The organism is Xanthobacter sp. DMC12 (assembly GCF_056314105.1).
Map to the genome: position 1 here is coordinate 1527962 of NZ_JBQUYZ010000001.1, position 57671 is coordinate 1585632.

Sequence of the window (57671 nt, forward strand, 5' to 3'; positions counted from 1 at the left end):
CCACGTCCACGCCAACGGCGAGGATGTGGTCGCCGGACGAGACGATCACCCCGTCCACCGGCGAAACGTCCGCATAGTCGCGGCCGACGGCGAGGATGATGTGGTCGTCCCCCGCCGGGATGGCGTTGGTGGGGTCGAGCCCGATCCAGCCGAAGGCCGGGCCGCACCACACCTCCGCCCAGGCATGGGTGGCGTCCGCCCCCTCCAGCCGCGGCTGGCCCTCGGGCGGGATGGTGCGCAGATAGCCGGAGACGTAGCGCGCCGGCAGGCCGAGGCCGCGCAGGCCGGCGATCATCACCTGCGCGAAGTCCTGGCACACGCCCGCTTTCGCCGTGAACGCCTCGCGGGGCGAGGTGGTGACGATGGTGGCGCCCGGCTCATACGTGAATTCGTCATGCACCCGGTGCATTAGCTCTAACGCCGCCTCCAGCACGGGGCGGTCGCCGCGGAAGCTGGTCGCCGTCCAGTCGGTGATCTCGGCATCGATGGGCACCGCCCGGCTCGGGAACAGGCCATGCACGGCCGCGTCCGGCCCGAGGTCCGCCTCCTCCAGCGCGGCGGCGCGCACCTCGTCCACCAGCGGGGTCATCGCCGGGTCCGGCAGGGGCGTGGCGCTCACGTCCACCCGGCTGCGGGTGGTGATGGCGAGATGCCCGTGGGGCTGGTCGATGGTGAGCCAGGTCAGCCCGTTGCCGAAGAAATCCGTGCCCTGCTCCAGTTCCGCCGGCTCGGGGTCCACATCGAGGATGTGGGCAATGACGTGCTGGTGGCCGAAGCGATCCACCGGCGTCATGCGCAGCACCTGGCGCACCACGCGCACCGGCACCTGGTAGCTGTAGGTGGTGGTCTGGCGAATATCGTAGAGCATTTGACGTTGCTTTCGCTCAGGCGCCGCGCGGGCTGTACTCGTTGCTTTCGCTCTACATGCCGAAGGTCAGTGTCATCTCCGGGGAATGTCCCTGCAGGAAATAGTGCGACGACACCTCGTCGGAGAGCTGCATCAGCATCTTCTCCATGGCGTCGAACCATTGCGGCTCGAAGCTCTCCGCCGTGCTGGCGGCAAGCTCGGCCTGCATGCGGGCGACGATGCGCTCCCACAGCGGCGGCGGCGCATCCTGGTCGCGGCCCGGCAGCACCTTGAGGTGGCTCGCCATGCGATGCACCTGGAAGGCCACCGAGCGCGGATTGTCCGGATCGAGCAGCACGAGATCGAGCACCGGCCCGCGCGCTTCCATCATCACGTAGCGCGTGCGGTAGGTGATGAGGCTGTCCGCCACCTGCAGCAACGCATCGAGCGAGCCCTGCGGCGCGCCCAGCTCGCCGAAGGTGCGGGCGAAGCGCAGTGTGCCGATGGCGCGCTCCGTGCGCCGGCCGATCTCCAGGAAGCGCCAGCCGGTGAGCCGGTTCATGTTCTCCGAGGCGAGGCCCGAAAAGGCGGCGATGATGCGCAGCGCCGCGTCCGCCCGTTCTGCCGCGTCGGCCTCGGACGGGGCGGTGGGCACCGGCTGGGACACGCAGGTTTCAAGGTCCACCAGCGCGCGCCACGCATCGGGCGAGAAGCGGTCGCGGATCACGGAGGCGGCTGCGCGCGCCGCCTGCACCAGTTGCGGCAGGGCGCCGGGCAGGTCGCGCCGGGTGAGCACGGCCACCGCATAGCGGGCCGGCGTTGCCCGGGCGAGGTCGCGCGGCATGGCACCCCAGGCCCCGAGCAGGCCGAGCAGGCGCGACACCAGCGGGCTGGTGCCGGTGTCGCCGCTCTCGGCAAGGCGGCCGACCAGCACGCGGGAAAGGCGCAGCGTCGCCTCCGCCCGCTCCACATAGCGGCCGAGCCAGAACAGATTGTCGGCGGCGCGGCTCGGCAGGGTGCCGGAGGAGCGGCGGACCTTCACATTGTCCGGGCTCGGTAGCAGCGTGGTATCGGCCACCTCGCCGTCGGCCAGCACCCAGACATCCGCCGAGCGGTCGCCCTTCTGCATGGAGACGGCGCGGGCATCGGCGGCGGACGAGATGCGGCAGAAGCCGCCCGGCATCACCGACCAGCCCTTTTCCGTCGCGGTGAGGAACACCCGCAGCATGAACGGGCGGGGCGTGAGCTTTTCCCCGGTCCACACCGGGGTGGTGGAGAGGCGGGCGATGTCCTGGCCCACCACGTCCGCCCCGCGCCGGGCGAGCAGAGTGGACAGACGGCGCCGGTCGGCCTGGGTGAGGTCCGCCCCGAGCACCGAGCCGCCGTCCGGCAGGCCCGGAAGCACCCGGCCGAAGGCGGAGGAGATGACGAGTTCGTCCAGATGCTCCATCACCTGCGCCCGCTCGGCCGGCTGTCCGCACCACCAGGTGGCGACGTGCGGCAGGCTGAGCGGCCGCCCGGTGAGGCGGGTGGCGATGCGCGGCAGGAAGGCGAGCAGCGCCGGCGCCTCGATGATGCCGGTGCCCAGCGCATTGGCCAGCGCCACGCCGCCCATGCGCACCGACTGGACGAGGCCCGGCACGCCGAGGCGTGAGCCGGCATTCAATTCCAGCGGGTCGGCGAAATCGGAATCGAGGCGGCGCAGCAGCACGTCGATGCGCCTCAGGCCGGCGACGGTCCGCACATGCAGGGTATCGCCCCGCACGGTCAGGTCCTCGCCCTCCACCAGCAGGAAGCCGAGATAGCGGGCGAGCAGCGCGTGCTCGAAATAGGTCTCGTTGAGCGGGCCGGGGGTGAGCAGGCCGATGCGGCCTTCTCCCGTCCGGTCGAGCTTCATCAGCGAGGTGCGCAGGGCCTGGAAGAAGCCGGCGACCCGCTTCATGTTCAGGTTGCGCGAGACGTCCGGCAGGGCGCGCGTCGAGGCGAGCCGGTTCTCCAGCGCATAGCCGGCGCCGGAGGGGGCCTGGGTGCGGTCGGCGAGCACCCACCAGCGCCCGTCCGGGCCGCGGCCCACGTCGGCGGCGTAGACGCGCAGGAAGCGCCCGCCCTCGGGCCGCACGCCCACCAGCGGCCGCAGGAATTCCGGGCTGCCGGCCACCGCCGCCGCCGGCAGATCGCCGTCGGACACAAGATGGCCGTCGCCATAGAGATCCTGAAGCACCGCTTCCAGCAGCTCGGCGCGCTCGATGAGGCCCTGCGAGAGGGCTTCCCAATCCGAATTGCCGATGATGAGCGGCATGTGGCTGAGCGACCACGGCCGCTCGCCTCCGCCGGCATCGTCATAGACGCGGTAGAAGACGCCGCTGTCCCTGAGGTAGCGGTCGGCCGCCGAGAAGCGGCGGCGCAACTCCTCGGAGCCGAGTTCCGCGAGGGCGGCGAGGAAGGGCTGCCAGTGGCGGCGCGGCTGGCCGTCGGCATCCATCATCTCGTCGCGGGTGGCCGGCAGGGTGCGGTAGCCGCCGATCAGGCTTTCCGCCGCGGCCCGCTCGAATGCCTCGCTCCGCTGCTCCGCCCCCGACACGATCACCCCTTCCACGGGCACCCCTGCCCGCGCGTCAACATCCTGTGCCCGGTGGGACCGGGTTCTCCATTATGCCCGCGACAGCGCCAGATGCACCCCTCTTCGGAGCGCTTCCAGGCTGCACCCGCCGCAGACCAGGCCCGCGGCAGGCGGATCGGGCGCGGCCCGGCGACCTCAGGCGCGGGCAGGGCGCCGCAGGTCGAGGGTGGTCGGGAACTCGTCCGGCGCGGTCTCCAGCACCACGTCGAGGGTGCCGGGGGTGTGGCCGAAGGTCTGGAAGCGGGCGAGGCGCCGCGCCTCCGCCTCGTAGGAATTCACCGGGAAGGTATCGTAGTTCCGTCCGCCCGGATGGGAGACGTAATAGATGCACCCGCCCCGGGAGCGCTCGCTCCACGTGTCCACGAGGTCGAAGGTGAGCGGCGTGTGCACCGGGATGGTCGGGTGCAGGCCCGACCAGGGTTGCCACGCCTTGTAGCGCACGCCGGCCACGTAGGTGCCATTGCGGCCGGTGGGTGCCAGCGGCACCTTGCGGCCGTTGCAGGTGAGGATGTGGCGCGAGGGGTTGAAGCCCTCCACCTTCACCTGCAGGCGCTCCACCGAGGAGTCCACATAGCGGGCGGTGCCGCCCACCACGCCTTCCTCGCCGAGCACATGCCAGCATTCCAGCGCCTGCCGCACCTCGATGTCCACGCCCGCCTGCTGCACCTTGCCGAAGGCGGGGAAGCGGAACTCGAACTGGGCGCGGAACCACTCGGGATCGATCTGGTAGCCGGCGTCCGAGAGGTCTTCCACCACGTCGAGGAAGTCCTGCCAGACATAATGCGGCAGCATGAAGCGATCGTTGAGAATGGTGCCCCAGCGGGTGCAATGACCGTGCACCGGCTTGTTCCACAGCCGCGCGATGAGCGCCCGCAGCATGAGCTGCTGGGCAAGGCTCATGCGCCAGTCCGGCGGCATCTCGAAGCAGCGGAACTCCACGAGGCCCAGCCGGCCGGTGGGGCCGTCCGGCGAATAGAGCTTGTCGATGGAGATTTCGGTGCGGTGGGTGTTGCCGGTGACGTCCACCAGGAGGTTGCGCAGCAGGCGGTCTACCAGCCAGGGGGCCGGCGGCTCGCCCTTGCCGGGCAGCGGGAACTTGGAGAAAGCGATCTCCAGCTCATAGAGGCTGTCGTGCCGCGCCTCGTCCACCCGCGGATGCTGGGAGGTCGGGCCGATGAACAGGCCGGAGAAGAAATAGGACATGCAGGGATGCCGCTGCCAGTAGAGCAGCAGGCTCTTGAGCAGGTCCGGCCGCCGCAGGAACGGGCTGTCGGCGGGGGTAGCGCCGCCCACCACCACGTGGTTGCCGCCGCCGGTGCCGGTGTGGCGCCCGTCCACCATGAACTTCTCGGTGCCGAGGCGGGCGAGGCGCGCCTCCTCATAGAGGATGCGGGTGATCTCCACGCAGCCGGCCCAGGTGTCGGAAGGATGGACGTTCACCTCCAGCACGCCCGGATCGGGCGCGATGCGGATGAGGTTGAGGCGGTAGTCGAACGGCGGCGGATAGCCCTCCATGTGGATGGGCGTGTTCAGCTCGATCGCCACCTGCTCGAGGGCGGCGATGAGGTCGAGATAATCCTCAAGGATTTCCACCGGCGGCAGGAACACGCACAGGCGGCCGTTGCGCGGCTCGACACAGAGCGCGGTGCGGGTGTCAGCGGTGAAGATCTGGGTGTCGTATTTGGCGAGATATTCGCGCGCCAGCTCCTGCGCCCGCTCGCCGACGCCGTAGGCCTCGGTGCGCGGAGCGATGGAGTGGCGCGGCATGCCGCCCGGGCCGCCGGGCGTGCCGGCGTCATGGCCATCGGTGCCCGCACCGGCCCCGCCCTGCCCTGCTGCGTAGCGGGCGGCGAAATCGGCGGCGTCCGGCAGCGGGTCGCGCGGCTCGAAGGGGTCGGCCTCGACGATGTAGGGATAGCGCGTGGGCGCCAGATACTGCAGCGATTCCAGCGGCAGACGATAGCCCATGGGGCTCTCGCCGGGGATCAGGAACAGGAACTGGCGGCGGAAGGTCCATTCCTCCGAGCGCCACGCCGGGCCGTTGGGCGTCCACACCCGGCGCAGCGGCAGCACGGAGCCGGTGGCGGTGCCGAGGCCCTGGTTGAAGGTACGGGCCAGCATGCGCCGCTGCACTTCGTCCGCCATGCGCGGATCGCCGGGGGCGATGTTCTCGGGAAGGTTCTGCTCCTTCCACATGTAGTAGATGTTGTCCTCGAACGCCTGCTGGACGAACTGGCTGCCCACGGCCAGCTTCTCGGCGACCGCCTTGCAGAAGCGCTCGGCATCGGCCGGCGTGACGCCGTAATTCACCTTCTCGTCGGCGATCAGGTCCTCGCGCTGCCAGATGGGCTGGCCGTCCTTGCGCCAGAACAGGTCGAAGGACCAGCGCGGCAGCGTCTCGCCCGGATACCACTTGCCCTGGCCGTAATGCAGCACGCCCTCGGTCTCGAAGCGGCGGCGCAGGCGGCGGATGAGGTCGTCGGCGCGCTCGCGCTTGTGCGGGCCGAGCGCTTCGGTGTTCCACTCGGGCGACTGGTAGTCGTCGATGGAGACGAAGGTGGGTTCGCCGCCCATGGTCAGGCGGACATCGCCCGCCTTGAGGTCCTCGTCCACCTTGTGGCCGAGCTGGTCGAGGGCGGCCCAGGTCTCGTCGGAGAAAGGCAGCGTGACGCGCGGCGCCTCGGCGACGCGGACCACCTGCATGTCGAAGCCGAACTCGACCTCGGCCTTCTCGTTCACATAGCCGGTGATGGGGGCGGCGGAGCTGTAGTGCGGGGTGGCCGCCAGCGGGATATGGCCTTCGCCGCACAGGAGGCCCGAGGTCGGATCGAGGCCGATCCAGCCGGCGCCGGGCACGAACACCTCGCACCAGGCGTGCAGGTCGGTGAAGTCCACATCCGTGCCCGAGGGGCCGTCGAGGGCCGCGACGTCAGGCTTGAGCTGGATCAGGTAGCCGGAGACGAAGCGGGCGGCGAGGCCGAGGTGGCGCAGGATCTGCACCAGCAGCCAGCCGGTGTCGCGGCAGGAGCCGAGCTTGCGGGTCAGCGTCTCGTCGGGCGTCTGCACGCCCGGCTCCATGCGGATCACGTAGCCGACTTCGCTCTGCAGGCGCTGGTTGAGGTGGACCAGGAAGTCGACGATGCGGGTCTTCTCGCGCGGCACGGAGGCGAGATACTCGGCGAACAGCGCGCCCTCATCCTCCAGCTCAAGGTACGGCGCCAGCTCCGCCTTCAGCGCGGGCGCGTATTCGAAGGGGAAGTTCTCGGCATATTCCTCGACGAAGAAGTCGAAGGGATTGATGACGTCGAGCTTGGCGAGGAGGTCCACCTCGACCTTGAACTCCGACACCCGCTCGGGAAACACGATGCGGGCCAGCCAGTTGCCGAACGGATCCTGCTGCCAGTTGATGAAGTGGTCGGCCGGCGAGATCTTCAGCGAATAGGCCGGGATGTCGGTGCGGCTGTGCGGCGCCGGCCGCAGCCGGATGACCTGCGGCCCCATGGAGACCGGGTGGTCGTAGGTGTAGCTCGTGACGTGATGCAGGCTCGCAAGGATCGACATTTAGGGCACCAGGTCCTGCGGGCGACAGCCCAGGGATAGGGTCAGCGGTGGGATCGGCCCCATGGCCGAGAACGGATCGCGCGTCCCGCCAAGGTTAGACAAGCCCGAGTGGAGGCGGAAGCGCGACTTTGCGGCGGCAACCGCCCCGATCGGGAGCAGTTGCCGCAAGATAAGGCAAAGCCGGCGCGCCCGGATCAGGCAGATGCGGGCGCCGGGGGCACACCCGCGTCGGGCGCGGGAGGCGGAGCGGGCGGCGCATTTCCAGCGCCATGGCCGGTGCTGGACTTCTTCTTGCCCTTGCGGCCTTCCTCGAAGCGCTGGAGCACCGTGTAGAAGGACGGCACGAACAGCACGGCGAGGCAGGTGGAGGCGAGCATGCCCGACACCACCGCGATGCCGATGGACTTGCGCGAGTTGGCGCCAGCGCCGGTAGCGAACACCAGCGGCAGCACGCCGAGGATGAAGGCGAAGGAGGTCATGAGGATAGGGCGGAACCGGAGGCGCGAGGCCTCCACCGCGGCATCCATGATCTCCATGCCCTCGGCCCGTTTCTCGCGGGCGTACTCGACGATGAGGATCGCGTTCTTGGAGGCGAGCGCGATCAGCAGCACGAGGCCGATCTGGGTGTAGAGGTTGTTGGCCACCCCCAGGCCCAGCAGCGCGCTGACGGTGCCCAGCAGCGCCAGCGGCACCGCGAGGATCACCGACATGGGCTGGATCCAGCTCTCATACTGGCCGGCCAGCACGAAGTAGACCAGCAGGATGGCGAGCCCGAACACGTAGTAGATCTGATTGCCGACCGCCTTCTCCTGATAGGACATGGCGGTCCACTCGAAGCCCGTGCCCGGAGGCAGGGTCGAGGCGGCGATCTGCTCCATCAGCGACAGCGCCTGCCCGGACGAGAAGCCCGCAGCGTTGGTGCCGACGATGGTGGCGGAGGGATAGAGATTGTAGAGCGAGATCAGCGGCGGACCCAGGGTGGTCTTGACGTCCACCACCGTTCCGAGCGGGATCATCGCGTTCTGGGTGGGCGAGCGCACCTTCAGCTGCATCAGGTCCGCCGGGGTCACGCGGAAACCCGCGTCAGCCTGGATGTAGACCTGGAAGACGTTGCCGAACTTGTTGATCTGGTTGACGTAGGTGGAGCCCAGATAGGACGAGATGGTGCTGAACACCTGGCCCACCGTGATGCCCAGCGTCTCCGCCTTGATCCGGTTCACGTCCACCTGGATCTGCGGCGCGCCCGCGCGGAATGAGGAGGACACGTGGGAGAGGGCCGACTGCGCCCGCGCCTTGTCCACCATGGACGAGGTGATCTGCTCCAGCAGCTGGTAGTCGAAATTGCCGCTGCGGATCTGCGGCTGCATGGTGAAGCCGGCGGCGTTGCCGATGCCCTGGATGGCCGGCGGCACGAGGATCGCCACCTCTGCCTCCTCGAGGCCGGCAACCGCCTTGTTCAGATTCTCGTACATCGAGAGCAGGTCCTGCCCCTTGGTGGCGTAGCGCACGTCCCAGGGGGTCAGGGTGATGTAGGTGACGCCGGCATTGGCGAGGGTGGACGAGTTGTCGAGCACCGAGATGCCGGAGATCGCCAGCACGGTCTGCACGCCCGGCACCTTGCGGATGCGCTCGGAGACATCCGCCATCACCTTCTTGGTGCGGTTGAGGTTCGAGGCGTCCGGCAACTGGACGTGGGCGAGGAAGTAGCCCTGGTCCTCGATGGGCAGGAAGGAGGTCGGGATACGGGTGAGGCCGTAGCCGGCGACGCTCATGAGCGCGATGGCGATGAGCACCATCAGCTTGGAGTGATGCACCATGCGGCTGATGAGGCCGGCATACCAGTGCTCCGCCTTGCCATAGATGGCATTGAAGCCGCGATAGATGAAGTTGCGCTTCTCCGGCGGCACCGGCTGGCGCAGCCAGAGGGCGCACTGGGTGGGCTTCAGGGTCGCCGCGTTGATGGCCGAGATGAAGGCCGTCGCCGCGATGACAAGCGCGAACTGCTTGAACATCTGTCCCGACAGGCCGGGAATGAACGAGGCCGGCAGGAACACGGACATCAGCACCAGGGTGATGCCCACCACTGGCCCGAACAGTTCGTCCATGGCCTTCTCGGCCGCGGGCTGTCCCGCCATGCCTTCCTCGATGTGCCGCGCCACGCCTTCCACGATGACGATGGCGTCGTCCACCACGATGCCGATGGCGAGGATGATGGCGAACAGGGTCGAGAGGTTGATGGTAAAGCCCATGGCGTCCATGGCGGCGAAGGCGCCGATGATGGTCACGGGCACGGTGGTCGCGGGCACCAGCGTGGCACGCCAGTCCTGCAGGAACAGCAGGATGACGATAAGGACGAGGATCGCCGCCTCGAACAGGGTCTTCCACACCTCGTCGATGGAGGCGGTCACGAACAGGGTCGTGTCGAAGGGGATCATGTAGTCGAGCCCCTCGGGGAAGCTCTTCTTCAGATCCTCCATCTTCGCGGCGACACGCTTGGCCACATCGAGCGCGTTGGCGGCGGGAAGCTGGAAGATGCCGATGCCGGCTGCAGGCTTGTTGTCCTGCATGAAGTCCTTGGAATAGCTCTGCGCCCCAAGCTCCACACGGCCGATGTCGCGGATGCGCACGATCCGGCCACCGTCGGAATTGTCCACCTTGACGATGATGTTCTCGTAGTCCTTCACGTCGTCGAGGCGGCCGGCGACGTTGACGGTGTACTGGAACGCCGCGTTGGACGGGGCCGGCGGAATGCCGAGCTGGCCCGGCGTGACGAGCTGGCTCTGCTTCTGGATGGCGTTGGAGACGTCGGTCGGGGTCAGGCCAAAGGCCTGCATGCGGTCCGGGTCCATCCACACGCGCATGGCGTAGGTGCCGGCGCCGAAGACAGCGACGTTGGCGACACCTTCCACACGCTCCAGTTCGTTCTGGACGTTGATGATGGCGTAGTTGTTCAGGAACAGTCCGTCATAGCGCCCGTCCGGCGAGACGAGGGTCACGAACTCGAGGATCGAGGTGCCCTTCTGCAGGATGGTCACGCCCTGCGCCTGCACCGCCGTGGGCAGCGAGGCGAGGGCGATGTTGACGCGGTTCTGCACCAGCACCTGCGCCATGTTCGGATCGGTGCCGATGGCGAAGGACACGACCAGCGTGTAGGTGCCGTCCGAGGCCGACCACGACTGCATGTAGATCATGCCCTCGACGCCGTTCACCTGCTGCTCGATGGGCAGGGCGACGGTGTCGATGAGCGTCTTGGCGGACGCGCCGGGATAGGAGGTGGAGACCGACACCGTGGGCGGCACGATGTTCGGATACTGCGACACGGGCAGGCGGATCAGCGAAACGAGGCCGATCAGCACGAAGACCATGGCGAGGACGTTCGAGAGGACCGGCCGCTCGATGAAAAAGCGCGAAATCATGGGCGCTGCCTCATGTTCGAGGGCGGGTCAGTTCTTCGGCGTCGCAGGGGTCGCACCCGGCGTCGCCGGAGCATTGGGGGTCGGCGGCACCGAGGGGATGGCGCGGGCCGGAGCGTCGGCGGGCGCCACTCCGGCGGGCTTCGGCAGAGGCTTGGTGCCATCGTCCACCGGCGGGGCGATGGCGACGATCTTGCCCACCTCCACGTCGATCTTGGAGCCGGGCACCGCGCGCTGCATGCCGTTGATGATGACGCGGTCCGTGGCCTTCAGACCGCTAAGCACCGCGCGCAGGCCGTCTGCCTGGAGCTGGCCGAGGGTGATCTGCGTCTGGGCGACGACATTGTCGGAGCCGACGGTGAGCACATAGGGACCAAGCTGGTTGTAGCTGATTGACGAATCCGGAACGAGGATGGTCGCCGCCGCCTGGCCGAGCGGCACGCGCACGCGGGCGAACAGGCCGGGCAGCAGCACGAAGTCGTCGTTCTGGAAGATGCCGCGGACGGTGAGCGTGCCGAGGTTGGGGTCCACCTGCGGCGCGATGTAGTCGATGCGGCCGGCATGGGGGTAGCCGGTCTCGGTCTGGAGACCGATCTCGATCGGGATGTCCGGCAGGTCGCGGGTGAGGCTGGTGAGGGAGCGGCCCTGCTTGGCCAGCTGCTCCTTGATTCGCAGCACTTCCTGCTCGCTCAGCGTGAACCACACCCAGATGGGGTTGAGCTGGACGATGCTGGCGAGCTTGGTGGGGCCGCTGTAGCCGACGAGGGCGCCCACGTCCTGGAGATGGGCCGTCACCGCGCCGTCGAAGGGGGCGTTGACCTGGGTATAGCCGAGGTTGATCTGGGCGAGCTGCAGGGAGGCCTGGGCATTGGCCACCTGGGCGACGGCGGAATCGCGCTTGGCGCGGGCCTGGTCGAGGGCGGCCTGCGAGGCAAAGTCCTGCTTGGCCAGCTGGTTCTGGCGGTTGAACTCGGCCTCGGCCTGCACCTGCGACGCCTGGTTGGCCGCGAGCGTCGCCTTCGCCTGGTCGACCTGGGCGATGTAGGTGTCCTGCTCGATCACGAACAGGGTGGTGCCTTTCTTGGCAAAGGCACCGTCCTTGTAATTGATGTTGGTGAGGAAGCCCTGCACGCGGGCGTTCAGGTCCACCGAATTGATGGCGGCGGTGTTGCCGGTTAGTTCGAGGAAGCGCGTCACCGGCTGTTCCAGCACGGTCGCGACCGTCACCTTGGGCGGCGGCGGGGGTACGTAGGTGTTCTTCTCCTCGCATGCGGAGAGAAGGAAGGCAGCTCCGAGGGCAACGCTCGCGCAGCCCAGCCGACCCGACACCCTGATACCCCCCACCATACCACTACCCCCAATATGCAGTCGCGGCGGATACTAAGCATCGGGCAACGGATGTGTCCATGAAAGGAATTGCCCGGACGCGCCGCGATGGTCGATTGCCGCGGCACCTATGCACCGCGGCAACGCTTCGTCATAGCGCCGGCCCCGAGGGCTCCGCGGCACCCGCCTCGCATTGACATTGCCCCGACCCGTTCATAAGTGTCCGCATGGTGTGCTGCCCGCGGAAGCGGGGCGGTTGCGGCTGCGCGTTCGTTCGCTGCGCCCGCCTGTCCCGCCTTCGGACTTGCTGATGCCCCATTGCGGGTGTCCAACGGCGCGCATCGTTGCCCGGAGGTCCGGCGGTCCGTCTCCGCCCTCCTTCAGACCTGACGGAACGGAATAGAGAAACCCATGTTTGGTGGACTTGCCCGCAAGCTCTTCGGCTCCGCGAACGATCGCCGGGTGAAGGGCTATCGTCCCCGCGTCCAGGCCATCAATGCGCTGGAGAAGGAGCTGGAAGCCCTCTCCGACGACCAGCTGCGGGCCCGCACGGAAGATTTCCGCCGCCAGCTTGCCGAGGGCAAGACCACCCTCGACGATCTCCTGGTGCCCGCCTTCGCCACCGTGCGCGAGGGCGCCAAGCGTGCGCTCGGCATGCGCCACTTCGATGTGCAGCTCATCGGCGGCATGGTGCTGCACGAAAGCTCCATCGCCGAGATGAAGACCGGCGAAGGCAAGACGCTGGTCGCCACCCTCCCCGTCTACCTGAACGCGCTGGCCGGCAAGGGCGTGCATGTGGTGACGGTGAATGACTACCTCGCCAAGCGCGACGCCGAGTGGATGGGCAAGCTCTACCGCTTCCTCGGCCTGTCCACGGGCATCATCGTGCACGGCCTTGACGACGACGAGCGCCGCGCCGCCTACGCCAGCGACGTCACCTACGCCACCAACAACGAGCTGGGCTTCGACTACCTGCGCGACAACATGAAGTACGAGCGCGCCCACATGGTGCAGCGCCCCCACTTCTACGCCATCGTCGACGAGGTGGACTCCATCCTCATCGACGAGGCGCGCACGCCGCTCATCATCTCCGGCCCGCTCGACGACCGCTCGGACTTCTACAACACCATCGACCAGTACATCCCCCGCCTCTCCAAGGAGGATTACGAGGTGGATGAGAAGCAGCGCTCCGTCTCCATGACGGAAGCGGGCATGGAGAAGATGGAGCAGATGCTCACCGAGGCCGGACTGCTGAAGTCCGAGAGCCTCTACGACATCGAGAACGTCTCGGTGGTGCACCACGTGAACCAAGCGCTGCGCGCGCACTCCCTGTTCCAGCGGGACAAGGACTACATCGTGCGCAACGACGAGGTCGTCATCATCGACGAGTTCACCGGCCGCATGATGCCGGGTCGGCGCTATTCGGAAGGCCTGCACCAGGCGCTGGAGGCCAAGGAGCGCGTCCAGGTCCAGCCGGAGAACCAGACGCTCGCCTCCATCACCTTCCAGAACTATTTCCGCCTCTACGAGAAGCTGGCCGGCATGACCGGCACCGCGGCCACCGAGGCGGCCGAGTTCCAGGACATCTACAAGCTCGAAGTGGTGGAAGTGCCCACCAACGTCCCCGTTTCGCGCATCGATGACGATGACGAGGTGTACCGTTCGGCCGGCGAGAAGTACGCCGCCATCATCGAGCTCATCAAGGAGTGCAGCGCCCGGGGCCAGCCGGTCCTCGTGGGCACCACCTCCATCGAGAAGTCGGAGCTTCTGGCCGAGCTGCTGAAGCAGGCCAGCTTCCACCAGATCGACTTCTCCGATCCGGCCGCCTTCGCCCATGACCGCTCGGGCAAGGCCTTCGCGGTGCTGAACGCGCGCTACCACGAGCAGGAGGCCTACATCGTCTCCCAGGCCGGCGTGCCGGGGGCGATCACCATCGCCACCAACATGGCCGGCCGCGGCACCGACATCAAGCTGGGCGGCGCCGCCGACATGCGCATCGCGGCCGAGCTGAAGGACCTCCCCGAGGGCGAGGAGCGCACTGCCGCCGAGGCGCGCATCCGCGCCGAGGTGGAGGAGCTGAAGCAGAAGGCGCTCGACGCCGGCGGCCTCTTCGTGCTCGGCACCGAGCGCCACGAGAGCCGGCGCATCGACAACCAGCTGCGTGGCCGCTCCGGCCGCCAGGGCGACCCCGGCCACTCCAAGTTCTTCCTGTCGCTGGACGACGACCTGATGCGCATCTTCGGGTCCGACCGGCTCGACGGCATGCTGCAGCGCCTCGGCCTGAAGGAAGGCGAGGCCATCATCCATCCCTGGATCAACAAGGCCCTGGAGAAGGCGCAGCAGAAGGTCGAGGCGCGCAACTACGACATGCGCAAGAACGTCCTCAAGTATGACGACGTTCTGAACGACCAGCGCAAGGTGGTATTCGAGCAGCGCCTCGAGCTGATGAACGACGACGACGTGGCCGAGACCGTGGAGGACATGCGCCACGCCCTCATCACCGAGACCGTCGCCAAGTTCATTCCCGAGAACGCCTATCCCGAGCAGTGGGACGTGGACGGCCTCGACACCGCCATCAAGGAAGTGCTCGGCATCGAGCTGCCGGTGAAGGACTGGGCCAAGGAAGAGGGCATCGCCGGCCCCGAGGTCACCGAGCGCATCATCCGCCGCGCTGACGAGTGGATGGCCGCCAAGACCGCCCAGTATGGGCCGGACATCATGCGCTATGTGGAGAAGTCCATCCTTCTCCAGACGCTGGACCACCTCTGGCGCGAGCATATCGCCATGCTCGACCACCTGCGCCAGGTGGTGGGCCTGCGCGGCTATGCCCAGCGCGATCCGCTGAACGAGTACAAGTCCGAGGCGTTCAACCTCTTCTCCGCGCTGCTGAACCGCCTGCGCGAGATCGTCACCGCGCAGCTGATGCGGGTGGAGATCGTCGCCCAGCCGCCCATGGAGGAAGAGCTGCCTCCCATGGAGGCGCACCACGCCGACCCCTTCACCGGCGAGGACGAGATGGCGAGCATCGGTGCCGCGCTCGGCTCCCGTCCGGAGCCGCTGCTCTCGGGCGACGTCGCGGTGATGGAGCGCAACCCGAACGACCCCTCCACCTGGGGCAAGGTGGGCCGCAACGAGGCCTGCCCCTGCGGCTCCGGCAAGAAGTACAAGCACTGCCACGGCCGCTTCGCCTGAGGCGGTGATCCCTCGGCGCGGTCCCTCGCGCCGGGCCTTCTGGCGCCGGGCCTGCCCGCGCCGGGCCTGCCCGCGCCGGGCGTTGGGGCTTCGGGCTCAGCCCCGCCGGTGGCCGATGGCCCGGTCGATGCCCACGAAGATGAGCGCGGTGGCGAAGAACACCACCGCCAGCACCACGGCATTCTGCGCCATCTTCTCCACCCCGAGCTTGGCCGGGTCGAGGAACCAGTACGCATACCAGCCGTCCGCCTCGCCCCGCGCCACCGCGTAGACGAGATAGGCGAGTGGCGGCGCCATGGCCCAGAGCGTGTCGGCGAGCCGCAGCCGCCCGTGCGGCCCCGCCAGCCAGACGATCAGGAACAGCACCGGCACGGCCTGATGCAGCAGGCGGTCGGCGACGAGCTGCGCGCCTTGCGGATTCCACACGTGGCGCAGCAGCAGGGCATAGATGATGCCCACCAGCACGATGGAGACGACCGTCGTCAGCCGCGCCCGCGCCCCGGTGAGGGCATGCAGGCCGCCGAGCGCGATCTCTGTGGCGACGATGGCGACGCCGAGATTGGTGAGCACCGTGAAGAAGCCGAGGAAGCGCCACAGTGCCGGGCCGAATCCCTGGCCGATGGCCGCCATCTTCTGGACCACGATGACCAGCTGGAGGATCAGCGCAGCCCAGCCGACGACGGCCGTGAGGGCGGCCATCCGCCGACACCAGACATCATGCCCCATGGTCCGCCCTCCCCCGCCGCACCCGCCAGGCGGCGGAAAAGCGTAGGCTGAACCATCGACCGTCGGCAAGGCACACGCCAGTCGCGCGCGCGATGGCGAGCCGCAGCGTGGGTGGAAGCTCGACTACCGGGGATAGGAGCTGGAGGCGACCGCCGTGGGCTGCGGTGCCGAGGCTGCAGCGGATGCCGCCGCCAGCGAGCCCGTGGTGGCCGGGGCGCCGTCGCTCTGGTCAGCGCGCAGCAGCGCGTCGGCCTGGAGCTTGGCCGGCGTCTCCTTCGGCGGATTCACATAGTCCGGAAGGCGGCCGGGCGCCGGGGTGTAGGACATCTGCCCGGTCTCGCGCTCCTTGAGCTTGGCAAGGAACACGGGGTGCATGCCGCCGTCGCTGCCGGTCTTCACCGGAGCCACGGGCGCGGTGGTGGAGAGCGCCGCCACTTGGGCATCGTCGGACCGCTGCTTGGCGGCCACCGCCGAGGCGATCTGCTCCGGCACCTGATAGGGCGGGCAGGCCTGGCTGGCCTCGAAGGCGCGGCCCGGGGCGGGCGTGGCGTCGAACACATAGGTGCGGTTGCAGACCGAGACCTTCGGCTCCTGCTTCGTCACCTCGAAATGGTCGGAGCCCTGCTTGAGGTTCCGCCAGAACGCCATGTTGGGATTGTTGCGGTAGCGGGCGAGGTTCTTCGCCGTCATCCGGAAGGGATAGGCCTGCACCTGGAAGGCGCGCTGGCCGCCGGCGAAGCTCTCGCGGGCCAGGGAGAAGATCTCGGAAATCTGGTCGTCGGTCATGGCGTAGCAGCCCGAGGACGAGCAGTCGCCATGCACCATCAGGAAGTCGCCGGTGCGCCCGTAGGCCTTGTCATAGGCGTTGGGGAAGCCGAGGTTGAACGCCAGATAATAGCTGGAGTTCGGATTCATCTGGCCGGGGGTGATGGTGTAGAAGCCCTCCGGCGCCTGCCGGTCGCCCGTGCCCACCTTCGGGCCGAGTTCACCCGACCAGCGGCAGATGGGATAGGTCTTGAGCAGCGCATAGCTGCCCTCGGACGTGACCTTCCAGACCTCCAGCTCGGATTCCTGCTTGTAGATGCGCACCAGGATGGGGGTGGAGGGCGCCATGTCCTTCTTGGCCAGCAGCGACACCATTTCCGGCGACAGCGGCTTGTTCGCCTTGCGCGCGACCTCGGAATCGGTGGCGTTGCAGCCCGCGAGGGCGAGCGCCGCGCAGGCGGCGAGACCCGCCATCCGCAGGCGCGAGGAGAGGGTCGTCATCGGACGGCTCTTGGACAAGCGGCTCAACGCGAAACTCCCGGATCCGGACCGGCCATGAGGCCGAAAAGGCTAACCGGTCCCCCTTGATGCGACGTTATCAGCGTCGCTCCGGCCCGATGGAGAAAATAAGGCAAATGCGGCCAAGATGGGGAAACTCCGGCCCGCTTCCCCCATGCCGCAGCGCCATGGTTAAGGATTTCTTACCGCTGTGGCCGCCAGGCCGCGCCCGTCAGAGGGTACGGCCGATGGCGAGGAACTTGTCGCGCCGCGCCTTGCGGACCTGCGCGCCGTCGAGCCCCGCCAACGAGGACAGCGCATCAGCGATGGCGTCGCCCGCCGCGGCGATGGCCGCGTCCGCGTCGCGATGGGCGCCGCCGGCCGGCTCTTTCACGATGCCGTCGATGACGCCGAAGCGCAGCAGGTCCTGCGCGGTGATCTTCATGTTGGTGGCCGCGTCCTGCGCCTTGGCGGTATCACGCCAGAGGATGGAGGCCGCGCCTTCCGGCGAGATCACGCTGTAGATGGCGTGCTCCATCATCAGCACCTTGTTGGCGGTAGCGATGGCGATGGCACCACCCGAACCGCCCTCACCGATGATGAGCGCGACGTTGGGCGCGGAAAGCGCGAGGCAGGCGTCGGTGGACCGGGCGATGGCCTCCGCCTGCCCGCGCTCCTCCGCGCCGATGCCGGGATAGGCGCCGGCGGTGTCCACCAGCGAGATCATGGGCACGCCGAAGCGGTCGGCCAGTTCCATGATGCGCGCGGCCTTGCGGTAGCCCTCGGGGCGGGCCATGCCGAAATTGTGCCGGATGCGGGTTTCGGTGCTGGAGCCCTTCTCGTGGCCCAGCACGCACACCGCCTCGCCGCGGAAGCGGGCGAAGCCGCCGATGATGGCCTCGTCCTCGCCGAACTTGCGGTCGCCGGCGAGCGGCGTGAAGTCCTCGAACAGGCCGCGGGCGAAGTCGGCGAAATGCGGCCGCTGCGGATGGCGGGCCACCAGCGTCTTCTGCCAGGGGGTGAGATTCGCATAGAGCGCGACCAAAGCGTCGCGCGCCTTGCCCTCCAGCTTCAGCACCTCGTCGGTGATAGCTACGCCGTCGCCGGAAGAGGAGAGCGCGCGCAGCTCTTCCACCTTGGCCTCGAGTTCGGCAACCGGCTTCTCGAAGTCCAGATAGCTGCGCATGAGGGTCCGTGGGGTTGGAGGAGGTCAGCGCCCCCAAAAGCGGCGGGAAGCTGCCTTTGCCGCGCGGGCAAGTCAAGGCGGCACGTCAAAGTCGGCCGCGCGGACAAACGAAAGCTCCGTCGCGGCGCGGCCCGGCCGTGGGGCAAGGCGACGCTGCAACGGAACACTGCGGGGAGCGTTGTCTCCAAATCATGGTCACATCATGGAGGTTGCCGTGAAACCCGACGAAGCGATGCTGAAGAAGGGGAAAGAGGGCCAGCCGGCGACCGACGCCGCCGAAAAGCGCCAAGTCGACGCGCAGCGCCAGAAACCGGCGGCCGGCCCGCACGCGAAGCCGCAGCTGACCGATCCGGAGAAGACGCCGGGGGCCGGCGCCCTGCCCGATCCCGACAAACCCCAGGACCCCGACGCGACCGGCTGACGCAGCCGGCGGGGGCCGGGGGGAGCCGGGTGGCCTTGTTCCCGGACCACAGGTGGCGCTATTGCTGGCACGCCACTTCCCGGGGACCCTTCCGACGATGCGCGCGCTGCTCGACGTTATCCTTGTCGTTCTCCAGCTCTATGTCTGGATCCTCATTGCCGCGGCCGTGCTGTCCTGGCTCGTCGCATTCAACGTGGTCAATCCGTACAACTCGTTCGTGCGCAGCGTGGGCGAGTTCCTGTTCAAGGTGACGGAACCGCTGCTGGCCCCCATCCGCAACGTGCTGCCCAATCTCGGCGGCCTCGATCTGTCGCCGATGGTCCTGATCCTGCTTATCTTCTTCCTGCAGCAGGTCATCGCCTACTACATCTATCCCTACGTGTTCTGAGCCGGCCGCCGTGTCGTCCGCCGCGCCGTCTGCCACCTCGTTCGTGCGCATCCTGCCGGACGGCGTGGAGGTGACGGTGCGGGCGACGCCACGCGGCGGGCGCGATGCCGTGGATGGCGTCGCCGCCCTCTCGGACGGCCGGGAGGTGCTGAAGGTGCGGGTGCGGGTGGCACCGGAGGATGGCGCCGCCACCGCCGCCGTCGCCAAGGTGGTGGCCGGCGCAGCCGGTGTCGCCGCCTCGCAGGTGCGGCTCGCCTCGGGCGCCACGGCGCGGGTCAAGACCTTCCGCATTACGGGCGACGGCCCCGCCCTCGCCGCGAACCTCGCCGCCGCCGCGGGGAAATGAGCCTCAGGCAGGCTTCACGAAATCCGCGCGCATGGGCGTGAACACGTCCACCAGCACGCCGGGCTCGATGCAGACCGCGCCATGGTGGGTGCCCGAGGGCACATAGAAGCTGTCGCCCGCCTTCAGGCGCTCGGTGCGCCCGCCGATGGTCAGCTCGAACACGCCGCTCTCCACGCTGGTGATCTGCACGTGGGGATGGCTGTGCGGCACGCCCATGGGCCCCGGCGCGCGGGCGATGACGCGGACCAGCATGATCTCGTCGTTGAAGGTGAGGATCTGCCGGCTCACCACCTCGTCCACCACCTCCACCGGCGTGGTGTCGGCGAAGGCGAAGACACTGCCCTTCTCGCTCATGCTCTCTCCCATCCTGCCGGCCAGTCTCCCCGACCAGCCCGCATGTATCAGCGCGCCAGCCAGCCGCCGTCCACCGGCAGCACGACGCCATGCACATAATCCGCCGCGCGCGACGCCAGGAACACCGCCGCGCCGCCGATGTCGGACGGGTCCCCCCAGCGACCGGCGGGGATGCGGCCGAGGATGGCGGCGTTGCGGTCCGCATCCGCGCGCAGGGCCTCGGTGTTGTTGGTGACGAAATAGCCCGGGGCGATGGCATTCACGTTGATGCCCTTGGCCGCCCACTCGCAGGCGAGCAATCGCGTGAGACCGGCAAGCCCGCTCTTGCTCGCGGTGTAGGACGGGATGCGGATGCCGCCCTGGAAGGAGAGCAGGGAGGCGATGTTGACGACCTTGCCCCCCTTGCCGTCCGCCAGCATCCGCCGGGCGACGGCCTGTGTGAGGAAGAAGGTGGACTTGAGGTTCACGTCCATCACCTCGTCCCAGTCCTTTTCCGAGAAGTCGATGGCGTCGGCGCGGCGGATGATGCCGGCATTGTTCACGAGGATGTCGACGCGCCCGCCGATCTCCGCCTCGGCAACGATGCGGTCGATGGGCTTGAGCGTGCCGAGGTCGGCGCGCACGGGTGTGAAGCTGCCGCCCGCGGCGGCCACCAGAGCGGCGGTCTCGTCCATGGCCGAGCGGCCGACGCCCACGACGCCCGCTCCGGCGGCGGCGAGCGCCACCGCGATGGCCTGGCCGAGCCCAGTGTTGGCGCCGGTGACGATGGCCCTGCGGCCAGACAGATCGAACGGGTTCAAGGGATCTCGGCTCACTTCAGCTGGTCCATGGCCACCATGTCCATGTCCGTATAGTCGATATTGTCGCCGCCCATGCCCCAGATGAAGGTGTAGGCGCGCGTGCCGCAGCCGGAATGGATGGACCAGGGCGGCGAGATCACCGCCTGCCCGTCGGCCACCACGATGTGCCGCGTCTGGTCGGGCTGGCCCATGAGATGGATGACGCGGGCGTCGGCCATGAGGTCGAAATAGAGATAGACCTCCGAGCGCCGGTCGTGGACGTGGCAGGGCATGGTGTTCCAGACATTGCCCTCGTCGAGCTGGGTCATGCCCATGACCAGCTGGCAGGAGGTCACCACATCAGGGTGGATCATCTGGTAGATGGTGCGGCGGTTGGCCGTGGCCACCTCGCCGAGCAGCATCTTCTTGGCTTCCGCGATGCGCACCACCTTGGTCTCATACCGCGCATGGGCAGGGGTGGAGAGGAGATAGAAGCGGGCCGGCGCATCGGGGCTGTCGGAGGTGAACAGCACTTCCTTCGTGCCCATGGGCACATAGATCGCATCCCGATGCCCGAGCGCATGGGGAACGCCATCGACGCGCACCTTGCCGGCACCGCCGATGTTGAAGACGCCCAGCTCCCGCCGGTCGAGGAAGTTCGGCGAGCCGATGGTCGCCTTGTCGCTCTCCAGCGCCAGCGGCACCGTGACCGGCATGGCGCCGCCGATGACGAAGCGCTCGACATGGCTGTAGGTGAGCAACACAAGGCCGGGCTCGAACAGGCGATCCACCAGATAGTTGCGCCTCAGCGCCTCGGTGTCGAAGCCGCGGGTGGCGTCCTGGTGATGCACATGGCGCACGTCGATCATCATGGGGGCAGACTTTCGGGGCAGTACGGGGACTAACGGAACAGGGCCGGCAGCCAGAGCGACACGGCCGGCACGTAGGTGACGATCATCAGCACCGCGATGGAGGCGCCGAAGAAGGGCCAGATGGTCTTCATCGCCTCGCCGATGGAGATCTTGCCCACCGCGCAGCCCACGAACAGCACCGAGCCCACGGGCGGCGTGTTCAGCCCGATGCCGGCGTTGAGGATCAGGATCACCCCGAAATGCACGGGATCGATGCCGAAGGCCTTCACCAGCGGCAGGAAGATCGGCGTGCAGATGATGATCATCGGCGCCATGTCCATGAAGGTGCCGAGGATGAGCAGGATGATGTTGATGAGCAGAAGGATGACATAGGGGTTGGACGAGACCGCCTGCATCATCTCGATGGTGGCCTTCGGCACCTGCAGGAAGGCCATGAGCCAGCCGAAGGACGCCGCCGTGCCGATGACGAGCAGCACCATGGCCGTGGTTCGCACCGCGCCGAGCGTCGCCTCGACGAAGTCCGCCCAGTGCATCTCGCGGTAGACGAGGGTGGTCACCAGCAGTGCATAGATGACGGCGATGCAGGAGCTTTCGGTGGCGGTGAAGATGCCCGAGCGCACGCCACCGAAGATGATGCCGATGAGCATGATGCCGGGGATGGCCGCCACCACCGAGCGCAGCACCGCATACCAGCCCGGAAAGGTGCCGGCCGGATAGCCGCGATTGCGCGCCACCACATAGGCCGTAATCATCAGCGCCGCGGCGAGCAGGATGCCCGGCATGATGCCCGCAGTGAACAGGTCGGCGATGGAGATGGTGCCGCCCGCCGACAGGGAATAGATGATCATGTTGTGGGACGGCGGGATCATCAGCGCGATGATGGCCGAATTCACCGTCACGTTGACCGCATAGTCCTTGGCATAGCCGTGGCGCGCCATCTGCGGGATCATGATGCCGCCGATGGCCGAGGCATCCGCCACCGCCGAGCCGGAGATGCCGCCGAACAGGGTGGAGGCCACCACGTTCACCTGGCCGAGCCCGCCGCGCAGATGCCCCACGAGGCTCGCCGCCATGCCGATGAGCCGGTCGGCGATGCCGCCGCGCATCATCAGGTCACCGGCGAAGATGAAGAAGGGGATCGCCAGCATGGAGAAGGCGTTCATGCCCGAATTCAGCTGCTGGAACACCACCACCGGCGGCAGGTCGAGATAAAGCACGGTCGCGAGCGAGGCGAGACCGAGGCAGAAGGCCACCGGCGTGCCGATGACGAGGAGCAGCGCGAAGACGCCGAAGAGGATGGTGATGGCCATGGGTCTTTTCCGGCGTCATTCCACGGTGTGGACATGGGCGAGCGGCACTTCCGGCACCCGTCCCTCGGTGAGGTCGGTGAGCAGCCGCTCGAACGAGAACAGGCAGATGAGCGCGCCGCCGCCCACCAGCGGCAGGTAGTCGACGCCCTGGGGCAGGTCCACGCCCGCCATCTTGGCGCTCCAGGTGCCCATGGCGAGGTCCCAGCCGTACCAGCCCATGGCCGCGCCGAAGCCCATGACGAGGATGTGGGTGGTGATCTCCATGGCCCGCCGCACCGGCGGCGTGGCGAAGTGGAGGCCGATCTCGAAGCCGAGATGCATGTTCTCGCGCACGCCCACCGCGGCGCCGAGCAGGATGAACCAGCTCATCAGGAGCAGGGAGAGCGGCTCGGTCCAGCTCGGCGAGGCGTTCAGCACATAGCGGCCGATCACCTGCCAGAACACCGCCGCCGTCATGGCGACGAGCCCGGCGCCGGAGATCCACAGCGCGACCGCGGACAGCAGGCGGACCACCCGCCTCAAGGCGATGAGCGGCACCGGCCTTTCGGCCTCGGCGCCCCTGCCGGAACGTTCGCTGGACTTGATGGTCATGCCGCTGCGCCTCCCCGGACAATGACCGGGCCGCGCGGGCCCGGCCGGTGCCGCGCCTTCAGTTCACCGCCCGGATGCGGGCGACGAGGTCCTTCATCTTGTCGGTGGTGACGAACTTGTCGTAGACCGGCTTCATCGCATCGATGAAGGGCTTCTTGTCCACCTCGTTGATGATGGCGCCGCCCTTGACCACGTGATCCTTGGCCTCGATGTCGCGCTTGGCCCAGAGCTCTCGCATCTTCTTGGTCGCCTCAAGCCCGGCTTCCTTGAACATCTTCTGGTCATCGGGGCTCAGCTTGTCGAAGGCGCGCTTCGACATCACGAACACCTCCGGCGCCAGCGAATGCTCGGTAAGCGAATAATATTTCGCCACCTCGTAATGCTTCACGGAATCATAGGAGGGATAATTGTTCTCGGCGCCGTCCACGAGGCCGGTCTGCAGGCCGGAGTAAAGCTCGCCGAAGGGCATGGGCGTCGCGTTGGCGCCTAGCGCGTTGATCATCGCGATGAACAGGTCCGACTGCTGCACGCGGATCTTCATGCCCTTCATGTCGTCGAGCGTCTTGATGGGCTTCTTGGAATTGTACATGGAGCGGGCGCCCGAATCGAAGAAGCCCAGCACCACGAGGCCGTGCGGCTCGAAGGCCTTGGCGATCTCCGCGCCGATGGGGCCGTCCACCACCTTGTACATGTGCTCGGTGGAGCGGAACAGGAACGGCATGCCGAGCACCGCCGTCTCCGGGATCAGATTGTTGAACGGCGCGGTGTTGACGCGATTGAGATCGATGACGCCGAAGCGCGTCTGCTCGATGGTGTCCTTCTCGCCGCCGAGCTGGCCGGAGGAGAAGACCTGCACCTTGTACTTGCCGTTCGACTTCTTCTCGATGATCTCGCCGAAATACTTCACGGATTCGACGGTGGGATAGCCATCCGGATGGATGTCGGCGGAGCGCAGCGTGGTCTGCGCCATCGCCGGGAGCGCAAGGCCCGGCAGCGCCAGGCTCGAGAGCGCGAAAGCTACGGCGCGGGCGGTCAGTCGGCGTCGGGTCAGCATGGGCGTTCTCCCTGAGTGTCTGACGGATTTTTCCGTTTATTGCGGCCTTTCCGGCCGTTCACTTCCAATGGGCGCGGCGGCCTACATCACCGCGCCGATCTGCCAGGGCACGAACTCGGCATCGCCGTAGCCCAGCTCCTCGGACTTGGTGTGGGCGCCGGAGGCAACCGCCAGCACGGTGTCGAAGATCTCGCGGCCCTTTTCTTCCAGCGACACGCCGTCGAGCACATCGCCGCAATTGATGTCCATGTCTTCTTCCATCCGGCGATAGATATCGGAATTGGTTGCGAGCTTGATGGAGGGGGTGGGCTTGGCGCCGAAGGCGGAGCCGCGGCCGGTGGTGAAGCAGATCACGTTCGCCCCGCCTGCCACCTGGCCGGTGGCGGCCACCGGATCGTAGCCGGGGGTATCCATGAAGACGAAGCCGGCATCCGTCACCGGCTCGGCATATTCATAGACTGCGCGCAGCGTGGAGGAGCCGCCCTTGGCGGCGGCACCGAGGGACTTTTCCAGAATGGTGGTGAGCCCGCCGGCCTTGTTGCCGGGCGAGGGATTGTTGTTCATCTCCCCCGCGTTGCGGGCCGTGTAGTCTTCCCACCACTTGATGCGGGCGACCAGCTTTTCCCCGACCTCGCGGGTCGCGGCGCGGCGGGTGAGCAGGTGCTCGGCACCATAGATTTCCGGCGTTTCGGAGAGAATGGACGTGCCGCCCTGCGCCACCAGCAGGTCGGAGGCGACCCCCAGCGCGGGATTGGCGGTGAGGGCCGAATAGCCGTCCGAACCGCCGCATTGAAGCGCCAGCACGATCTCGGATGCCGGCCGCGCCTCCCGCCGCGCGGAGGCGGCGCGGGGCGCCATCTCCTTCAGCGTGCCGAGGATATGCTCCACCGTGCGACGCGTACCGCCCTCGTCCTGGATGGTGAGGGTGCGGAAGCCGTCCGCCTCCTCCACCCCGTATTCCTGTTTGAAGCGGGCGATCTGGAACATCTCGCAGCCGAGCCCCACCATCACCACGGCGGCGAAGTTGGGATGGGTGGCGTAGCCCCACAGGGTGCGCGAGAGCACGTCGTAGCCCTCGCCCTTGGAGGCCATGCCGCAACCGGTGCCATGGATGATGGGCACGATGCCGTCGATATCAGGAAAGTCGGCGAGGATGCCGGAACGCTCGGCCGCCTGCGCCGCGAACCGCGCCACCGAGGCCGAGCAGTTCACGCTGGTGAGGATGCCGAGATAATTGCGCGTGCCGGTGCGTCCGTTGGAGCGGCGAAAGCCCATGAAGTGCGCGCGCTCGGCCTCCGGCAGCAGCGCATCGTCCCGGGCGTCGGCCGCAAAGGCGTAGTCGCGGGCGAAATCGTGCAGCACCACATTGTGGGTGTGGATGTGGGCGCCCGGGGCGATGTCTTCGCTGGCAAAGCCGATGATCTGGCCGAACTTCACCACCGGCGCGCCGGCTGGAATGGGCTCGATGGCCACCTTGTGGCCGCGCGGGATCCGCTGGGTGGCGACGACGCCCGCGACCGAGCCGCCGGGCGCGACCTCGTCCAGCGCCACCGCCAGATTGTCCTTCGCAGAAAGCCGAAGGGTGCGCGGCGCGATGCCCGCCTCCATCCCCATGAGCACGTCTCCCCGACCCTTGTCCCCGGCCCCGTCGAGCCTGCGCCTTCGTTGACGCCCTTGATATGCTAATATATTAGTACGGCAGATGCCGCAAGAGCAGGCCAGGAGCGGGCAGAGTACCGGGGGAGGCAGAAACGGTGGTGGCGACGGGGGCGGATCTCAGGCGCAGGCCGGCGCTTCGCAGCGAAAATGTCCGCGCGGTGCCGGCGTCGTCGCGCATCCACGCCGCCCTGCGCGACGACATCGTGGCCATGACCCTTCCGCCCGGCGCGCCGCTGCAGGAAAAGCAGATCGCCCTCGCCTATGGGGTCAGCCGCACGCCGGTGCGCGAGGCCATCCTGAAGCTGGCGGACGAGCGGCTGGTGGACATCTTCCCCCAGTACGGCACCTTCGTCTCGCGCATCTCGGTGCCCGAGGTGCGCGACGCCATGATCATCCGCAACGCGCTGGAGCGCACGAGCGTGCGGGAGGCCGCGGCCCATGTGGCGACGCTGCCGGAGAAGGCCCGCCGGGTGGTGATGGCGCCGCTCCTCGCCACCCTGCGCCAGCAGCGCGCCGCCCACCGCGCCGGGGCGCTGGCGGAGTTCCATGCCGCCGACGAGGCCTTCCACCAGATCATCGCGGAGCTCGCCGGCCACCCCAACATCTGGCGGGTCATAAGGCAGGAGAAGGCGCACGTGGACCGCTGCCGCCTCCTCACTTTGCCCTCCCCCCAGCGGCGCGCCAGCGTCATCGCCGAGCACCAGAGCGTGGCCGACGCCATCGGCGCGGGCGATGCGGATGGCGCGGAAAAGGCCATGGCCGCCCATCTCGGCCGGGTCATCCCCAGCGTCGAGGATCTGGGCGCCGCCCATCCCGATTATTTCGAGGCGGAAGGCGCGCCCGCCGATGCCGTGAACGCGAGGTGAGTCCCGTGTCCAGCCTCCTCCATCCCGACCGCCTGCTCCCCGCAGACCCGTCCGTGCGCGCGGTGGCGCGCCGGCTCTATGCGGAGGTGGAGGCGCTGCCCATCGTCTCGCCCCACGGCCACACCGACCCGCGTTGGTACGCCTTCAACGAGAATTTTCCTGATCCCGCGCGCCTCTTCGTGGTGCCGGACCATTATGTGTTCCGGATGCTCTACTCTCAGGGCATCCCGCTGGAAAATCTCGGCGTTCCCCGCGCCGACGGCGGCGAGACGGAGCAGGACGGGCGGGCCATCTGGCGGCTGTTCGCGGCGAACTACCATCTGTTCCGGGGCACCCCCACGCGGGCGTGGCTGGACCATGCCTTCGCCACCCTGTTCGGGCTGGAGGAGCGGCTGAGCGAGAAGAACGCGGATGCCGCCTACGACCTCATCGCCGAAAAGCTCCAGCAGGAGGCCTTCCGCCCCCGCGCCCTGTTCGAGCGCTTCAACATCGAGGTGATCGCCACCACCGAGAGCCCGCTCGACGACCTCTCCGCCCATGCGGAAATCCGCGCCAGCGGCTGGAGCGGACGCGTCGTCACCGCCTATCGGCCCGATCCGGTGGTGGACCCGGAATTCGAGGGCTTCACCGCCAATCTCGCGCGCTTCGGCGAGATCACCGGCGAGGACACCCTCTCCTGGTCGGGCTATCTCGCCGCCCACCGCAAGCGCCGCGCCTTCTTCAAGACATTCGGCGCCACCTCCTCCGACCACGGCCACCCCACCGCCGCGACCTTCGACCTGCCGCCGCAGGAGGCCGAGGCGCTGTTCCGCCGTGTCACCGGCAATGCCCCGGTGAGGGCGCAGGACGCCGAGCTGTTCCGCGGCCAGATGCTCACCGAGATGGCGCGCATGAGCCTGGAGGACGGGCTGGTGATGCAGATCCATCCCGGCGCGGTGCGCAACCACAACGGACAGATCTTCGCCCGCTTCGGCCGGGACAAGGGGGCGGACATCCCCTCCCCCACCGAATATGTTCGCGCGCTGAAGCCGCTGCTCGACCGCTTCGGCAACGAAGCCGGCCTCACCATCATCCTGTTCACCCTGGACGAGACGAGCTATGCGCGGGAGCTGGCCCCGCTCGCCGGCCATTATCCGGCGCTGCGGCTCGGCCCGGCGTGGTGGTTCCACGACAGCCCGGAGGGCATGAAGCGCTTCCGCGCCATGACCACGGAGACTGCGGGCTTCTACAACACGGTGGGCTTCAACGACGACACCCGCGCCTTCCCCTCCATTCCGGCCCGGCACGACGTGGCGCGGCGCATCGATTGCGGCTTCCTCGCCGAACTCGTCTGCGAGCATCGCCTGGACGAGGACGAGGCGGTGGAGGTGGCGCGCGACCTCGCCTATGGCCTCGCCAAGAAGGCCTACAAGCTTTGAGCCCCCGGCTCTCGCTTTCCACCCTCACCGACCTGCCCGCCGCCGTCGCCCGCCCGGCCTATGACATCGCGGCAGCGGAGGTGGGGGTGGTGCATCTGGGCGTCGGCGCCTTCCACCGCGCCCATCAGGCGGCCTATCTCGATGCCATCCTCTCGCACGGGCACACGGGCTGGGCCATCTGCGGCGCCAGCCTGCGCTCGCCTGACACCTCCGATGCGCTCGATCCGCAGGATGGCCTCTATACGCTCGCCGAGCGCTCGGGCGCGGGGGACAAGCTGCGCGTCATCGGATCGCTGCGCCGGCTGCTGGTGGCGCCGCGCGATCCGGAGGCTTTGCTTTCCGCCATGTGCGATCCGCGCGTGCGCATCGTTACCCTCACCGTCACCGAAAAGGGCTATTGCCACGATCCCGCCTCGGGCACGCTGGACGAGGCGCACCCGGACATCCGCGCCGATCTAGCGAACCCGCACCGGCCGGTGAGCGCGCCCGGCTATCTGGTGGAGGCCCTCGCCCGTCGACGCGCCGCCGGCGTCGCCCCCTTCACCGTACTCACCTGCGACAACCTCCCGGCCAACGGGAAGACCGTGGCGCGGGTGACGGCCCGCCTCGCGACCCTGCGCAATGATGATCTCGGCCGCTTCGTCGCCGGCGAGGTCGCCTTCCCCTCCACCATGGTGGACCGCATCGTCCCCGCCACCACGGACGAGGACCGGGCGCTGGTCGCCGCCGGTCTCGGGCTTGAGGATGCGTGGCCGGTGATGGCCGAACCCTTCACCCAGTGGGTTGTGGAAGACCGTTTCCCCCTCGGCCGGCCGCCTCTGGAGGAGGTGGGGGTGGAACTGGTGTCGGACGTGGAGCCGTTCGAGCACATGAAGCTGCGCCTGCTGAACGGCGCCCATTCCACCCTCGCCTATCTCGGGTATCTCGCGGGCCACGCCACCATCGCCGACACCATGGCCGTGCCCGCCTTTGCCCGGCTCGTGGCGCGCCTGCAGGACGAGGAGGTGACGCCGACCCTTCACCTGCCGGCGGGCGTGGACGTGGCCGCGTACAAAAGGGCGCTGCGCGAACGATTCGCCAATCCGGCCCTCAGGCACCGCACGTGGCAGATCGCCATGGATGGTTCCCAGAAGCTGCCCCAGCGCCTCGTCGCCACCGCCCGCGACCGGCTGGCGACCGGAGCGCCCATCCCGCTCCTCGCCCTCGGCGTCGCCGGCTGGATGCGCTACGTGAGCGGGCGGGACGAGCAGGGAAATGCCATCGACGTGCGCGATCCCCTCGCCGCTCGCTTGAAGGCGCTGGCGGACGAGGCCGGCCTCGATGCGACGCGCCTCGCCCCGGCGCTTCTCTCTGTGCGGGAAGTGTTCGCCGATCTCGGCGCCGACCCGCGCTTTGCCGGCCCCGTTCGCAACGCCCTCGCCCGCCTCATGGCGCATGGCGCTGCGGCGACGGTGGAGGAGATGGCGGGCGGGTGAGTTTAAGCCCGCGCGGCGCCTGAGCGAGCCGTCTCGGCGCCGGTCAGAACCGGGGCCGATGGCAGACAAGGCCCGCGCGCCGCTCAGTGCTTGTTGTTGGAGAGCTTGTCCGACCAGGCGAGGACGAGGCTCGAGCCCACGAACACCACATGGATGATGACGAGCCATGTCAGCGTGTTCTCGCTCATGTTCCCCTTGTCGAGATTCATGAACGCCTTGAGCAGCTGGATGGCCGAGATCGCGACGATGGACGCCAGCAGCTTCTGCTTCAGGCCGGTGAAGTCCACCCGCGTCATCCAGTCCGGCCAGTCGGGATGGCCGTCGGGATCGATCTTCGAGACGAAGTTCTCGTAGCCGGAGAAGATGACGATTACCACGAGGTTGCAGGTGAGCGTCAGGTCCACGAGGGCCAGGATGCCGAGGATGATGTCGCTCTCGGTGGCCGAGACGGCGTGCAGAACGAAGTGCAGCAGTTCGTGACCGAACTTGAACAGCAGCACCAGCATGCCCACGACGAGGCCGACATAAAAGGGCGCGAGAATCCAGCGGCTGCGGAACAAGATCCCTTCGATCACGCGCTCGAGCATCCCCACCCCCCGCTTTCAGCGGCGCATGATGCACCGCAACGAGCCGCGGCAAGGGGTGCCACGGCGCGCGCGCAAGGGCAAGCGGACAATTGGCGTTCGGGCGAGGGGGACGCCGCGACCGAAAAGGCGTGCCCTACTCCTTCACCGCTCCGGTCATGGACGAGACGTAATAGTCCACGAAGAAGGAATAGAGGATCACCACCGGCAGCGAGCCGATGAGGGCCCCGGCCATCAGCGATCCCCACTCATACACGTCCGAGCGCACCAGCTCGGTGAGCACGCCCACCGGCACGGTCTTGTTCTCCGACGACTGGATGAAGGTGAGGGCGTAGATGAACTCGTTCCACGACAGGGTGAAGGAGAAGATGCCCGCCGAGATCAGCCCCGGCACCGAGAGCGGCAGCAGCACCTTGATGAGGATCTGCCAGCGTGAGGCGCCGTCCACCAGCGCGCATTCCTCCAGCTCGAACGGGATGGAGCGGAAGTAGCCCATCAGCAGCCAGGTGGAGAAGGGCACGAGGAAGGTGGGATAGGTGAGGATCAGCGCCAGCTTGGTGTCGTAGATGCCGAGGCCGAACACCATGATGGCGAGCGGGATGAACAGGATCGACGGCGGCACCAGATAGGCGAGAAAGATACCGAGGCCCACCCAGCGCGAGCCGTTGAAGCGCAGGCGCTCGATGGCATAGGCCGCGAACACGCTGGTCACCAGCGAGATGACCGTGGCCGCCACCGAGATGTAGACCGTGTTCCACAGCCAGTGCGGATAGGAGGTCTCGAACAGGAGATACTTGATGTGCTCCAGCGTCGGCTGCACCACCCAGAGCGGGGAGTAGTTGTTGTAATCGGTGAGCTGGAAGTTCGGTTTGATGGCGGTGATGGCCATCCAGTAGAACGGGAACAGCAGCACGAAGACGAAGATGATGAGCGGCAGGATCACCGTGACGATCCGCCGGGGCAGGCTGTCGAGATAGCTCATGCCCGTGGAATTGTCGGTCATCTGAACGGGTTGGGGCTGGGCCATGGTGGTCCTCGCAGAATTGGGGGGCGGCGCGCGGGCTTGAAGGGCGGGCTCAGTCGGCCCCGCCCTGCTGCCACTTGCGGCGCTGCAGGCCGAAATAGCTGAACAGGATCGCCGCCAGCAGGAAGGGGATCATGGCCACCGCGATGGCCGCGCCCTCGCCCAGCGAGCCGCCGGGAATGGCGCGTTGGAAGGAGAGCGTCGCCATGAGGTGGGTGGAGTTCAGAGGACCGCCGCGGGTGAGCACGTAGATGAGCTGGAAGTCGGTGAAGGTGAACAGCACCGAGAAGGTCATCACCACCGCGATGATCGGCGAGAGCATGGGCAGCGTGATGTAGCGGAAGCGCTGCCAGTTGGTGGCGCCGTCCAGCGTGGCCGCCTCGTGCAGCGAAGGCGAGATGGTCTGCAGGCCCGCCAGCAGCGAGATGGCGACGAAGGGAATGCCGCGCCAGACATTGGCCGCGATGACCGAGGCGCGGGCGTTGGTGACGTCGCCGAGGAAGTTGATGGGCGCGGAGATGAGCCCCATCTTGATGAGCGCCCAGGAGATGATCGAATACTGGCTGTCGAAGATCCACCAGAAGGCGATGGCCGAGAGCACGGTGGGCACCACCCACGGCAAGAGCACCACGGCGCGGAAGAAGGCCTTGAACGGCAGGTTTTCGTTCAGCAGCAGCGCCAGCCACAGGCCGAGGGCGAACTTCAGGATCGAGGCGGCGATGGTGTAGAGGAGCGTGTTGAACACCACCAGCCAGAACAGGCTGTCGCCCCAGAGCGATTCATAGTTCTCAAGGCCGATGAACACGCCCTCGCGGCCGATGCGCGTGTCGGTAAAGCCGAGCCACACGCCGAGGCCAAGGGGATAGGTGAGGAAGAACAGGAGGAACACGGCCGCCGGCACCATGAAGGCGATGCCGAGCACATGCCGGCCCTGCCCGATGCCGGCCCAGAAGGACCGCTTGTGGGTCGGCTCAGCCGCTGCGACGTTGGCCATGGATGGGTCTCCGGAAGCTTGTCTTTCTGACTCGAAGACCCTCTCCCCTTGCGGGAGAGGGTGGATCGCGGCGCAGCCGCGAGACGGGGTGAGGGGGTTGCTCCCCCATCCCGCACCGGCCCCCTCACCCCCAGCCCCTCTCCCGCCCGAACTCGGCTGCTGCCGAGTTCGGTTCGTGAAAGGCGAAGTCGGCAACTGCCGACTTCGAGGGGGAGAGGGGAGGAGGCATCAGTCCCGCCTCAGCGGTAGATGCGCTCGGCGCGCTGCTGGGCGCGCTTGGCGGCTTCCTCGGGCGTGCGCTGGCCGGTGGAGGCTTCCGCCACCATGTCCACCACGATCCAGTCGGCCATGGCCGCGGCCGACTTCGGCCCCAGCGGGCCGGCGTAGCCGTTGGGCTGCAGCGTCTCGGAGGCCACCGCATAGGCGGCGTGGATGGGCTTGGAGGTCCACACCGGGTTGTTGGCGAAGCTCTTCAGCGTCTGGCAGCAATAGGCGCTCGCGCCGGTCAGCCAGGCATTGTACTGGTCGGCCTGGAACATGAAGGCGAGATAGGCCTGCGCCGCCTTGGGGAACTTCGAATACTTGAAGATGCAGGCGGTGGTCGTCTGGTGCAGTTCCACCTTCTTGCCCACCGGGCCGACGGGGAAGTTGGTGGACTTCATGTCCGCCGCCATGTCGGCGAGCTTGGGATCGTTGGCCGCGGCGTAATAGATCGACACGCCATTGGCCGTCACCGACAGGTCACCGGCGATGAAGGCGCGGTTGTTGTTGACGTCGAGCCAGCTCTCGGTGCCGGGAATGAAGGTCTTGTACAGCTCGGCGGCATACTTCAGCGCGGCGACGGTCTCCGGCGAGTTGATGACCACCTTGCTGTTCTCGTCCACCATCTTGCCGCCGTGGCTCCACAGCACCCAGTGGCAGTAGTTGTTGCCGTCGCCCACGCCATGGCCCAGCGTGAAGCCCATGGGGTGGTTGTTGGCCTTGAGCGCCTTGCCGAGTTCGAGAAGGCCCTTGGTGTCCTTCGGGAATTCGGAGAAGCCGGCCTGCTTCACCCAGCTGTCGCGATAGACCACTGCGTTGCCGATGGTGGCGAGCGGCAGGCCGACGAAGCGGCCGTTGACCTTCGCATACACCTCGTTGCCGGGATAATAGCCGCCATACTGCTTGGCGAGGCCGGTGGCGAGGTCGGTCACATCGAGCAGCTTGTCGGGATATTGCTGGGCGTCGTCGAACCACACCCACACGATATCCGGGCCGGAGCCCACGTTGGCGGCGACGGCGGCCTTGGGACGGATGTCCTCCCAGCTCTCCTTGTCGATGCGCACCTCGATGCCGGTGGCCTCGGTGAACTTCTTGGTGTTGGCGATCCAGGCGTCTTCTTCGCCCTTCACGAACGGCGACCAGCGCAGCAGGCGGAGGGAGGCGCCGGCCTCCGGCTCGAACTTGGCGACAGCCTGGGCGATGGCCTCCTTGGTGGAGAGCATGGGCAGGGCCATGGCGCCGGCCGCAAGGCCCGCGCCGCCCATGAGAAGGTCACGTCTGGAAATGGTCATTGGTCTTCCTCCCGTGAAGCGTTTCCTTGAAGGACGGGCCGTTTCGGACGGTGTGTCTCGAACGGTCTTCTTTCCCCCTGAGCGTGCCGGTGGCCCGGCACGGTAACCGACCGTGTCAGAGCCGACTGCCGGTCGCCTCGTCAAAAAGATGTGTGAGGCCCGGCTGCGGCGCGATACGGATCGTCTCGCCGGGGCTGAAGCTCAGCCGCTCGCGGAACAGGCAGGTGATCTCCTGCGCCGCGGCGCCTTCGCCGAGGCGGGCGACGACCAGGATTTCCGAGCCGGTGGGCTCGGTGACGACCACCTGCGCCGGCACGCCATTGGGATCGAGCCGGATGTGCTCGGGACGCAGGCCGTAGACCACCTTCTGGCCGTCGGCGAGGCCCTGCGCGTCCGGCAGGGGCACCTCGACGCCGCTGTCGGTCACCAGCATGGGATTGGCGCCGAGCCGCACCTTGCCCTTCACGAAGTTCATGGAGGGCGAGCCGATGAAGCCGGCGACGAACTGGTTGGCGGGCCGGTCATAGAGATCGAGCGGGGCGCCGATCTGCTCCACGATGCCGTCGTGCATCACCACGATCTTGTCGGCCATGGTCATGGCCTCGATCTGGTCGTGGGTGACGTAGACGGTGGTGGTCTTCAGCCGCTGGTGCAGCTCCTTGATCTCGGTGCGCATCTGCACGCGCAGCTGGGCGTCGAGATTGGAGAGCGGCTCGTCGAACAGGAACACCTGCGGATCGCGCACGATGGCGCGGCCCATGGCGACGCGCTGGCGCTGGCCGCCGGAGAGCTGGCGGGGGTAGCGGTCGAGCAGCTTGGTGAGGTTCAGAATCCCGGCGGCGCGCTGCACCCGGCTCTCGATCTCGGATTTGGGGGCTTTGCGCAGCTTGAGCGAGAAGCCCATGTTGTCCGCCACCGTCATGTGCGGATAGAGCGCGTAGTTCTGGAACACCATGGCGATGTCCCGTTCCTTCGGCGGCATCTCGTTGATGACGCGATTGCCGATCAGGATCTCGCCGCCGGAGATGTTCTCAAGGCCGGCGATCATGCGCAGCAGCGTGGACTTTCCACAGCCCGAGGGGCCGACCAGGACCACGAACTCGCCGTCGCGGATGTCCACGTCCACGCCATGGATGACCTGCGTCGACCCATAGGCCTTCTTCACACCGCGAATGTCCACGGTCGCCATGCAGCGTCCTCTCCCCTCGCCGTTTCCTCGCGCCGCATGGGGGCTCTTTGAGCCTTGCCCGATGCGGCCGCACCATTCTTGGGCCGGAACAGACCTCCGGCCGTCGCCCCTTCCGGAACGCGGCGCGATCATGGTGCGAGGCGAGAACGGGATCAAGTGGAAATTTAAAACGATTGAAGCTCCATTGGACGAAGGTCGGAGATGGGGCTAGACATAGCCGTCCCGCGGATGAGGCCGCCGTTTCCGGTCGCGCGCCGCGGGCATCGGCGCGGGGTTCGCGGGGCGCCGCTCCCGCCTGCCCGCCGGTGACCATCCCGTTTCTTCCCTGCCCAGCCGCCAAAGCGGAGACCTGACCATGACCGATGCCGCCCGCCCGGCCCTGCTCCTCACCGGCCCCGTGATGGAGGAGGTCGTCGAGCGCCAGCTTGCCGGCCGCTTCACCCTGGTGCCGCTGGATGACCTGAATGAGAGCAACGCCGGCGCGGTCGAGGCCATCGCCACCCGCGGCAAGGTGAAGGTGGACGACGCGCTCATGGCGCGCCTGCCCAACCTCAAGATCGTCAGCAATTTCGGCGTCGGCTACGACACGGTGGACGCGGCGGCGGCGGCAAAGCGGGGCGTCATCGTCACCAACACGCCGGACGTGCTGAACGAGGAGGTGGCCGACCTCACCCTCGGCCTGCTGCTCGCCACCGTGCGGCAGCTTCCGCAGGGCGACCGATTCGTGCGCGCCGGCCAGTGGACAAAGGGCGCCTATCCGCTCGGCCCCACCTTGCGCGACCGCACGGTCGGCATCCTCGGCATGGGCCGCATCGGCAAGGCCATCGCCAGGCGGCTGGAAGCCTTCTCCGTGCCCGTCGTCTATCACAGCCGGCGTCCGCAGACGGACGTGGCCTATCGCCATTATCCGGACCTCAAGGAGATGGCGCGGGCAGTGGACGTGCTGGTGGCGATTCTTCCCGGCGGTCCGGCGACGCGCCACATCGTCAACACCGAGGTGCTTGAGGCCCTCGGCGCCAACGGCATCTTCATCAACGTGGCGCGCGGCACCGTGGTGGACGAGGCGGCGCTGCTCGCGGCGCTTAAGTCGCGCACCATCCTCGCCGCGGGCCTCGACGTGTTCGAGGACGAGCCCAACGTGCCGGAGGCCTTCTTCGCCCTCGACAATGTGGTGCTGCTGCCGCACGTGGGCTCCGCCACCCACTACACCCGCGCCGCCATGGGGCAATTGGTGGTGGACAACATCCTTGCCTTCTTCGACGGCAAGGGGCCGCTGACCCCCGTCGCCGAGACGCCCTGGCCGCGCGGCTGACGCCATCGATCCGGTGCGCCACGCCGGTCATAGGCAGGCGCGCGCGCCTGATGATCCCCCGCCCGCGCGGTGCTAGACTCGCCGCGTTGGTCGTCGTGGAGGGCAGCATGGCGCATCGGAACGAATTTCCGCAGGTTCGGGGGGTCCGTGGCGCCCTGTGCGCCGCGCTCCTCGCCAGCCTTGCCGCGACCAGCCCGGCCCTCGCCCAGAAGGCCGATCCTGCCGCAAAGCCTGCGCCCGCCGCAGCCCCGAAGCTCGATCCCGCCGTGCGTGAGGCGGCGGCCCGCATGGCGGCGCCGTTCCGGCTCGCCAGCGCCGACGGATCACGCGGCTGCGCTTTCGCCCTGAAGCCCGACGCCGCCGGCCCCGGCCTCGCGGTGGAGTTCGACCGCCCCGCCTGCGCCGATATCGGCTTTTCCGCGCAGGTGGTCGCCTGGCTGCCCGACCCCTCCGGCTCCATCCGCCTTCTTAACGCGCAGGGCCGCACCGTGGCCGAGTTCACCGAGGGCGCGGGCGGCAGCTACGAGGCGCTGCGCGAGGGCGACGGGGTGTATTTCCTCGCCAATCCGGCCCTGGCCGACGGCACCGAGCTGAAGCCCGAGGAAGTGGTGGGCGAATGGGACCTCGCCCGGCAGGCCGGCGCGCCCGTGTGCCGGGTGACGCTGCTCGATGCCCCCGCCAAGGGCGGCGGCTTCCGCCTGAACATCGCCAGCGGCTGCGATGCGGCGCTGCTGCGCTTCGGACCGACCGCCTGGGACATCGAGGGCGGCAACATCCTCGTCCGTGGCGAAGGCGGCGCCTCGGTGATCCGCTTCGCCCGGCAGGAGGACGGCGGCTGGGCCCGCACGCCCGAGCGCGGGCGCCCGCTTCTGATGACGCGGCCCTGACCCATCGCCATCGCGCGCCCGGTTGCGCTGGGGAAGCGGCCCCGGCGGCTTTCCGAGTCACCGCCCTGAGTCACCTGTGTGACAATGCGTGTGATCGGAAAGCGTCACCTCCCCCGATCGGGGTACCGCATCTGCGACCTTTTTGAGGCGCGCCTGCCCTTTCCCGGCACATGATTTTCCTGACAGGAACGGGGTGCCGTACCGTTTCGGGACAGTGCGTTGCAACGATGCAACAGCAGAATCCAGCATTTGCAACGGTTTGCCTAAAGCAGGTGCATCTGCTGCCTCAAATTTCGCATTGGACTTGAAGCCGCGACCTGATTTTTATCGTTCCAGATCGCTGCGGGGAAAACCGTTATGAACAAGATTGCAGTCGTTGCCGCTTCCATGCTCCTGGCCGGAGCCGCTTCCGTGGGTGCCGCCGGCGCCGCGGACCTGAGCTCGCCCATGCCCGTGAAGGCCGCTCCGGCGCCCGAGACTCCCCTGTGGGATGTGGCGTTCGGCGTGAAGCTCGGCACCGACTACGTGTTCCGCGGCATCTCGCAGACCGACGGCAACCCCACCGTCCAGGGCTACGCTGAACTGCGCCTCTTCGACTGGGTCTACGCCGGCATCTTCGCCTCGAACGTCGACTTCCCCCCGATCAACCAGTTCGGCGGCTACACCGGCCTCACCGACGCCTCGGCCGAGATCGACCTGTACGGCGGCCTGCGCCACACCTGGGGCGCCTTCACCGCCGACGTCGGCTTCGTGTACTACTACTATCCCGGCGAGATCGGCGTGAACACGCTGGGCGCCGGTCTCCCCGCGGTCAACATCGACTACTGGGAAATCTACTTCAAGCCGACCTACGTCATCAACGACGTGTTCACCGTCGGCGGCAACCTCTACTACACCAACAGCTACGCTGGCTCTGGCTCCACCGGCACCTACCTGTCGGGCACCGCCAAGGTCGACTTCACCAAGTGGAGCCCGATCAAGGACGTCGGCTTCTACGTGTCGGGTGAGCTCGGCTATCAGTGGCTCGGCCAGACCGACCTCGGCAACATCTTCGTCGCCAACTACGAGCTGCCCTCCTACACCACCTGGAACGTGGGCGTTGCCTTCACCTACAAGGCTGCCACCCTCGACCTGCGCTACTACGGCAGCACCCTGTCGTCCGGCCCGTCCTACGTGTCCGGCGTCGGCTATGCGCCCTTCGGCACCTGCGGCGTGATCTCCGGCCTGCAGAACGTCTGCGGCGATCGCTACGTGGCCAGCCTCTCCTTCGACACCTCCTTCCTCGCCCTCAAGTGAGATTGGCCGGGTCGCCTGACCCGGGTCGAGACGAACAAAGGCGTCGCGCTCTGCGCGGCGCCTTTTTCTTTTGCGTTTTGAGCAGCGCGGCGACCCTGACGCACGGACAACCGCCCTGCGCACGTCGTCATCCCCCGCCTTGTGCGGGGGATCCACGGATCGGATGACACCTGAGCTGGGACGCCGGGTACCCCCTACGTGGTAGAGTGGATGCCCCGGGCAAGCCGCCGGGGCATCACGGCCTAAAGGACCTCCACGCTGCCCCTACCGCCCCGGCAGCACCAGCACCGTGCGTGTCTTCGGCAGCGTGTCCCGGCTCAGCAGCACGAACGGCTCGGTGGAGCGCTGGACCGTCCATTCCTGGCCCAGCCGCGCGAGGAAGCGCTCCAGCCCGTACTGGCTGAAATAGTGCATGGGGATGACCAGCGGGGCGTTGATGGATTTCAGCACCTCCACCATGCCTTCGAGATCGAGCGTGTAGGAGCCGTCCACCGGCGCCAGCACCACGTCGATCCGGCCCAGCGCCTCCAGGTGCTCCTTGGTCAGGAGGTGGTGCAGATGGCCGAGATGGGCGATGCACACGCCCGCCACTTCGAACACGAACATGGAGTTGCCGTCATATTCCGTCCCGGCCCCCCGGCGGATGTTGGTGGGGACGTTGCGGATCCACACGTCCTCAACCGTCACCTCGTGCTGCGCCGGCGCCCCTTCCTTCCCCCAGCCCCTGAGCACATATTCGATGCCGGGGTCCGGCGCGTCCGTGTAGTGGGTGTCGTGGGCGTGGTTCATGGTGACGATGCGCGGCACCAGATTCGGCCGCACATAATCGTTGTAGTCCGTGACGATGCTGACCCCGGCCGGGCTCTCGATGAGAAAGCTCGCATGGCCGACGAAGGTGAGGTGCACCGGCCCCGAGGCCTCGGCGAGCCGCAGCATCGCGGCGTCCAGCGCCGCGAGCCGCACCTTCGGCCGCTCGGCCACCATGCGCGGGCATTTTTCCGGCTGCGCCAGCGCGGCGCCCCCCGACAACGCCATCAGCCCGAAGGCGGTCGCGGCCAGCAAAGCGACGACGGCCCCGCCGCGACGGGGAGCTGATTGCGGTGGTGCCGCAATGGCATGAGGGCAAGCCGGACCAGAGGATGGGGCAGAAGACGGGGCGGGCATGGCGGCTCCCAGCGGTCGCGACCTCCCCGTTGCGCCGGGCACCGGCGGTGGCAGGCGAGCGCGCGGATGGTCCGGCGAAATGCGGATGAAGGGATTGTGCCGTGTTGCACCGCCCGCGCAATGTCGTCGCACGTAACGGCACCGTGAGGCGCATCCCGTGCCGGGCACAACCTCGCGCTCATCCCCCACGCCGCGCCCGCGCGACCCCATGGACCTTGCGCCCCGGATCGGCAATCGTGCGCCGCGGCGGCAGCGGAGCCATTTCGAGCCGCGCGGACGAAAGGGGAGGCTTCACAATGTCTTTCAACATGGTCATCGTTCAGCCGGCGGTCGCGCTGATTGCAGGCGTCCTGATCCTCGCCTTCCCGCGACTTCTGAACGTGCTGGTCGCCATTTACCTCATCATCGTGGGCGTCACGGGCCTGATGGGGCACTGATCGCCGCGCCGTCTCATCCGGCGGTGCGGGAACGGCCGTCGGATTGCCCAGTTGATGCTTTGTGCGCTGCACGTTAAAGCATCCCGCCACTCTGCATAATCCCAAACGGGGCCAACCCACATGACGAAATGGGTCTACACCTTCGGCGACGGCAAGGCCGAGGGCAAAGCCGACATGAAGAATCTTCTCGGCGGCAAGGGCGCGAACCTCGCCGAGATGTCCAACCTCGGCCTGCCCGTTCCTCCCGGCTTCACCATCACGACCGAGGTGTGCACCTATTATTACGCCCACGGCCAGACCTATCCGGCCGAGCTGAAGGGCGAGGTGGAAGCGGCGCTCGCCCAGGTGGGCCAGCTCACCGGCAAGGCGTTCGGCGATGCGGCGAACCCGCTGCTCGTCTCGGTGCGCTCCGGCGCCCGCGCCTCCATGCCGGGCATGATGGACACGGTGCTGAACCTCGGCCTCAACGACGCCACCGTGGACGCGGTGGCCCGCCTCGCCGACCGGCGCTTCGCCTATGACAGCTACCGCCGCTTCATCACCATGTATTCCGACGTGGTGCTGGGCGTGGACCACCACCACTTCGAGGAGATCCTGGAGCACTACAAGCTCCAGCACGGCCACACTCTCGACACCGACCTCTCGGCGGACGACTGGGCGGCCCTGGTGGTCAAGTACAAGGCGAAGGTGGAAGCCGAGCTTGGCAAGCCCTTCCCGCAGGACCCTCACGAGCAGCTGTGGGGCGCCATCGGCGCCGTCTTCTCGTCCTGGATGAACGCCCGCGCCATCACCTACCGTCGCCTGCACTCGATTCCCGAGAGCTGGGGCACGGCGGTGAACGTGCAGTCCATGGTGTTCGGCAACATGGGCGAGACCTCGGCGACCGGCGTCGCCTTCACCCGCAATCCCTCCACCGGCGAGAACGCGCTCTATGGCGAGTTCCTGGTGAACGCGCAGGGCGAGGACGTGGTGGCGGGCATCCGTACCCCGCAGGACCTCACCGAGAAGGCCCGCAAGGCCGCCTCGTCCGACAAGCCCTCCATGGAAGTCGCCCTACCCGACGCCTTCAAGGAGTTCGAGCGCATCTCGCATGTGCTCGAAAACCACTACCGTGACATGCAGGACCTCGAGTTCACGGTGGAGAAGGGCAAGCTCTGGATGCTCCAGACCCGCTCCGGCAAGCGCACCGCCAAGGCGGCCCTGCGCATCGCCGTGGAGCTGGCCGCGGAAGGGCTCATCACCGAGCAGGAGGCCGTCGGCCGCGTCGATCCCGCGGCGCTGGACCAGCTTCTCCACCCCGCCATCGATCCCAAGGCCGAGCGCAAGGTGATCGCCACCGGCCTGCCCGCCTCCCCGGGCGCGGCGGCCGGCGCCATCGTGTTCTCGGCGGATGAGGCCGAGGCGTGGAAGGAGCAGGGCCGCAAGGTCATCCTCGTCCGCGTCGAGACCTCGCCGGAAGACATCCACGGCATGCACGCCGCCCAGGGCATCCTGACCGCGCGCGGCGGCATGACCTCCCACGCGGCGGTGGTCGCCCGCGGCATGGGCAAGCCCTGCGTCTCCGGCGCCGGTGCGCTGCGCATCGACAATGCCGCGCAGACGCTGACCGTGAACGGCCAGACCTTCAAGAAGGGCGACCTCATCACCATCGACGGCGGCACCGGCCAGGTGCTGGCGGGCGAGGTGGCGATGCTCCAGCCGGAGCTGTCGGGCGAGTTCGCGACCCTGATGGGCTGGGCCGACAAGGTGCGCAAGCTCAAGGTCCGCGCCAATGCCGAGACCCCGGCGGACGCCCGCATGGCCCGTTCGTTCGGCGCCGAGGGCATCGGCCTGTCGCGCACCGAGCACATGTTCTTCGACGCCGGCCGCATCCTCGCCGTGCGCGAGATGATTCTCGCCGACGACGAGGCCGGCCGCCGCTCGGCGCTGGCCAAGCTGCTGCCCATGCAGCGCGACGACTTCGTCGAGCTGTTCGAGATCATGAAGGGCCTGCCGGTCACCATCCGCCTGCTCGACCCGCCGCTGCACGAGTTCCTCCCCCACACGGCGGAAGAGACGGCGGAGGTGGCCAAGAGCCTCGGCGTGGACATCGAGCGGGTGGAGCGGCGCTACAAGGAGCTGCACGAAGTGAACCCGATGCTCGGGTTCCGCGGCTGCCGCATCGCCATCGCCTTCCCCGAGATCGCCGAGATGCAGGCCCGCGCCATCTTCGAGGCGGCCGTCATTGCCGCCAAGAAGACCGGCGAGATGGTGGTGCCCGAGGTGATGGTGCCCCTCATCGCCACCAAGGCCGAGTTCGACATCGTGGACAAGGTCATCCGCGACACCGCCGCGGCGGTGGAGAAGGAGACCGGCGCCACCCTCACCTTCCAGGTGGGCACCATGATCGAGCTGCCCCGCGCCGCGCTGCGCGCGGAGGAGATCGCCAGAGGCGCCGAATTCTTCTCCTTCGGCACCAACGACCTCACCCAGACCTGCTTCGGCGTGTCCCGCGACGACGCCGGCACCTTCCTCGGCCCCTATGTGCAGAAGGGCATCCTGGAGGTGGACCCCTTCGTCTCCATCGACGTGGACGGCGTGGGCGAGCTGGTGAAGATCGGCGTGGAGCGCGGCCGCAAGTCGCGTCCGGACATCAAGCTCGGCATCTGCGGCGAGCACGGCGGTGATCCCGCCTCGGTGGCTTTCTGCCACGAGGTGGGGCTCAACTACGTCTCCTGCTCGCCCTTCCGCGTGCCGATCGCTCGCCTCGCGGCGGCGCAGGCGGCGCTGAAGAAGTGACCGATCTGGGCGCCACGCGCTTTAGCCCGCGCGGCGTCTGAGCGTTGCCCCTTGGCTTCGGTCGAAGACCGATGCCGACGGCAAGATCCTGAAAGGCCGCCTCCGGGCGGCCTTTTTGCGTTGCGCCGCATCCATTCGTGAGCGTGGCCGGAACCACAGGCCGGGTGTACCGTTTCTCTCGCGCCCCCACGCGAGCGGGGCGGTTTCGCGGAGGACACCATGCAGGACGCGCAAGTGGGCTGGATTGCCGCCATCATCATCGGCGGCTTCGCCGGATGGTTCGCCTCCATGTTCATGAAGAGCGACACCGGGCTCTTTACCAACATCATCCTCGGCATCATCGGCGCCGCCATCGCCAGCTTCCTGTTCGGGCTGCTGGGCGTGGGCTTCGCCGGCTGGCTCGGCTATCTGGTGGCGGGCTTCGTCGGCGCGTGCATCCTCATTGCCGGAGCACGGGCGATCAGACGCTGACCGCCCGGCTTTACGCGGCTCACTGCTCGAACGTGTTCACCAGCGAGCCGATGCCGGCGATCTCGATCTCGATGGTGTTGGTCGGCTCCTTCATGGTGCCGACCCCCACCGAGGTGCCGCAGGCGATGAGGTCGCCGGGGTTCAGCGTCATCTCCTTCGAGATGAGCGAGACCAGCAGCGCCGGCGGGAAGATCATGTCGGCGAGCGGATAGTTCTGCCGCTCCTGCCCGTTGAGGATGGTGCGCACGCGCGCCGCGGCGGGATCGAAATCCGTCACGATCCAGGGGCCGAACGGGCCGTAGCCGTCGATGCCCTTGGCCCGCGCCCACTGGGGGAAGGTCGGATCGCGGTTGAGGATGTCGGCGGCGGTGATGTCGTTGACCACCGTGTAGCCGAAGATGCCGGCGGCGGCTTCCGCTTCGGACACGTTGGTCAGCGTCTTGCCGATGACGATGCCCAGCTCGCCCTCATAGACCGTCTTGCCCTCATAGGAGGCCGGCCGGCGCACGACCGAGCCGGGCGCGGAGGCGGAGGTGGTGGCCTTCAGCAGATAGAGCGGCTCGGCCGGCTCGGCCACCTTCAGCTTGGCCGCCAGCTTATGGAAGTTGTTCCACAGCGCGACGATCTTGGTGGGCGCGCAGGGCGCCTCCAGCGCGACGTCGGCGAGCTTGAGCGTGGCGCCGGTGGCCGTCGCCCCCGCAAACATGCAGCCCTCGTGGACGGCGATGGTGTCGCCTTCCAACGTGCCGAAGCCGGTCTTTCCGTCGGCGGCGAAGCGCAGCCAAGTGGTCATGGGTGTTTCCTCTGGTGATTGTTTGGGGCGGGCAGCACCCTCGTGCCTCGGCCGACTGGAACGAAGTGGAAGGAGAGCCGTGGCCCAGCGCGATAGTTCGCCGAAGGCGGCTTCATCCTGCGCAGTTGAAGCAAATGCCGGCTTCGCCGAACTTTCCCCTGGGCCCCGGATCAGCGCTCCGGCTACCGCCGTCGCTTGTCCGGGGCACTTTGGGGATCAGCCCTTCAGCACCTCGATGAGGGTCTTGCCGAGGCGCGCGGGGGACGGAGACACGCGGATGCCCGCCGCCTCCATGGCCGCGATCTTGTCCTCGGCGCCGCCCTTGCCGCCGGAGATGATGGCACCGGCATGACCCATGCGGCGACCTGGAGGGGCCGTGCGGCCGGCGATGAAGCCGACCATCGGCTTCTTGCGGCCGGCCTTCGCCTCGTCAGCGATGAACTGCGCCGCGTCTTCCTCGGCCGAACCGCCGATCTCGCCGATCATGATGATGGATTCGGTCTTGGGGTCGGCCAGGAACATCTCCAGCACGTCGATGAATTCCGTGCCTTTCACCGGATCGCCGCCGATGCCCACCGCCGAGGTCTGGCCGAGGCCTTCCTGGGTGGTCTGGAACACCGCCTCATAGGTCAGCGTGCCGGAGCGCGAAACGACCCCCACGGTGCCGGTCTTGAAGATGTTGGCCGGCATGATGCCGATCTTGGCCTGCCCGGCCGTCACGATGCCGGGGCAGTTCGGCCCCACGAGACGCGACTTGGAGCCGGAGAGCGCGCGCTTCACCTTCACCATGTCGAGCACGGGAATGCCCTCGGTGATGCAGACGATGAGCGGGATCTCGGCGTCGATGGCTTCCAGGATGGCGTCGGCCGCGCCGGCCGGCGGCACGTAGATCACCGAGGCGTCGGCGCCGGTGGCTTCTTTCGCCTCCAGCACGGTGTCGAACACCGGCAGGCCGAGATGCACCGAGCCGCCCTTCCCGGGGGAGGTGCCGCCCACCATCTTCGTTCCATACATGATCGCCTGCTCGGCGTGGAACGTGCCATTCTTTCCGGTGAAGCCCTGGGTGATGACCCGGGTGTTGGCGTCGATCAGCACGGACATCACGCAGCTTCCTTCTTCACGGCCGCGACGATCTTCTGCGCCGCATCGTCGAGATCATCAGCGGGGATCACGTTGAGCCCGGATTCGCGGATGATCTTCTTGCCCTCGTCCACGTTCGTGCCGGCGAGGCGCACCACGAGGGGCACCTTCAGGCCGACCTGCCGCACGGCGGCGATGACGCCCTCGGCGATCACGTCGCACCGCATGATGCCGCCGAAGATGTTCACGAGGATGCCCTCGACATTCGGGTCGGCGGTGATGATCTTGAAGGCCGCCGTCACCTTCTCCTTGGTGGCGCCACCGCCCACGTCGAGGAAGTTGGCCGGCTCCATGCCATAGAGCTTGATGATGTCCATGGTCGCCATGGCGAGGCCCGCGCCGTTGACCATGCAGCCGATGGTGCCATCGAGCGCGATATAGGAGAGATCGTAGCGCGAGGCCTCGATCTCCTTGAAGTCTTCTTCGCTCTCGTCGCGCAGCTGGGCCACGTCCGAGTGGCGGAACAGGGCGTTGGAGTCAAAGCCCACCTTGGCGTCGAGGCAGACCAGCCGGCCGTCCTTGGTCACCACCAGCGGGTTGATCTCCAGAAGGCTCATGTCCTTCTCGGTGAAAGCCTTGAAGAGGTTGGCGGTGAGCGCGCCGGCCTGCTTGGCGAGATCGCCGGTGAGGCCGAGCGCCTGCGCCACCTTGCGACCGTGCAGGGGCTGCACGCCGGTGGCGGGGTCCACGGAGAAGGTCACGATCTTCTCAGGCGTGGAATGCGCCACCTCCTCGATATCCATGCCGCCTTCGGTGGAGACCACGAAGGCAACCCGCGAGGTCACGCGGTCCACCAGCATGGAGAGATAGAATTCCTTGTCGATGAGCGCGCCTTCCTCGATGTAAAGGCGGTTCACCTGCTTGCCGTCGGCGCCGGTCTGCAGCGTGACGAGCGTATTTCCGATCATCTCGGCAGCATTCGCCTTCACGTCGGCGGCGGTCTTCACCACCCGGACGCCGCTCTTGGCGCCCTCGGGAAGCTCCTTGAATTTGCCTTTACCGCGCCCGCCGGCATGGATCTGCGCCTTCACCACGAAGGCGATGCCGCCCAGCTTGCCGGCCGCAGCCTCGGCCTCTTCGGGGGTGAAGGCGGGAAAGCCGCGGGAGACCGGCACGCCGAAATCGCGGAGGATGGCCTTGGCCTGGTATTCGTGAATGTTCATCGGGGTTTCCTCCCTCGTCGAGGGCCGCGTTTGCCGCGGCTCAAGGTGCGCTTTGGCTGCACATTACGACGAAAGTCGCAGTCTGCACCCAATCGCGCGCACGCTCCAGTGCGACACGACGCCAGTGGGGGCGCCAGTGAAAGCGCCACGGTGGGGGGCGAGGCGTGACGCACTCGGCGAGGTGAATTTCGCGGGCCGTCCTTGCGGACGTAAGATGGCCTCTCCCCTCAGGGGCGGCGCGGAAGCCGGCGGCCGGAGCGCTCAGCGCATCGGGCAAGGCCGGGAAAACAGGGATCGCCCCGCCGGACGATCAAAGCTCGAACATACGTTCCGGCGTCTTGGCCGGGAGCGTTCCGGCCGCCCACAGGGGACGGCCGGAAACAGGTCTCGAAAGACTGCGCCGGTGGCGGGGATGGCCGGGACACCCCCGGCCACGCCATTCGCTGAGAGACCCGCGCAGGCTTCAACCCCTCAGATCAGACCACGCGACCTTCGTGCATGGACTTGATCTGCTCGGGGGAATAGCCAAGCTCCGCCAGCACCTCGTCGGTGTGCTCGCCGAGCAGCGGGGAGCCGGTGACTTCCACGCTCATGTCGGAGAACTTGATCGGGCTGCCGACGGTCAGATACTTGCCGCGCTGCTTGTGATCGACTTCCACGATGGTGCCGCTCTCCCGCAGGGACTTGTCCTCGGCGATCTCCTTCATGGTGAGCACCGGGGCGCAGGGGATGTCGAACTTGCGCAGGATGTCCACCGCCTCGAACTTGGTCTTGTCGGCGAGCCACGCCTCGATCACCGCGAAGATGTCGAAGATCTTGTCCTGGCGGGCGCGGGCGGTGTTGTAGGCCGGATCGTTGATCCACTCGGGCTTGCCGATGGCTTCCGCCACCTTGCCCCAGGCCTGCTCCTGCACGGTGAAGTAGATGTAGGCGTTGGGATCGGTCTCCCAGCCCTTGCACTTCAGCACCCAGCCGGGCTGGCCGCCGCCGCCCGCGTTGCCGCCGCGCGGAACCACGTCCGAGAACGTGCCGTGCGGGTACTGCGGGTACTCTTCCAGGTAGCCCACGCGGTCGAGGCGCTGCTGGTCGCGCAGCTTGACGCGGCAGAGGTTGATGACCGCATCCTGCATGGACACGGCGACCTTCTGGCCCTTGCCGGTCTTGTTGCGGGCGTGCAGCGCGGTGAGGATGCCGATGGCGAGGTGCATGCCGGTGTTCGAGTCACCGAGCGCCGCCGCGGACACGGTGGGGGGGCCGTCCCAGAAGCCGGTGGTGGAGGCCGCGCCGCCGGCGCACTGCGCCACGTTCTCGTAGACCTTCAGGTCTTCGTAGTGGTGGCCGTCGGAGAAGCCCTTCACCGAGGCGACGATCATGCCCGGGTTCAGCTCGTTGATGTGCTCCCAGGTGAAGCCCATGCGGTCGAGCGCGCCGGGGGCGAAGTTCTCGACGAGGACGTCGCTCTCCTTGATGAGCTTCGTGAGCACTTCCTTGCCTTCCTGGGTCTTGGTGTCCAGGGTCAGGGAGCGCTTGTTGGAGTTCAGCATGGTGAAGTACAGCGCGTCGGCGTTCGAGATGTCGCGCAGCTGGTTGCGCGTCACGTCGCCCGAGCCGGGGCGCTCCACCTTGATGACGTCCGCGCCGAACCAGGCGAGGAGCTGCGTGCAGGCGGGGCCGGCCTGAACGTGCGTGAAGTCGATGATCTTGATGCCTTCCAACGGCTTGCTGGTCATTTGCGTTCCCTTTTCAAAAACTGGCCTTGAACACAGGGACGGCGGCGCGCGAGGCCTCCGAAGTCCCGAAACCTTCCGGCGTCGCGGCACGGGGCCGCCGCCGGCTTCACCCGCCGGTTTGTCCGGTCGTTATGCTTGGGATGCCGCCTTCATCTGCGCCTCGGCGTCCGCGAGGCGCTTGCGAAGGTCGCGCTCCTCCTTCCATCGCGCCGTCTCGTCGCGGATGACCGAGACGATGTGCGTCGGCTCGCCCGCCGGGGAGGCGAGGAGCGCGACGGTGAAGGCGATGGACAAGGCATGGCCGTCCTTGTGGATGGCCGGCACGCGCAACAGCGTCGTCCCGTAGCGGGTGACGCCGGTGCGCATGGTCTCGTGATAGCCGTCCCAGTGCCGCTGGCGCTGGCGCTCGGGGATGATGATGTCGAGCGACTGGCCCATGGCTTCGTCCGGGGTGAAGCCGAACATGCGCTCGGCCGCCGGATTCCAGAGCGCGATGTTGCCGGCCTTGTCGCAGACCACGATGGCGTCCGCCATGGCATCCATCAGCTGAGCAAGATCGACGTCGGCACTCATCGCGTCATCCTTTCAAACCTGTCACCTCCCGCCGTCGCCGGCGATGGGGCGGCCCCTTAAGGCGCACCGCCCCGAGGCGTATGCTGCTATTCCGCCGCCATGCGACGGGGGGTGCCGATGGCGCCGGAGGCGCGCAGGGCGTCGATGCGGTCGGGGGCGAGGCCGAGCACGCCGGCGAGCACCTCCTCGGTGTGCTCCCCGAGCAGCGGCGAGCGCTCCACCTCGACCTGGTTGTCGGAGAGCTTGATCGGGTTGCCGACGGTCAGGTACGTGCCGCGCGTCGGGTGCTCCACCTCCACCAGCGTGCCGGTGGCATAGAGCGACTGGTCCTCGGCGATCTCCTTCATGGAGAGGATGGGACCGCAGGGGATGTCGTACTTGTTGAGGATCTCCATGGCCTCGAACTTGGTGTGGGCCATGGTCCACGCCTCGATGCGCGTGAAGATCTCGTTGAGGTGCGGCAGGCGCGCGGCCGGCGTCGCGTAGTTCGGGTCGGTCTTCCACTCGGGCTCGTGGATGACGTCGCAGATCTTCTCCCAGACCGGGGCCTGGGTGATGAAGTAGATGTAGGCGTTGGGATCGTGCTCCCAGCCCTTGCAGCGCAGGATGCGCCCGGGCTGGCCGCCGCCGGAATCGTTGCCGGCGCGGGGCACGCTGTCGCCGAACGGAATGCCCTCGCCGAACTGGCTGTATTCCTTGAGCGGGCCGTTGGCGAGGCGCTGCTGGTCGCGCAGCTTCACGCGGCAGAGGTTCAAAACCGCATCCTGCATGGCGCACATCACGCGCTGGCCGCGGCCGGTGTGCTCGCGCTGGAACAGGGCGGTGACGATGCCGAGGGCGAGGTGGAGGCCGGTGCCCGAGTCGCCGATCTGCGCGGCGCTGACCATGGGCAGGCTGTCGCGGAAGCCGGTGGTGGAGGCCGCACCGCCCGCGCACTGGGCGACGTTCTCATACACCTTGCAATCCTCGAACGGGCCGGGGCCGAAGCCCTTCACAGAGGCGAGGATGAGGCGCGGATTGATGGTGGAAAGGCGCTCCCAGGTGAGGCCCATGCGGTCGAGCGCGCCCGGCGCGAAATTCTCGACCAGCACGTCGCACTGACGCACCAGCTGCTCGAGGACGGCCTTGCCCTCGGGGTTCTTGGTGTCGAGGGTGATCGACCGCTTGTTGGAATTGAGCATGGTGAAATAGAGGCTGTCGGCGCCGTCCACGTCGCGGAGCTGGCCGCGCGTCACGTCGCCCTCGCCGGGACGCTCCACCTTGATGACGTCCGCGCCGAACCAGGCGAGCAGCTGGGTGCAGCTCGGTCCGGACTGAACGTGGGTGAAGTCCAGGATGCGGACCCCCTCTAGTGCCTTGCCCATAGTGTCCTCACAATTCCGCTCTGTTTTCGTTCCCGGTTTTACTTTTATTGTTTTGGTGTCGTCGGGTTGGGTGGCGGGACCTGAGGCCCCGCCGACCAGCCTTGCATCATGAGTGGCGCCGAATAGCTCGGGCGCCGCTCACTTCTTCTTCTTGACCACGCTCTGCGGGTTCAGCGAGCCGATGTTGCCGCTCTCGGAGCCGGCGGCCGGGTCGATTTCCGCATTGATGAGGGTGGGCTTGCCGCTATCCATGGCGGCGCTGACCGCACGATAGAGCTCGTCGGGGGACGTGACGTTCACGCCCACGCCGCCGAAGGCTTCCATCATCTTGTCGTAGCGCGAGCCGGGGACGAACACCGTGGTGCCGGGATCACGCCCGGTGGGGTCGGTGTCGGTGCCGCGATAGATGCCGTTGTTGTTGAAGATCACGATGGTGACCGGCAGGTTGTAGCGGCAGATGGTCTCCACCTCCATGCCGGAGAAGCCGAAGGCGCTGTCGCCTTCCACCGCGAGAACCTTCTTGCCGGTCTCCACCGCCGCCGCGATGGCAAAGCCCATGCCGATGCCCATCACGCCCCAGGTGCCGACATCAAGGCGCTTGCGCGGCTCGTACATGTCGATGATCCCGCGAGCGAGGTCGAGGGTGTTGGCGCCCTCGTTCACCAGCAGCGCGTCGGGGCGCTCCTTGATGACGTTCTTCAGCGCGCCGAGCGCCGAGTGGAAGTCCATGGGCACCGAGTTCTTCAGAAGCTTCGGCGCCATCTTGGCGATGTTGGCTTCCTTCTTGGTGCGAATGGTCTCGGTCCACTGGGCCGGGGGCACCTTCCAGCTGCCGTCGAGGCGGGCATTGAGCGCGGCGATCACCGAGCCGATGTCGCCGACGAGCGGGGCCGCGATCTCGACGTTCGAGTCCATCTCCTTGGGCTCGATGTCCACCTGGATGAACTTCTTCGGGGCATCGCCCCAGGTCTTGCCCTTGCCGTGGGAAAGCAGCCAGTTGAGGCGGGCGCCCACCAGCAGCACAACGTCGGCATCCTTCAGCGCGGTGGAGCGCGCAGCGCCCGCCGACTGGGGATGGGTGTCGGGCAGCAGGCCCTTGGCCATGGACATGGGCAGGAAGGGAATGCCGCTCTTCTCGATGAAGGCGCGGATCTCGTCGTCGGCCTGCGCGTAGGCCGCGCCCTTGCCGAGGATGACGAGGGGACGCTCGGCGCCCTTGAGCAGCTCGATGGCGCGGTCCACCGCGGCCGGGGCCGGGATCTGCGCCGGGGCGGGATCGATCACCTTGACGAGGGACTTGGCGCCGGCCTCGGCATCCATCACCTGGCCGAAGAGCTTCGCCGGCAGGTCGAGATAGACGCCGCCCGGACGGCCCGACACCGCCGCGCGGATGGCGCGGGCGACGCCGATGCCGATGTCGGCGGCGTGCAGCACGCGGAAGGCCGCCTTGCACAGGGGCTTGGCGATGGCGAGCTGGTCCATCTCCTCATAGTCGCCCTGCTGCAGGTCGACGATCTCGCGCTCGGACGAGCCCGAGATGAGGATCATCGGGAAGCAGTTGGTGGTGGCGTTCGCCAGCGCGGTCAGGCCGTTGAGGAAGCCGGGGGCCGACACGGTGAGGCAGATGCCGGGCTTCTTGGTGAGGAAGCCCGCAATCGCCGCCGCGTTGCCGGCATTCTGCTCGTGACGGAAGGAAATGACACGGATGCCCTCGGCCTGGCACATGCGGCCGAGATCGGTGATCGGGATGCCGGGCACGCCGTAGATGGTCTCGATGCCGTTGAGCTTCAGGGCATCGATGACGAGGTGGAAGCCGTCGGTGAGATCACGCTCGGCCTCGGCGGCCGGGTCGATATGCACCACGTTGTCTTCGATCTTGGACTTTTCCGCCGTAGCCATGAGGATCTCCTAGGGCGTCGTTCCGGGGCCTGTGACCGGCCTATTCGGGGAAGACGCCGTGCCGTTCCACATGAGCCGCAAGGCCCATGGTGTGTTCCCGCACCAGGCGCTCGGCGAGATCTGGGTCTCGGGTCTCGAGCGCATCGATGATCGCCATGTGTTCCCGCATGGAGATTTCGTACCGGTTCTCCTGCCGCACCGAGACTGCGCGGATGGCGCGCATGTGCAGGAACAGGTTCTCCGTCATGTCCACGATCAGCCGGCACCCGCCCATGCGGATCACGGCCTGATGGAAGGCGATGTTCGCCTCCGAATACTCGTTCATCTGGTTGGCGAGCGGCTGCGCCTGGAACTCGTGGAAGAGCCGGCGCAGGCCCGCGATCTCAATGTCCGAGGCGTGGGTCGCGGCCAGGCGCGCCGCCATCGCCTCCAGCGCCGCCCAGACCACGATGAGGTCGAGGATCTCGCGCTTGGTCTTGCGCACCACGAAGATGCCGCGGCGCGGAACGGAGCGCACGAAGCCCTCCTGCTCCAGAACGGTCATGGCCTCGCGGATCGGCGTCCGCGATACGCCCAGCGTCTCGGAAAGCTGGCGCTCGTCGAGACGGAATTCGGTGGTCGAGCCGTAGATGTCCATCTGCGTGATGGCGCGCTTCAGGGCCTCATAGGCCAGCATGCGCAGGCTGGACGCGGCCTCCAGAGGCTCGACCTTGAGCTTCGGAGGATCAACATCGAGCGCGGGCGTCTGATGCACGGGCGTCTGCACGACCTGGACTTCCTCTCCCTGGAAGCGGCCGCCTTCTGTCGAGGCGTTCCTCATCCGTGAAATACTGTATACGGTGTTCAGAACTCCGTATCAATCCCATCTTGCCGGAAATCGGTTGCGCGCTGCAGCACGACCCAAGGGCAGGACGGGCGAAACGGTAACGGGCGGAAGCCGCTGCCCCATCGGCCTCGGTCTTCGACCGACGCCGAGAGGGCCACGCTCAGGCGCCACGCGGGCTTGGCCAAAGGCCCATGAGCCAAACTCATGGGCCTTTGGTTGCCCGCGCGCCGTCTTTCACTCGGCGGCCGCCGCTTCCTTGTGCCCGTTGAGGCGGGCCATCACCTTCGACACCAGCGGCCACACCAGCATCACCAGCGCGAGGGTGACGATGGAGCCCACCAGCGGGTTGGACCAGAAGATGGAGAGGTGGCCCTGCGAGACCAGCATGGCCTGCCGGAAGGACGATTCGGCCATGTCGCCCAGCACCAGGGCCAGCACCAGCGGCGCCAGCGGATACTGCAGCTTCTTGAACAGGTAGCCGATGACGCCGAAGACCAGCATGACGGCGATGTCGAGTCCGGCGTTGTGCACCGTGTAGGCACCCACCGCGCAGATCACGAGGATGATCGGCGCGATCACGCTGAACGGGATGCGCAGGATGGCCGCGAAGATCGGCACGGTGGTCAGCACCACGATCAGGCCGGCGATGTTGCCGAGATAGATCGAGGCGATGAGGCCCCACACGAAGTCCTTCTGCTCCACGAACAGCAGCGGGCCGGGCTGGAGGCCCCAAATCAGCAGGCCGCCGAGCAGCACCGCCGCGGTGGGCGAGCCGGGGATGCCCAGCGTGAGCATGGGCAGCAGCGCCGAGGTGCCGGCGGCGTGGGCCGCCGTCTCCGGCATGATGACGCCTTCCAACTCGCCCTTGCCGAAGTTGCGCCCGTTCTTGGAGAACTTCTTGGCGAGGCCGTAGCTCATGAAGGAGGCCGGCGTGGCGCCGCCGGGGGTGACGCCCATCCAGCAGCCGACGATGGCCGAGCGCAGAAGACCCGCCCAGTATTTGGGGATCTGCGCCCAGGTGTGCAGCACCACCCTGGGATTGATGGAGGCGCTCTTGCCCTTGAAGGCGAGGCCTTCCTCCATGGTGAGCAGGATCTCGCCCACGCCGAACAGGCCGATGACCGCCACCAGGAAGTCGAAGCCGCGCAGCAGCTCCACCGAGCCGAAGGTCATGCGCAACTGGCCCGTCACCGTGTCGATGCCCACCGCCGCGAGGGCGAAGCCGAGCATCATGGCCGCGATCACCTTGGCCGGCGGCTCCTTACCCATGCCGACGAACGAGCAGAAGGTGAGGAGATAGACGGCGAAGAACTCGGCCGGGCCGAACTGCAGCGCGAACTTGGCGATGACCGGCGCGAGGAAGGTGATGAGCAGCACGGCGAAGAAAGCGCCGATGAAGGAGCCGGTGAAGGCTCCCGTCAGCGCCTCGCCGGCCTTCCCCTTCTGGGCCATGGGATGCCCGTCGAAGGTGGTGGCCACGCTCCAGGGCTCGCCGGGAATGTTGAACAGGATGGAGGTGATGGCGCCGCCGAACAGGGCTCCCCAATAGATGGAGGAGAGCATGATGATCGCCGACACCGGCGACATGGAGAAGGTAAGCGGCAGCAGGATGGCGACGCCGTTGGCGCCGCCCAGCCCCGGCAGCACGCCGATGAGGACGCCGAGCGAGATGCCGACGAACATGTAGACGATGTTCATGGGGTCGGCGAGGACACCGAACCCTCCGATGAGTGACGTGAGCGCTTCCACGGGGTCCTCCGTTGCGCCCCCCGGCCGCTTCTGTGGCGGCTCGCGCGGGGTCGGGCGCGTTGCCTGTTGTGCGTCGATGGTCTCGAAAAGATGGATGGGCGTCGCATCGCCCGTGGGTCCGCCGGGCGGGGCCGGGCGGAGATCGTCTGTCGCCTCCCGCGGCCCCGGAGGCGGGGCGCGCGGGCGGGACCGCGGCGCGGGGCGCCGGTGGTCAGTAGCCGAGCGCGGTCTCGAGCGGGCCCTTGGGCAGCGGCACTAGGAACCAGATCTCGAACATGACGAAGAGGGCGAGCGGCACGCCCACGGCGACGGGGATGATCTTCGCCACCGGGTATTTGCCGAGCCACCACATGAAGAAGGCGATGAACACCGCCGACGCGAGATAGATTCCGACGAGGAAGATCAGCCCCACATAGACCGTCGTCGGGATCAGCACCTGCATCACCGAGACGAGCTGGGAGCGATCGACGAAGTTTCCGAGATCCGGATGGCGGCTCACCAGCGCCTGCACCAGGATGGTGGTGGAGGCGACGAACATGATGAGGCCGACATAGAAGGGGAAGTAGCCGGCCTGCGGGCCGTCCGACGCCCAGCGCGCGCCCACGCGCCAGCTGTCGGCCATGACGACGGCCGCGAGGGCCATGAAGATCAGCGCCACCACCACGTCCATGGTGCGGTTGGTGACGGTCTTCTCATTGTGCGCGGTGGGGGCGGTGTGTCCGCTGTCAGTGCTCATGGGAACAGATCCTTGAAGCGCCCCGCGCTCGGGCATCCTTCTCAGGCATCCTGCGGGGCTTCAAACGGGGCCGGTCACGGCCGGGGCGCAGGGCGGTCAGGTTCCGCGCGGCGTCCCGGATGGGCTTCCCAGATCGGCGCGAAGGGTCGGCGGCCGGCCCGGCTCCGCGTGTGGCGAAGCCCCTGCCGTCCCTGCCCTTCCGGCGCCCGCGGCTCTGCGGCCGCACGGCACCGGCGCCGCGAACCTCGACGCTTATTTCGCGACGAAGCCCGCCTTCTCCATGAGGTCCTTGTGCGTGGCCTCGGCCTTGGTGAGCCAGGCGGCGTATTCGGGACCGCTCAGGGCCGTCGTATTGAAGGCCCCCTTCTGCATGAAGTCCTGCCAATCCGGCGTGGCGCGGACCTTCTTGAACAGCTCGACGAAGTAATCGACCTGATCCTTCGTGGCATTCGGCGGCATGAGGATGCCGCGCAGCATCAGATATTCGATATCGAGGCCGGATTCCTTGCAGGTCGGGATGTCGTTCCACGACTTGCCGTTGGCGATGGGCTCCTTGTAGGGCAGCCGCTCATAGTCGAACACGCAGAGCGGCTTCAGCTCGCCCGCGCGCCACTGGGACACCGCCTCGATGGGGTTGTTGACCGAGGCGGTGACATGCCCACCGACCAGCTGGGCCGCAACGTCGCCGCCGCCCTTGTAGGGCACGTAGATGAACTTAGCGCCGGTCTTCTGCTCGATGGCGGCGGTGATGATCTGGTCTTCCTGCTTGGAGCCGGTACCGCCCATCTTGAAGGTCTGGTCGCCGGAGGCCGCCTTGAGCGCGGCGAGGAAGCCCTTCACGTCGTCATAGGGGGCCTTGGCGTTCACCCACAGGACGAATTCGTCGAGCGCGAGCATGGAGACCGGGGTCATGTCCTTCCAGGAGAAGGGCACGCCGGTGGCGAGCGGGGTGGTGAAGAGATTCGAGAGGGAAATGATGATCTTGTGGGGGTTCCGGTTGGACCCCTTCACGTCCAGGAAGCCTTCGGCGCCGGCGCCGCCGGACTTGTTGATGACGACGAGCGGCTGGCTCATCAGATTGTTCTTCTGGACGATGCCCTGGATCATCCGCGCCATCTGGTCGGCGCCGCCGCCGGTGCCGGCGGGCACGATGAATTCCACGGTCTTGGTCGGCTCCCACGCCGCATGGGCGATAGCCGGCGCGAGTGCCGTCGTGACCGCGAGCGCAGCCACACCTCTCCTGACGATCTTGGCGATTGCCGAATGCATCTGATTTTTCCTCCCCACGTCCGCGTTGTTTTTTGTGCGGATCGCAATTCCAGAGCTTGTTTCAGCCGGCGCCTGTTGCGCCGGGCAAGTTCCCGAGAACATTTCAGTTCGTCCAACCCCTGGGCTTAGCCTCTATGGAGCAGACGAAAACGGGACTTCAGCCTGTTTTGACATCGCGCATTTTCACCAATACGCGATTTTGTCGGCATTTTAGTTGGCGTTCCCACCGTTGCCGTTACGGCGGCTTGGCAAGAGTATAGACCAAGGGAGGGGTGTCAATTGGAATTTTCAATTCGGAATTAGGTACGTTGTATGCCACAACTTTGGAATACTGTATTCCAGTTAGGGAAGGCCGCCTACCGGAAGGCGGCGTAGTCCTGCGGCAGGGTTTCATCCGCACCTGAATACAGGCGCGTCATCTGTTCCGCCGCCGCAGCGACCCGCCGGCCGAGGCGCTGGATGCGATCCTCGCTCATGCGCACCGCCGGACCCGACACCGACACCGCGCCGATGGGCTCGCGCCATTCGTTGAGAATGGCCGCCGCCACCGCGCGCATGCCGGGGGCGTGCTCCTCCCGGTCCACGGCGAAGCCGCGCTCCAGGATTTCGGAGACGTCGTCCATCAGCGCCCGCTCCTCGCGGCGGGTCGCGGTGGTGAAGGGCTCGTAGCGCACCTGGGCGAGGCACGCGCCGCGGAAGGAGGGGCTCGCCGCAGCCAGCACCGCCTTGCCGGCGGCGGTGGCGTGCAGCGGCAGCCGCGCGCCGAGGCGGAAGAAGGCGCGCACGGGCGCATGGGCCTCCGCCTGCGCCACCACCACCAGCTCCATGGCATCGAACATGGCGAGGTTCACGGTCTCGTCGGTCTCGTGGAGGAGACGGCGAATCACGGGGCGGCCGATATCTGGCAGCTTGCGGATGCGCAGATAGGCCGAGCCGATGCGGAACAGGCCAAGCCCCACCGTCCAGAGCCCGGTGGAGAGGTCGTGATTGACCAGCTGGCGCTTCTCCAGCGTGGTCAGTAGCCGATGCACGGTGGAGACGGGCAGTTCGGCGCGCCGGGCGATCTCGGCCAG

46 protein-coding genes (2 of these 46 running past the window's edge) are annotated in these 57671 nt (G+C 67.5%); 13 read left to right on the plus strand and 33 right to left on the minus strand.

Annotated features, from left to right (window positions below; translation table 11 throughout):
* The 5 genes from ACT535_RS07075 to ACT535_RS07095 all read right to left on the minus strand — a co-directional run.
* Nucleotides 1-868: the 5' portion of a transglutaminase family protein gene (locus ACT535_RS07075; RefSeq protein WP_476363829.1), read on the minus strand. 20 nt of this gene lie to the left of the window's left edge; 868 of the gene's 888 nt are visible here — the first part of the coding sequence; the start codon lies at nucleotides 866-868; its stop codon lies beyond the left edge, outside the window.
* A 52-nt stretch (nucleotides 869-920) separates the two neighbouring features.
* Nucleotides 921-3332, minus strand: coding sequence for a circularly permuted type 2 ATP-grasp protein (locus tag ACT535_RS07080; RefSeq protein ID WP_476364004.1), 2412 nt, complete (start codon nucleotides 3330-3332; stop codon nucleotides 921-923).
* 270 nt (nucleotides 3333-3602) lie between these two features.
* Complete coding sequence (locus ACT535_RS07085; RefSeq protein WP_476363830.1) at nucleotides 3603-7028, minus strand: transglutaminase family protein; 3426 nt, start codon at nucleotides 7026-7028, stop codon at nucleotides 3603-3605.
* Nucleotides 7029-7222: 194 nt separating this feature from the next.
* Nucleotides 7223-10444 carry an efflux RND transporter permease subunit gene (locus ACT535_RS07090; protein WP_168459859.1) on the minus strand — a complete coding sequence of 1074 codons (3222 nt, stop codon included), beginning with the start codon at nucleotides 10442-10444 and terminating at the stop codon, nucleotides 7223-7225.
* A 27-nt stretch (nucleotides 10445-10471) separates the two neighbouring features.
* Nucleotides 10472-11770, minus strand: coding sequence for an efflux RND transporter periplasmic adaptor subunit (locus tag ACT535_RS07095; RefSeq protein ID WP_476363831.1), 1299 nt, complete (start codon nucleotides 11768-11770; stop codon nucleotides 10472-10474).
* Nucleotides 11771-12178: 408 nt separating this feature from the next.
* Here ACT535_RS07095 and secA point away from each other — a divergent pair, with 408 nt between their 5' ends.
* Entirely contained in the window at nucleotides 12179-14959 is a 2781-nt protein-coding gene (gene secA / locus ACT535_RS07100; protein ID WP_476363832.1) for a preprotein translocase subunit SecA, read from the plus strand.
* 96 nt (nucleotides 14960-15055) lie between these two features.
* On the opposite strand, the gene ACT535_RS07105 is transcribed toward secA, so the two are convergent.
* The 3 genes from ACT535_RS07105 to ACT535_RS07115 form a co-directional block, all read right to left on the minus strand.
* Nucleotides 15056-15658, minus strand: a complete 603-nt coding sequence (locus ACT535_RS07105) for a Pr6Pr family membrane protein (protein WP_476363833.1) — start codon at nucleotides 15656-15658, stop codon at nucleotides 15056-15058.
* A 150-nt stretch (nucleotides 15659-15808) separates the two neighbouring features.
* Entirely contained in the window at nucleotides 15809-16951 is a 1143-nt protein-coding gene (locus tag ACT535_RS07110) for a L,D-transpeptidase family protein (protein WP_476363834.1), read from the minus strand.
* A 229-nt stretch (nucleotides 16952-17180) separates the two neighbouring features.
* Entirely contained in the window at nucleotides 17181-18134 is a 954-nt protein-coding gene (locus ACT535_RS07115) for an acetyl-CoA carboxylase carboxyltransferase subunit alpha (RefSeq protein ID WP_168459863.1), read from the minus strand.
* 214 nt (nucleotides 18135-18348) lie between these two features.
* Between ACT535_RS07115 and ACT535_RS07120 the strand changes: the two genes are divergently transcribed.
* From ACT535_RS07120 to ACT535_RS07130, 3 genes are all read left to right on the plus strand, one after another.
* Nucleotides 18349-18555 carry a hypothetical protein gene (locus ACT535_RS07120; RefSeq protein ID WP_476363835.1) on the plus strand — a complete coding sequence of 69 codons (207 nt, stop codon included), beginning with the start codon at nucleotides 18349-18351 and terminating at the stop codon, nucleotides 18553-18555.
* Nucleotides 18556-18652: 97 nt separating this feature from the next.
* A complete protein-coding gene (locus ACT535_RS07125) occupies nucleotides 18653-18943 on the plus strand; it encodes a YggT family protein (protein WP_168459864.1) in 291 nt (96 codons plus the stop codon).
* 10 nt (nucleotides 18944-18953) lie between these two features.
* Nucleotides 18954-19289, plus strand: coding sequence for a DUF167 family protein (locus ACT535_RS07130; protein ID WP_476363836.1), 336 nt, complete (start codon nucleotides 18954-18956; stop codon nucleotides 19287-19289).
* A gap of 3 nt (nucleotides 19290-19292) precedes the next feature.
* On the opposite strand, the gene ACT535_RS07135 is transcribed toward ACT535_RS07130, so the two are convergent.
* The 7 genes from ACT535_RS07135 to ACT535_RS07165 form a co-directional block, all read right to left on the minus strand.
* Nucleotides 19293-19643, minus strand: a complete 351-nt coding sequence (locus ACT535_RS07135) for a cupin domain-containing protein (RefSeq protein WP_476363837.1) — start codon at nucleotides 19641-19643, stop codon at nucleotides 19293-19295.
* A gap of 47 nt (nucleotides 19644-19690) precedes the next feature.
* The gene (kduD, locus tag ACT535_RS07140; RefSeq protein ID WP_476364005.1) at nucleotides 19691-20443 is read right to left on the minus strand and encodes a 2-dehydro-3-deoxy-D-gluconate 5-dehydrogenase KduD; all 753 of its coding nucleotides are present in this window, start codon (nucleotides 20441-20443) and stop codon (nucleotides 19691-19693) included.
* Between the two features lie 11 nt (nucleotides 20444-20454).
* Nucleotides 20455-21294: a 5-dehydro-4-deoxy-D-glucuronate isomerase gene (gene kduI, locus ACT535_RS07145; protein WP_476363838.1), complete on the minus strand. Its 840-nt coding sequence runs from the start codon at nucleotides 21292-21294 to the stop codon at nucleotides 20455-20457.
* Between the two features lie 29 nt (nucleotides 21295-21323).
* Nucleotides 21324-22604 (minus strand): TRAP transporter large permease, encoded by a 1281-nt coding sequence (locus ACT535_RS07150; RefSeq protein WP_476363839.1) that lies wholly within the window; start codon nucleotides 22602-22604, stop codon nucleotides 21324-21326.
* Nucleotides 22605-22619: 15 nt separating this feature from the next.
* Complete coding sequence (locus ACT535_RS07155) at nucleotides 22620-23195, minus strand: TRAP transporter small permease (protein ID WP_476324042.1); 576 nt, start codon at nucleotides 23193-23195, stop codon at nucleotides 22620-22622.
* 58 nt (nucleotides 23196-23253) lie between these two features.
* The gene (locus ACT535_RS07160; RefSeq protein WP_476363840.1) at nucleotides 23254-24249 is read right to left on the minus strand and encodes a TRAP transporter substrate-binding protein; all 996 of its coding nucleotides are present in this window, start codon (nucleotides 24247-24249) and stop codon (nucleotides 23254-23256) included.
* 81 nt (nucleotides 24250-24330) lie between these two features.
* Nucleotides 24331-25863, minus strand: coding sequence for a UxaA family hydrolase (locus ACT535_RS07165; protein ID WP_476363841.1), 1533 nt, complete (start codon nucleotides 25861-25863; stop codon nucleotides 24331-24333).
* A gap of 203 nt (nucleotides 25864-26066) precedes the next feature.
* Here ACT535_RS07165 and ACT535_RS07170 point away from each other — a divergent pair, with 203 nt between their 5' ends.
* Genes ACT535_RS07170 through ACT535_RS07180 form a run of 3 tightly spaced genes read left to right on the plus strand, consistent with a single transcriptional unit; the run spans nucleotide 26067 to nucleotide 29667 of the window.
* A complete protein-coding gene (locus ACT535_RS07170) occupies nucleotides 26067-26774 on the plus strand; it encodes a GntR family transcriptional regulator (RefSeq protein WP_476363842.1) in 708 nt (235 codons plus the stop codon).
* A gap of 5 nt (nucleotides 26775-26779) precedes the next feature.
* Nucleotides 26780-28192: a glucuronate isomerase gene (gene uxaC, locus ACT535_RS07175; protein WP_476363843.1), complete on the plus strand. Its 1413-nt coding sequence runs from the start codon at nucleotides 26780-26782 to the stop codon at nucleotides 28190-28192.
* Entirely contained in the window at nucleotides 28189-29667 is a 1479-nt protein-coding gene (locus ACT535_RS07180; protein WP_476363844.1) for a mannitol dehydrogenase family protein, read from the plus strand. The genes uxaC and ACT535_RS07180 overlap by 4 nt, the downstream gene beginning before the upstream one ends.
* A gap of 83 nt (nucleotides 29668-29750) precedes the next feature.
* Here ACT535_RS07180 and ACT535_RS07185 read toward each other — a convergent pair whose 3' ends face one another.
* The 5 genes from ACT535_RS07185 to ACT535_RS07205 all read right to left on the minus strand — a co-directional run bounded on the left by ACT535_RS07185 (nucleotide 29751) and on the right by ACT535_RS07205 (nucleotide 35011).
* Nucleotides 29751-30254, minus strand: a complete 504-nt coding sequence (locus tag ACT535_RS07185; RefSeq protein WP_476363845.1) for a TIGR00645 family protein — start codon at nucleotides 30252-30254, stop codon at nucleotides 29751-29753.
* Between the two features lie 133 nt (nucleotides 30255-30387).
* Nucleotides 30388-31278: a carbohydrate ABC transporter permease gene (locus ACT535_RS07190; protein ID WP_168459875.1), complete on the minus strand. Its 891-nt coding sequence runs from the start codon at nucleotides 31276-31278 to the stop codon at nucleotides 30388-30390.
* Between the two features lie 49 nt (nucleotides 31279-31327).
* On the minus strand, nucleotides 31328-32179 hold the full coding sequence (locus tag ACT535_RS07195; protein ID WP_394078577.1) for a carbohydrate ABC transporter permease: 852 nt from the start codon (nucleotides 32177-32179) through the stop codon (nucleotides 31328-31330).
* Nucleotides 32180-32508: 329 nt separating this feature from the next.
* A complete protein-coding gene (locus tag ACT535_RS07200) occupies nucleotides 32509-33822 on the minus strand; it encodes an ABC transporter substrate-binding protein (RefSeq protein WP_168459876.1) in 1314 nt (437 codons plus the stop codon).
* A gap of 115 nt (nucleotides 33823-33937) precedes the next feature.
* Nucleotides 33938-35011 carry a sn-glycerol-3-phosphate ABC transporter ATP-binding protein UgpC gene (locus tag ACT535_RS07205; protein WP_168459877.1) on the minus strand — a complete coding sequence of 358 codons (1074 nt, stop codon included), beginning with the start codon at nucleotides 35009-35011 and terminating at the stop codon, nucleotides 33938-33940.
* Between the two features lie 355 nt (nucleotides 35012-35366).
* Between ACT535_RS07205 and ACT535_RS07210 the strand changes: the two genes are divergently transcribed.
* The 3 genes from ACT535_RS07210 (at nucleotide 35367) to ACT535_RS07220 (ending at nucleotide 38506) form a co-directional block, all read left to right on the plus strand.
* Nucleotides 35367-36323 (plus strand): 2-hydroxyacid dehydrogenase, encoded by a 957-nt coding sequence (locus tag ACT535_RS07210; protein WP_476363846.1) that lies wholly within the window; start codon nucleotides 35367-35369, stop codon nucleotides 36321-36323.
* A gap of 107 nt (nucleotides 36324-36430) precedes the next feature.
* Complete coding sequence (locus tag ACT535_RS07215) at nucleotides 36431-37210, plus strand: protease inhibitor Inh/omp19 family protein (protein ID WP_476363847.1); 780 nt, start codon at nucleotides 36431-36433, stop codon at nucleotides 37208-37210.
* 357 nt (nucleotides 37211-37567) lie between these two features.
* The gene (locus ACT535_RS07220) at nucleotides 37568-38506 is read left to right on the plus strand and encodes a TorF family putative porin (RefSeq protein ID WP_476363848.1); all 939 of its coding nucleotides are present in this window, start codon (nucleotides 37568-37570) and stop codon (nucleotides 38504-38506) included.
* Nucleotides 38507-38770: 264 nt separating this feature from the next.
* On the opposite strand, the gene ACT535_RS07225 is transcribed toward ACT535_RS07220, so the two are convergent.
* Nucleotides 38771-39568 carry an MBL fold metallo-hydrolase gene (locus ACT535_RS07225; RefSeq protein ID WP_476363849.1) on the minus strand — a complete coding sequence of 266 codons (798 nt, stop codon included), beginning with the start codon at nucleotides 39566-39568 and terminating at the stop codon, nucleotides 38771-38773.
* A gap of 398 nt (nucleotides 39569-39966) precedes the next feature.
* Here ACT535_RS07225 and ACT535_RS07230 point away from each other — a divergent pair, with 398 nt between their 5' ends.
* The 3 genes from ACT535_RS07230 to ACT535_RS07240 all read left to right on the plus strand — a co-directional run bounded on the left by ACT535_RS07230 (nucleotide 39967) and on the right by ACT535_RS07240 (nucleotide 43356).
* Nucleotides 39967-40107, plus strand: coding sequence for a DUF3096 domain-containing protein (locus ACT535_RS07230; protein ID WP_081762717.1), 141 nt, complete (start codon nucleotides 39967-39969; stop codon nucleotides 40105-40107).
* Between the two features lie 120 nt (nucleotides 40108-40227).
* Complete coding sequence (gene ppdK, locus ACT535_RS07235) at nucleotides 40228-42885, plus strand: pyruvate, phosphate dikinase (protein ID WP_168459881.1); 2658 nt, start codon at nucleotides 40228-40230, stop codon at nucleotides 42883-42885.
* Nucleotides 42886-43104: 219 nt separating this feature from the next.
* Complete coding sequence (locus ACT535_RS07240; protein ID WP_168459882.1) at nucleotides 43105-43356, plus strand: GlsB/YeaQ/YmgE family stress response membrane protein; 252 nt, start codon at nucleotides 43105-43107, stop codon at nucleotides 43354-43356.
* 19 nt (nucleotides 43357-43375) lie between these two features.
* Here the strand turns inward: ACT535_RS07240 and ACT535_RS07245 are convergent, their stop codons facing one another.
* The 12 genes from ACT535_RS07245 to ACT535_RS07300 all read right to left on the minus strand — a co-directional run.
* Nucleotides 43376-44149, minus strand: a complete 774-nt coding sequence (locus ACT535_RS07245; RefSeq protein WP_476363850.1) for a fumarylacetoacetate hydrolase family protein — start codon at nucleotides 44147-44149, stop codon at nucleotides 43376-43378.
* A gap of 216 nt (nucleotides 44150-44365) precedes the next feature.
* Nucleotides 44366-45250 carry a succinate--CoA ligase subunit alpha gene (sucD, locus tag ACT535_RS07250; protein WP_476363851.1) on the minus strand — a complete coding sequence of 295 codons (885 nt, stop codon included), beginning with the start codon at nucleotides 45248-45250 and terminating at the stop codon, nucleotides 44366-44368.
* Nucleotides 45250-46452 carry an ADP-forming succinate--CoA ligase subunit beta gene (gene sucC, locus ACT535_RS07255; protein WP_476363852.1) on the minus strand — a complete coding sequence of 401 codons (1203 nt, stop codon included), beginning with the start codon at nucleotides 46450-46452 and terminating at the stop codon, nucleotides 45250-45252. The genes sucD and sucC overlap by 1 nt, the downstream gene beginning before the upstream one ends.
* 476 nt (nucleotides 46453-46928) lie before the next feature.
* Entirely contained in the window at nucleotides 46929-48182 is a 1254-nt protein-coding gene (gene frc, locus ACT535_RS07260) for a formyl-CoA transferase (protein WP_168459886.1), read from the minus strand.
* A 129-nt stretch (nucleotides 48183-48311) separates the two neighbouring features.
* Nucleotides 48312-48755 carry a PAS domain-containing protein gene (locus ACT535_RS07265; protein WP_476363853.1) on the minus strand — a complete coding sequence of 148 codons (444 nt, stop codon included), beginning with the start codon at nucleotides 48753-48755 and terminating at the stop codon, nucleotides 48312-48314.
* An 86-nt stretch (nucleotides 48756-48841) separates the two neighbouring features.
* Nucleotides 48842-50119 (minus strand): formyl-CoA transferase, encoded by a 1278-nt coding sequence (gene frc, locus ACT535_RS07270; RefSeq protein ID WP_168459888.1) that lies wholly within the window; start codon nucleotides 50117-50119, stop codon nucleotides 48842-48844.
* 138 nt (nucleotides 50120-50257) lie between these two features.
* Nucleotides 50258-52018 (minus strand): oxalyl-CoA decarboxylase, encoded by a 1761-nt coding sequence (gene oxc / locus ACT535_RS07275; RefSeq protein WP_476324076.1) that lies wholly within the window; start codon nucleotides 52016-52018, stop codon nucleotides 50258-50260.
* A gap of 40 nt (nucleotides 52019-52058) precedes the next feature.
* Nucleotides 52059-52694, minus strand: a complete 636-nt coding sequence (locus tag ACT535_RS07280; protein ID WP_476326372.1) for a GntR family transcriptional regulator — start codon at nucleotides 52692-52694, stop codon at nucleotides 52059-52061.
* Nucleotides 52695-53078: 384 nt separating this feature from the next.
* Complete coding sequence (locus tag ACT535_RS07285; protein WP_476364006.1) at nucleotides 53079-54542, minus strand: tripartite tricarboxylate transporter permease; 1464 nt, start codon at nucleotides 54540-54542, stop codon at nucleotides 53079-53081.
* A 262-nt stretch (nucleotides 54543-54804) separates the two neighbouring features.
* Nucleotides 54805-55329, minus strand: a complete 525-nt coding sequence (locus tag ACT535_RS07290) for a tripartite tricarboxylate transporter TctB family protein (RefSeq protein WP_476363854.1) — start codon at nucleotides 55327-55329, stop codon at nucleotides 54805-54807.
* Between the two features lie 252 nt (nucleotides 55330-55581).
* Complete coding sequence (locus tag ACT535_RS07295; protein ID WP_168459893.1) at nucleotides 55582-56598, minus strand: tripartite tricarboxylate transporter substrate-binding protein; 1017 nt, start codon at nucleotides 56596-56598, stop codon at nucleotides 55582-55584.
* A gap of 356 nt (nucleotides 56599-56954) precedes the next feature.
* Nucleotides 56955-57671: the 3' portion of an IclR family transcriptional regulator domain-containing protein gene (locus tag ACT535_RS07300; RefSeq protein ID WP_168459894.1), read on the minus strand. It continues 138 nt past the right edge of the window; 717 of the gene's 855 nt are visible here — the last part of the coding sequence; its start codon lies beyond the right edge, outside the window — the gene reads right to left on this strand; it ends in the stop codon at nucleotides 56955-56957.

Excerpts from the sequence above, each read along its gene's own strand:
- frc (WP_168459886.1), bottom strand. The coding sequence starts at position 48,182 with ATGACCAGCAAGCCGTTGGAAGGCATCAAGATCATCGACTTCACGCAC.
- sucC (WP_476363852.1), bottom strand. The coding sequence starts at position 46,452 with ATGAACATTCACGAATACCAGGCCAAGGCCATCCTCCGCGATTTCGGC.
- ACT535_RS07150 (WP_476363839.1), bottom strand. The coding sequence starts at position 22,604 with ATGGCCATCACCATCCTCTTCGGCGTCTTCGCGCTGCTCCTCGTCATC.
- ACT535_RS07210 (WP_476363846.1), top strand. The coding sequence starts at position 35,367 with ATGACCGATGCCGCCCGCCCGGCCCTGCTCCTCACCGGCCCCGTGATG.
- frc (WP_168459888.1), bottom strand. The coding sequence starts at position 50,119 with ATGGGCAAGGCACTAGAGGGGGTCCGCATCCTGGACTTCACCCACGTT.
- ACT535_RS07295 (WP_168459893.1), bottom strand. The coding sequence starts at position 56,598 with ATGCATTCGGCAATCGCCAAGATCGTCAGGAGAGGTGTGGCTGCGCTC.
- ACT535_RS07215 (WP_476363847.1), top strand. The coding sequence starts at position 36,431 with ATGGCGCATCGGAACGAATTTCCGCAGGTTCGGGGGGTCCGTGGCGCC.
- ACT535_RS07135 (WP_476363837.1), bottom strand. The coding sequence starts at position 19,643 with ATGAGCGAGAAGGGCAGTGTCTTCGCCTTCGCCGACACCACGCCGGTG.
- oxc (WP_476324076.1), bottom strand. The coding sequence starts at position 52,018 with ATGGCTACGGCGGAAAAGTCCAAGATCGAAGACAACGTGGTGCATATC.
- ACT535_RS07115 (WP_168459863.1), bottom strand. The coding sequence starts at position 18,134 with ATGCGCAGCTATCTGGACTTCGAGAAGCCGGTTGCCGAACTCGAGGCC.
- ppdK (WP_168459881.1), top strand. The coding sequence starts at position 40,228 with ATGACGAAATGGGTCTACACCTTCGGCGACGGCAAGGCCGAGGGCAAA.
- ACT535_RS07080 (WP_476364004.1), bottom strand. The coding sequence starts at position 3,332 with ATGATGGATGCCGACGGCCAGCCGCGCCGCCACTGGCAGCCCTTCCTC.
- ACT535_RS07190 (WP_168459875.1), bottom strand. The coding sequence starts at position 31,278 with ATGGCCCAGCCCCAACCCGTTCAGATGACCGACAATTCCACGGGCATG.
- ACT535_RS07185 (WP_476363845.1), bottom strand. The coding sequence starts at position 30,254 with ATGCTCGAGCGCGTGATCGAAGGGATCTTGTTCCGCAGCCGCTGGATT.
- ACT535_RS07285 (WP_476364006.1), bottom strand. The coding sequence starts at position 54,542 with ATGAACATCGTCTACATGTTCGTCGGCATCTCGCTCGGCGTCCTCATC.
- kduI (WP_476363838.1), bottom strand. The coding sequence starts at position 21,294 with ATGATGATCGACGTGCGCCATGTGCATCACCAGGACGCCACCCGCGGC.
- ACT535_RS07195 (WP_394078577.1), bottom strand. The coding sequence starts at position 32,179 with ATGGTGCCGGCGGCCGTGTTCCTCCTGTTCTTCCTCACCTATCCCCTT.
- ACT535_RS07205 (WP_168459877.1), bottom strand. The coding sequence starts at position 35,011 with ATGGCGACCGTGGACATTCGCGGTGTGAAGAAGGCCTATGGGTCGACG.
- ACT535_RS07220 (WP_476363848.1), top strand. The coding sequence starts at position 37,568 with ATGAACAAGATTGCAGTCGTTGCCGCTTCCATGCTCCTGGCCGGAGCC.
- ACT535_RS07200 (WP_168459876.1), bottom strand. The coding sequence starts at position 33,822 with ATGACCATTTCCAGACGTGACCTTCTCATGGGCGGCGCGGGCCTTGCG.
- sucD (WP_476363851.1), bottom strand. The coding sequence starts at position 45,250 with ATGTCCGTGCTGATCGACGCCAACACCCGGGTCATCACCCAGGGCTTC.
- ACT535_RS07240 (WP_168459882.1), top strand. The coding sequence starts at position 43,105 with ATGCAGGACGCGCAAGTGGGCTGGATTGCCGCCATCATCATCGGCGGC.
- ACT535_RS07085 (WP_476363830.1), bottom strand. The coding sequence starts at position 7,028 with ATGTCGATCCTTGCGAGCCTGCATCACGTCACGAGCTACACCTACGAC.
- ACT535_RS07155 (WP_476324042.1), bottom strand. The coding sequence starts at position 23,195 with ATGACCATCAAGTCCAGCGAACGTTCCGGCAGGGGCGCCGAGGCCGAA.
- ACT535_RS07245 (WP_476363850.1), bottom strand. The coding sequence starts at position 44,149 with ATGACCACTTGGCTGCGCTTCGCCGCCGACGGAAAGACCGGCTTCGGC.
- ACT535_RS07105 (WP_476363833.1), bottom strand. The coding sequence starts at position 15,658 with ATGGCCGCCCTCACGGCCGTCGTCGGCTGGGCTGCGCTGATCCTCCAG.
- ACT535_RS07125 (WP_168459864.1), top strand. The coding sequence starts at position 18,653 with ATGCGCGCGCTGCTCGACGTTATCCTTGTCGTTCTCCAGCTCTATGTC.
- ACT535_RS07110 (WP_476363834.1), bottom strand. The coding sequence starts at position 16,951 with ATGACGACCCTCTCCTCGCGCCTGCGGATGGCGGGTCTCGCCGCCTGC.
- ACT535_RS07160 (WP_476363840.1), bottom strand. The coding sequence starts at position 24,249 with ATGCTGACCCGACGCCGACTGACCGCCCGCGCCGTAGCTTTCGCGCTC.
- ACT535_RS07290 (WP_476363854.1), bottom strand. The coding sequence starts at position 55,329 with ATGAGCACTGACAGCGGACACACCGCCCCCACCGCGCACAATGAGAAG.
- ACT535_RS07280 (WP_476326372.1), bottom strand. The coding sequence starts at position 52,694 with ATGCTGGCCTATGAGGCCCTGAAGCGCGCCATCACGCAGATGGACATC.
- ACT535_RS07165 (WP_476363841.1), bottom strand. The coding sequence starts at position 25,863 with ATGGGGATGGAGGCGGGCATCGCGCCGCGCACCCTTCGGCTTTCTGCG.
- ACT535_RS07265 (WP_476363853.1), bottom strand. The coding sequence starts at position 48,755 with ATGAGTGCCGACGTCGATCTTGCTCAGCTGATGGATGCCATGGCGGAC.
- secA (WP_476363832.1), top strand. The coding sequence starts at position 12,179 with ATGTTTGGTGGACTTGCCCGCAAGCTCTTCGGCTCCGCGAACGATCGC.
- ACT535_RS07230 (WP_081762717.1), top strand. The coding sequence starts at position 39,967 with ATGTCTTTCAACATGGTCATCGTTCAGCCGGCGGTCGCGCTGATTGCA.
- ACT535_RS07090 (WP_168459859.1), bottom strand. The coding sequence starts at position 10,444 with ATGATTTCGCGCTTTTTCATCGAGCGGCCGGTCCTCTCGAACGTCCTC.